This is a genomic window from Deltaproteobacteria bacterium (assembly GCA_028818775.1).
Classification (GTDB): Bacteria; Desulfobacterota; Binatia; order UBA9968; family JAJDTQ01; genus JAJDTQ01.
This window is the reverse complement of the sequence record JAPPNE010000039.1, coordinates 1-56,593: the sequence shown is the minus strand read 5'-3', so window position 1 is coordinate 56,593 and position 56,593 is coordinate 1. Positions and strand designations below refer to the sequence as shown.

Genomic DNA, 56,593 nt, shown 5'->3' with positions numbered 1-56,593 from the left:
TCGAGGCCGCCGCCATGCTGCCGCTGGCCTTCCCCGGCACCATCCTGGCCGTGGGCTTCGTGTGGGCCTACATCAAGACCCCCGTCTACGGCACCCTGTGGATCCTGCTGCTCTACTTCATCGGCAACTACCTGCCGTTCGCGCTCCGGACCCTGAGCCCGTTCCTGTTCCAGTTCCACAAGGAATTCGAGGAAGCGTCCTGGACCTCCGGCGCCAGCGCCCTGGGCACCATCATACGCATCGTCATCCCGTTCCTGCGCGGCGGCCTCTTCTCGGTGTGGATCCTGCTCTTCCAGATCTATCTGCGGGAGTTCGCCGGCGCCATCATCCTCTTCACCTACGGCAACGAGGTACTCTCCACCCTGCTCTTCCAGCGCGCCTTCGACGAAGGCTCCTTCGGCATCGGCGCCGTCATCGGCGTGCTCATGCTCGCCCTGTCATTGGGTCTGCACCTGCTGGTGTCGCGGCGGGAGGGGTAGACGCCTACCCGGCAAGCGGGACAACCTTCGAACGACGCATGACGCGGTCGCGTGTCACCAACGGTACATGGTGAACGACACTGGTGGCGGCTATGATCTCGTCCGCGGGATCGCTTCTGAAGTCAAGCCGGGTCGAGGTTCGGGCAACCGCGAGATCGATGGGCCACACCCGCAGACGGTTGAGGACCCGGACCACCTCACGGTCGTCGAGGTCCATGTCCAATCGGCCGAGTTGAACGAGCTTGGCCAACTCCCACAGCACGATAGCGGAAACAGACCACGGGTTCCGGGACAACGCTGCCTGCTCGGACGGCCGGAGTTCACCGTTGATCGCCAGGACCAGGATGTGCGTATCAAGATTGAGCATCCGCGTCCCAGCGAACATCCGTACTGAAGATATCGCCCTTGATCGCGATCTTGTGGCGGAGACTGCCGATGAGGTCGGTGCACTGATGATCGTAGGGGACTATCCGCGCCACGGGTTTACCGTGCTTGGTAACGACCAATCCGTCGGCATCAAGGCTGTCCAGCAGTGCCAAACACTGCTCCTTGAACTTTGCGGCCCCAATAGTCTTCATGGTTGATCTCCAGTTCCTGAAATGGACATATTATATGACCAGCCAACTTTTTTGTCCACTGTGGGCTCATCCTGCCTTCTTCGGCGGCGCATAGAGCTGCAGCAGGTTGCCGTCGGGGTCGAAGAAGTAGAAGCCGCGGCCGGAGCGGCGTTCCACCACCGGCACCTCGTGGATGCGGACGCCGGCCTCGCGCATGCGTTCCTCGGCGGTCTCGAAGTCGTCGCTGTCCACGTAGAAGGCCTGGTGGGTGACGCCGTCTTCGGCGAGGGCGTCGCGGTCGATGGGGTTCGGGCGCTGGAACAGCACCACGATGCTGTTGCCGGAGCGCATGTCGGCGCGGCCGAGTCCGCGGAGGTCGTCGCGGGCGACGGTGGCCACCTCCATGCCCAGCACGTCGCGGTAGAAGGTCACCGCCCGGTCGATGTCGTTGACGGGAATGCCGCTGTGGTAGAGTCCCCTGGTCTTGATCATGTCCTGCCTCCTGTTCCTGCAAGGCCTAGTGTGGTGTCTGGTTAATCGAAACGCGCCGGCAAACGTGTTATGCGGGAGTTTCCATCATCAACCGTCATACGACAACAGCCAGAGGATACCACCGATGAACGATCTATGCAGACTTTCGGCCAGCGAGGCAGTGGCGCGCGTCGCCAAGGGAGAGGTCACTTCCGAGGAGTTGACCCGGGCGTGCCTGGAGCGCATCGAGGAACGGGAACCGGAGGTGGAGGCCTGGATGCGCCTGGACCCGGAGTACTCGCTGGCGCAGGCGCGGGAGCGCGACCGTGCGCCCGGCCGCGGAGCGGTGCACGGCCTTCCGTTCGCGGTGAAGGACATCATGGACACCGCGGACATGCCCACGGGCTACGGCTCGCCCATCTGGGAGGGCTTCCGGCCCAGGGCGGACGCCGCGTGCGTGGCGCTCACCCGCGCCGCCGGGGGCGTACTCCTGGGCAAGACCGTGACCACAGAGTTCGCCAGCCGCCATCCGGGCAAGACCAAGAACCCCCACGACCCCACGCATACGCCGGGCGGCTCTTCCAGCGGCTCGGCCGCGGCTGTGGGGGATTTCATGGCCTTCATGGCCTTCGGCACCCAGACCCTGGGGTCGGTGATCCGGCCGGCGTCGTTCTGCGGCTGCGTGGCCTACAAGCCCAGCTACGGCGAGATCAGCAACGAGGGGGTCAAGGAGAACACGGGCTCCTTCGACACAGTGGGGCTGTTCGGCCGGGCGGTGGAGGACTTGCCGCTGTTCCGGGCGGCGGTGACGGGCGAGCCGGTGCTGCCGCTGAGTCCGATCCCGGTGAAGGACCTGCGCGTGGGCCTGTGCCGCACGCCCCTGTGGGACAAGGCGCTGGACTACACCAAGGCGCTGGTGGAAGGCGCCGCCGCCGACCTCGCCAGGGCCGGCGCCGCGGTGTCGGACCTCGACCTGGGCGGACCCTTCGCCGAGTTCGAACCCATGGGCCGCCGGGTCAGCGACTACGAGATCTCACGCGCGCTGACGTGGGAGCGCACCCACCACTTCGACCTGCTGAGCGAATTCCAGCAAGGGAAGATGAAGGACTGGCCCGTGGTCTCCTACGAGGAATACCGGGAGGGGCAGCGGGTCATGGCGGCGTGCCGGGCCTGGCTGGACGAGGCGCTCAAGGACTTCGACGTGCTCCTCACCCCCAGCGCCACGGGCGAGGCGCCCGCGGGTCTCGACAACACCGGAGACACGGCCTTCAACATCCTCGCGACCTGGACCCACGTCCCGTGCGTGACGCTGCCGCTCTTCAAGGGACCCTCCGGCCTGCCGGTGGGGCTGCAACTGGTGGGGCATCGTTGCCGGGATCACCGACTGTTCGAAATCAGTCGATCCATATTGACAGCGCTATCGAGTTGAACATAATGCAAAGTTGAGACGTGCCACGGGTTGGTCTGAATTGCGCCACGGCGCACAATCGAGCCGGGAGGGAATGCCATGGATCGTTTGAACGCACTCATCGATTCGGTCAACGCTTTCGCCTGGGGTCCGCCAATGCTGGGCATGCTCGGCGTGACCGGCGTGCTCCTGACCCTCGGGCTGGTGTTCATGCCGTGGCGCAAGGTCGGCTACGGCTTCCGGCTGCTCTTCGACAAGAGCGGGAGTGTGGGCGAGGGCGAGGTCAAGCCCTTCAACGCGCTCATGACGGCGCTTTCCGCCACGGTGGGTACCGGCAACATCGCCGGCGTGGCCACGGCCATCGCGCTGGGCGGTCCGGGCGCGATCTTCTACATGTGGCTCATCGCGCTGTTCGGCATGGCCACCAAGTACGCCGAGGCGGTGTGCGCGGTCACCTACCGGGAGGTGGACGGGAACGGCAAGTACGTCGGCGGCCCCATGTACTACCTGCGCAACGGCGTGGGCGATTTCGCCCCGGAGCTGGGCAAGTGGCTGGGCCTTATTTTCGCCATTTTCGGCGCGGTGGCAGCCTTCGGCATCGGCAACGCCGTGCAGGTCAACTCCATGGCCGCGGCGCTCGGTGACAGCTTCGGCGTCCCCACCTGGATCACCGGCGTGATCGTGGCCGTGCTGGTAGGCATCGTGATCATCGGCGGAATCCAGCGCATCGGCGAAGTCGCCGGCAAGCTGGTGCCGGCCATGATCGTGCTCTACATCGGCGCCGCGCTGCTGATCATCATAATCAACATCGCCGGGGTGCCGGCGGCCTTCGCGCTGATCTTCACCCACGCCTTCACGCCTGCCGCGGCGGCCGGGGGCTTCGCCGGAGCGGCGGTAGCCGCGGCGATCCGGTTCGGCGTGGCGCGCGGCGTGTTTTCCAACGAATCCGGCCTGGGTTCCGCGGCCATCGCCCACGCGGCGGCGCAGACCAACAGCCCGGTGCGCCAGGGCATCATCGCCATGCTCGGGACCTTCATCGACACCATCGTCGTGTGCACCATGACGGCCCTGGTGATCCTGACGTCCGGGGCTTGGACGTTGACGGGTGCGGACGGCGGCGGCCTCACCGGCGTGGTGCTCACCTCCGCCGGCTTCGAGAGCACCGTGACGGGCGGTGGCTACGTCGTCACCGTGGCGCTGGCGGTCTTCGCCTTCACCACCATCCTCGGGTGGTCCTACTACGGCGAGCGCTGCTGGCAGTACCTGTTCAGCGAGAACAGCCTGCTGGTCTACCGTGCGCTGTGGGTGCTGGCGGCGCTGACGTTCGCCAACGTGAAGGTGGCTTTCGTGTGGAACCTGTCGGACACCCTCAACGGCCTGATGGCGGTGCCCAACCTCATCGGCCTGTTGCTGCTGGCGCCGATGGTCTTCAAGGTCACGCGGGAGTACTTCGACAAGACCGCGGACCAGTAGTCGCCGAACCCGCTCGGTACGCCCTTTGGGAGCCTGGACGCCGGACAGGTCCCGGGCCTCGGACCGGGGGGGTCAGAATCCGATACGGATCCCGGCGCGGAAGACGTGGTTCTGAACTTCGGACTTGGCCGCGCCGCCGTATCCCCACTTGACCTTGGCGTCCCCGGCGCCCATGTACCGGTAGCCCAAGTGCAGGACCAGGGAGTCCAGCAGCCGGTACCCGAGCCCAAGACCGACCTGATAGGCGAGCACCCAGTCCCCGCCATCACCCGCGAGATTGTTGAGGATACCGGCGGTCCCCGGCGGAAGACCGAGCTGACTGTCGACCGAGGACGGCAACTCCACGGGCAAGTCGATGTCGTAGCGCACGTAGTTGACGCCCAGGCCGCCGCCGAAATACGGCGCCAAGCCCAAGCCCAGGTCGAGGTCGTACCAAGCGTTGGCCATGAAACCGAGTGTGGTGCGGGTCCCCTTCAGGTTGAGTTGCCGGTTGACACGGCCGAGGACATCACCCACGATCGGATGACCACCGACGGTGAGGCTGTCGTAGTCGATGGCGTCTATGTCCGTCTGCCGCCAAGTGGCCTCACCCTCGAGACGAAGCCCTTGCCAGCCCAAGCCCAGGGCCAGGCTGTACCCGAGTCCTGACTTCAAGTCGATGTCGCCGCCTCTGACCTCCGACCCGAAGCCCGATGTCGAACCGCGCGCCAGCCCGACGTCCGCCGCCAGGTAGAGTCCGCTCTGCGCTTCGGCAGGGGAAGCGAGCAACGGGATCAGTCCTGCCAGCGCGAGAACACAGAGCATATTCCCTGAGGCTTGCGAGGTACGGCGGCTTATGCATGATCGGCTCCTTCATTCGGTCCTGATGCCTCGGACACCCCGGTCTCGTCAAGGCCGAAATACCTCCGTGGCGTCGAGCTTGCGCTGGAACTCCAGGTATTCCTGCCTGGACATGCGCGGCTTGTCTTCCTCGACGATCCGGCGCGCCGCCGCCGCGTCGTCGCACAGCAGATCGACGGCGGTCATGGCCAAGAGCTTCGCCGACTTCACGTAGACCGAGTCCTTGTCCGCCAGCAGGTAGTTGTTGGTGTGGCCGCCCCCGGAGGCGCCGGCCACGTAGGGATGCACGGCCGGCATGATGTGGGCGACGTCGCCGAAGTCGGTGCTGCTGGTGCGGTGCTCCGTCGTGCGCTTGAAGCCGCCCGCACCGAACAACCGCTCGGCATTGCCGCCCCAGAGCCGCGCCATGGTCTCGTTGTTGGTCTGGGGCAGGTAGCCCGGCACCGTCACGATCTCCACCGACGCCCCCACGGCCATGGCCGCGCCCCGCAGCGCGTTGTCCACCTTGCGGTTGGCGTCGACGATGCCTTCGATGGTCTTGCCGCGAATGAAGGTCTCGATCTTAACCTCCGCCGGCACCGCGCTCACCGCCTCGCCGCCCTTGGTGATGATGGGGTGGATGCGGATGGTGTCGTCGTCGTAGAAGGTCTCGCGCTGGTAGGCGATGGCGGTCATGGCCAGGGAGGCGGCGTTGAGGGCGTTGATGCCGGTCTGCGGGCTGCCGCCGGCGTGGGCCGCCTTGCCGATGAAGCGGATCTTCTTGATGAGGGCGCCGTTGGACGACCCGGCCACGTGGGAGGCGAGGGTGTCGGTCTTGGTGTGGAACATCATCGCCAGGTCCACGTCGTCGAAATGGCCCAGCCGGATGAGCTCCGCCTTGCCGGCGAGGAACTCGATCTCGTTCCGCGCCTTGCGCTCCAGGCGCTCGTCCACGTCGATCATCTCCTCGGCCGGCACCGCGAAGAAGACCAGCGCGCCGGCAAGCCGCGGCAACACCTTGGCGGACAGCAGCCCCATGGCCGCGCCCACCATGCCCGCCACCTGCGCGTTGTGTCCGCAGGCGTGAGCCGCACCCGTGTCCGGGTCGGCATGGGGATGGTCGAACACCTTGAGCGCGTCCAGCTCCCCGAGAATGGCCAGCGCCGGACCGGGCCGGGCACAGTCCTTGCGGCCCTTGACGCCGGTGACGGCGAGGCCCCGTTGCGGCTCCAGACCAAGAGACCGGAGCCGGCCGGCGATGAACTCGGCGGTCTTGACCTCGTTGAAGCCCGTCTCCGGCTGCCGCAGGATGGCTTCCCCGAGGTCGATGATCTCCTCCCGGCGCGCGTCGATGACGCGGCAGGCCTCGGCCTTGAGGTCGTCCACGGGGTTCATGTCCTCGCTTCCACGGCGCTCGTTCGTCGTTGCCGCACCGGGATTCACCTGGCACACCGCGCTAGCCCTGGCGGAGCGCTTCCTCCAGCAGTCCCAGCGCTGCCTCCGTGAAGGCCCACATGTTGGCTTCCCGGTCGGGCCGGCCTGTCTCGATGGTGATGGCCTTTTCCACGGGACCGACGATGGCCATGCAACTATGGCCGGCGGCATCGCCGTAGCGGTTCCCGGTGGGTCCGGTGGCGCCGCTTTCCGAAAGACCCCAGGTGGTGTTCAACCGTCCCTGGATGAGGCGCGCCATGTTCAACGCGTAGGATTCGGTGCTGCCGCGCACCGCCACCTCGCTCTCGGGCATCATCAACAGGCCCGCGCGCGCGTGCCGGGTATAGATCACGCCCCCGCCGACGAAGTAGGCGGAGGCTCCGGGCAATGACAGCAGCGCCGCCGAAATCAGGCCGCCGGTGGACGATTCGGCCACCGCCACGGTCTCGTTCCGCTCCTTGAGCAGCTCGCCCACCGTACGTCCGAGGGTTGTCAGGTCCGGCATGGGTGTCCCCTCCTGTCTGTGGCTACGCCCCGCCCCGCTGCAGCGACAGCGACAGGCCCGGACGGCGCACGTGGATGTCGTGGTAGCGGCCGCGGTGGGCCAATTGTTCCATGAGCGTCACCATGGGCGTGCGGGCGTTCCGGTACTCCCGCGGCGGGCCGGCGGCACGCATGACGGCGATCTCCTCCTCGCTCAGCATCCATCGCAAGAGCAGCTCTTCGTCGGTGACGCCCGGGCCGCCGAGCTTGCGCCGCACTTCCTGGATGGTGAGGTCCGGCGGCACCCACCGGGCCATCTCCTTGCCGCGGGGGCGGTCCAGTATCTTGTGCTTCACGTCCGGGTCCATGGTGTCGGCGCCTTCCCTGCCCCAGAGCCCCAGCGCGTACTGGATGATCTGGTCGGTGACCTCCTCGTAGCGCCCGCCGACGATGACGTTGATGGCCGCCTGGCTGCCCACGAACTGCGACAGCGGCGTCACCATGATGGGGTAGCCCAGGTCCGCCCGCACCCGCACCACCTCGTCGAGGGCCTCCTCCGCCTTGTGCTCCAGCCCCACCTTGGCGAGCTGGTGGCGCAGGTTCGAGATCATGCCGCCGGGGACCTGGTGCTGGTACTGGGCGTAGTCGTACTCCACCGGCACGCCGATGGGGAAGCCCTCCTGTTGCGCCACGGCGGTGAAGAACTCCGACACTTCCTCCAGCGCGTCCGTGTCCACGGCGCACGTGTAGCCCAGGGCGCGCAGGTTGGCGGCGACACTGAACACCGACGGGTTCGACGAAGCGTTGGCCAGCGGCGGCACGGCCGTGTTCACCGTGCGCACGCCGAGCTTCACCGCCTCCAGGCAGCACAGCGGACCCAGGCCGGTGGTGCAGTGGGTGTGCAGCTCCACCGGGATGCCGCCGGCGTTCTCGAAGATCATGGGCACGAGGGTGCGCGTGCGCTCCGGGGTGAGCAGGCCGCCGGGGTCCTTGAGGCACAGGAACGGCACCCCCAGGGAGGCGGCCTCGCGTGTCTTGCGCGCGTAGTACGCGTCGGTGTGCTTGGGCGACACCGAGTAGATCAGGTTGACGATGGGCTCCAGGCCGTTCTTGCGCGCGATGCCGACCTTGCGCCGCCACCCTTCCAGCTCGTTCCACTCCTCGGAGATGCGCGCCTGGCGGATGCCGTTGGCCGCCATGCGCTCGATGAACAGCTCGTACACCGAGACGGGCGTGATCTCGAAGGCGTTGACCCGCCCGGCCATGAGCCGCAGCGGCGTCCGCGTGACGCGCTCCGCCACCATGCGCACCCGGTCCCAAGGGTCCTCCTTGAGCTCGCGCACGCACTTCTTGAGGTGGGACGCGGACATCAGCTCGATGGCGTCGAAGCCGGCCTCGTCCATGGTCTGGGCCACCGGCAGCATCATGCCCGTGGTCATGCGCTCGGCCCAGAGGCTCTGGTGGCCGTCGCGCAACGTCGTGTCTACGAATCGAATCTCGTCCATGTGTCGCTCGCGTGCGCGGCGGCCGGCACCGGACGCCGCCACGTTTGATCAGAGTCCTGCTATGCCAGGATGCGGGGACCGAAAAGCGTGACCGCGTTGTCCCACAGGATCCTGGCCTTGGCCTCGTCCGAAATCGGTTGTGCGTCGAAGTCCGGCAGCGCCTTCTCCGGCCGCGGCGCGTCCGGATGCGGATAGTCGGTGTTCCACGCGATGTTCTCGCCGCCCAGGTGGTCCACCGCGTAGGACAGCGCGCTCTCGTCGCTGTCGCAGGTCACCGTGACCTGGCGCTTGAAGTACTCGCTCGGCAGCATGGGCAGGCGCTCCACCGCGTTGCCCATGACGCTGTTGCGCCCGTGGGTGTGCTCGTCCATCCGCCCGAGCCAGAAAGGCACCCAGCCGACGTTGGACTCGAGGATGCCCAGGCGCAGCCTGGGGAAGCGGTCGAGGATGCCGGTGAAGATGAAGTGCCCCATGGTGGCCATGTTGTCGCACGGGAAGCCCAGCGCGTGGTCGAGGCCGCGCAGGGCGAGCTGCTGCATGTCGCGGTCGTCCACGTTGCCGCGGTTGCCGCCGGCGAAGGGGTGGAAGCGGCGCTGGCGGTACTCGCCGTGCACGGAGATGGGGAAGTCCAGCTCGCACGCCAGCCCCCACAGCGCGTCGTACTCGGGCTCGTGGAGCCAGCGGCCCTCGGGCAGGAAGGGGTTGCGCACCGATACGGCGCCCAGCTCCTCCACCGCGCGCCGCGCCTCCGCCACCATGTCCCCGGTGTCCGCGCCCGGCAGCACCGCCACGAACTTGAGCCGCTTGGGATCGGCGTCGCAGTAGTCCCTACACCAGTTGTTGTAGGCCCGGCACATGGCGGCGCCCAGCCCGGCGTCTTTCAGCGCCACGCGGTAGGCGAAGTTGCCGTTGTTGCCAGTGGGCAGCAGCACCTGCACGTCCCAGCCGTGGGCGTCCATGTCCTTCAGGCGCGTTTCCGCCGACCACCACGTGCGGTACTGCTCTCCGTACTTTGCCTCCATGTCCGCCCACGCGGTGCGCGGCAGCTTGGGCTGCTTCTCCGTCTTGGGGATGATGCGCCCGTCCGGCTCGTACACCATGAAGGCGCCGTCCATGAACGCCACCTTGGGCACTTGGTCGCGGTAGGCGGGCTCGACGTAGCGCTCCCAGAGATACTGCGGCTCGTGCATGTGCGCGTCCGCGTCCATGACCTTGAATCCCTTCCACATGGCGGCGCTCCTTTCGGCGGGTGTCCGGTTACTATTCCCTGTTTCGCCGCCCTCTTCAACCGGCGGCGGCGCTTGACAGCACCGCGCCCGTTTCATTAGGGTCGCGGGCGTCATGACTTCTCAAGCATTTGTGGACTCGGTCACGGAGGGGATCATTCAACCGGGCGTCGAGCGGTTGATGGCCTGCCGTTATTTCACGGACCTGCGCGAGGGCACCTTGACCACCCGCCGGCTCCAGGGCTTCGCGCTGCAGCATTACCTGCTCAACATCGCCATCAACAAGGGGTTCACCCTGTGCATGGCCAAGAACGCCCACAACCAAGAGCTCTTCGACCTCTATCTGCACGCCTTCACGGAAGAACAGACCCATCCCGACCTGATGAAGCGCTTCGGCCTCGCCATCGGCCTCGCCGAAGAGGACTTCGCCGAGGCGCTGCCCATCTTCGAATGCCAGGCCCACGCCGCGGCCATTCTCAGAGGCATGTTCCTGGGCTCGCCGGCGGAGACCCGCACCAGCGCGCTGGTGAACGAGAGCATGGTGGGCCGTTACGCGGCGGAGTTCGACGCCTGCCTTGCGCGGCAGTACGGCGTCAACGACCACGACCGGGAATTCTTCACCGTGCACGCGGTGGCGGACCAGGAGCACACCGCGCTGGCGGCCCAGGTCATCGCGCGCTTCTGCACCACCGAGCGCGACCGCCAGGTGGTGACCCACGCGGCGCGCAACATGGTGCGCTTCAAGCTGGCGAAGTTCGAGGGGATCTACGACGAATACGCCTGACACCACACCAAGTTCCCCAATTTGGATGAGACCCGGTTGACGGGGAAAAGCGAAGCCCTATAATCGACGGTAACAGGAGGGTTGCGCATGGAAGACAAAACGGCGTCCGTCTCGTTGCCCGAAATTCTCTCGGTCTTCCCGTTGACGGGGGTGCTGCTGCTGCCCGGGACGCGCCTGCCGTTGCACATCTTCGAGCCCCGTTACCGCAACATGGTGCAGGACGCGCTGGAGGCCGAGGGGGTCTTCGGCATGATCCAACCCTTCACCCCCCAAAAAGACAACAGGCCCCCGCCGGGGGCCGAGCACACCATGCCGGATCTCTACGAGGTCGGCTGCGCCGGCCACATCGAACGATGGGAAAAGTCTCCGGACGGCCGCTACATGGTGCAGCTTCGGGGTATCAGCCGCTTCCGCGTGAAGGAAGAGTTGTCCGTGGAACGCGGCTACCGGCGTGTGCTCCCGGACTACACGAGTTTCGGCGACCTCGCTGACGCCGCCTCGGAAGCCGTCGATCGTCCGCGCCTGACCCAGGCCTTGAGCCGCTACGCCGAGGCCCGCGGCCTCTCCGTCGACCTGGGCCAGCTCCGCCCCATACCCGACGCCGACTTCGTGAACTTTCTGGGCGTCGCCATGCCTTTCCACCCATCGGAGAAGCAGGCGCTCCTGGAAGCCGGGTCCCTCAGGGAACGGCAAGATTTGCTCGTCAGCCTCCTGGAGTTCGGGGGGGACGCGCCGGCGCCGCCGTCCGGCTCCGGGTCGCGCACTCTCAACTGAGCAGATCCACGAACTCCCGTGCCTTGGCCACGAGCCCCGCGTGGCCCTCCCGTGCCAACACGTCCGCCAGGAACGCGCTGCCGAGCACGATGCCGGTGACCCCCAAGGTGGCGTACTCGGCGACGTTGTCCTTGTTGACGCCGCCCGAGACCATGAAGCGGGCATCGGGGAAGGGGCCCAGCATCTGCCGGATGAAATGCGGCCCGCCCACGCAGTCCGCGGGGAAGATCTTCACCAGGTCGGCGCCTGCGCGCAACGCCTGCACGACCTCCGTCGGGGTCGCCCCGGCGGGGATGGAGGCCACGCCGGCCTCGCGGCAAAGCGGCACAAGGTCCAGCTCCAGGCTCGGCGAGACGATGAAGCGCGCGCCCGCCTCGATACCGGTGCGCGCCTGCTCCTCGGAGAGCACCGTGCCGGCGCCGACGTGCACCTCCCCTTCTCCGGCCAGCGTGCGGATCACCTCCGCGGCCCCCGGGACGGTGAAGGTCACCTCCACGAACCGGACCCCGGCCTCGCCCACGGCCCGGGCCGTGGCCAGCGCCTCCTCTGCGCTCCTCGAACGAATCACCGCCACCAGCCGGTGCGCCTGCATCGAGGTCATCAACTCGGTCTTGGTCATGGTGACACTCTTTCGTGTCCGCGAATCGATGGACGGACGGGCTAGCTCAGGCTCAGGCCGCCGTCAACGAGCAGGGTCTGGCCGGTCACGAAGTCGCCGCCGGTGATGAGGCCCAGGACGGCGCCGGCCACCTCTTCGGGTTTGGCCACGCGCCTGAGGGGATAGTTGGCCGAGGCGCGCTCGATGATGGCGTCGTAATCCGCGCCGTAGTGGTCGCGCATCCACTGGGTGTCGGTGAACGCCGGCGCCACGGCGTTGACCCGGATCTCGGGCCCCAGGGCCACGGCTAGCCCACGGGTAAGGTAGATGAGCCCGGCCTTGGCCGTGCCGTAGGCGAGGGACGACATGGTGGAAGGCGCGATGACCCCGGAGATGGAGGACACGTTGACGATCATCCCCCCGGTGGCCTTCAGGTGCGGCGCCGCCGCCCGCGCGCAGCGGTACGCCCCCTTGACGTTGACGTCCAGGGTCATGTCCCAGATGTCGTCCGTCAACGCCTCCATGTCCGTGATCGGCACCCAACGGGTGATGCCCGCGTTGTTCACCAAAATGTCCAGGCGCCCGAACCGCTCCACCGTCTGACGGACCATTTCGCGGACGTGGCCGTCGTCGCGCACATCGCCGTGCACGCACAGCGCCTCGGCCCCCAGCGCCCGCACCTCTTCGGCCAAGCTCTCCGCCTGCTCCTTGGCCGAGCGGTAGTTGATGGCCACGCCGGCGGCGCCGGCGCGGGCCAGTTCCAGGACCGTTGCCCGGCCGATGCCGGTGGCCGCCCCCGTAACGAGCGCGATGCGTTCAGACAGTTTCACGCGTTCCCCCGCAACTCCCGCGTTGCCGCCTCGTCGATGACCCACTGCTCCGGCAATCGCACCCTTTCGTCGTCCCGGCCGGTGAAGCGCACCACCACGCCGTAGTCCCGGGCGGCGGCCTCGGGGGTGATGTAGCCGTACACCACGTCCGCGCGCACGCGTTCGGGGTCGCGTTTCATGGGGTCGCCGTAGCCGCCGCCGCCGGGGTGGTTCAGTTGCACGCTGCGGTCCCCGCCCAGGTGGGTCTGGGCCTTGGGGTTGGGACGCTCGCCGCCGTCGAGGATGAACTCGCCGGGGAGGCCCGGGCCGCCCCCCATGATCCCGGGCGCGGCATAACGGGTGCGGTCGAGGATGCCGTTGACGCTCCACTGGCCGCGGGCGCGGTTGGCGAACTCGGTGAACTGGCCGAGGCCGCCGCGCCAGGTGCCGGCTCCGCCGGAGTCCACCCGCAGCTCGCGCCGGCGCATGACCAGCGGCGACAGGCTCTCGATGACCTCGGCGGGCACGCCCGCGACGCCGCTGGGGAAACCCACCGCGCTGAGGCCGTCCTTGGTGGGGCGGGCGCCGGTGCCGCCCACCTGGAAGACCGTGAGGTTGAACGCCGGGTCCTGGCCGCGCCACACGCTGAGCCAGATGGGGTCCGCGCTGGGCGCCATGAGCTTCCCCGGAAGCGCCTTGGCCAGCGCCGTGAACACCGCGGTGGGCACGAAGTGGCCCACGGTCTGGCGCGCCGCCACCGGCGCCGGCTCGTTGGCGTTCAGGATGGAGCCCGCCGGCGCGCTCACGTGAACCGGCCGGAAACTGCCCTCGTTGTGAGGCACGTCCGGATAGATGGCCGCCTTGGCCGCGAAGCTGGCATAGGCGTGGGTATAGTTCATCACCACGTTGATGCCGCGGTGGCTTTGCGGCGACGAGCCGGTGAAGTCGATGAAGATCTCGTCCCCGCGCACCGCGAGCTTTGTCTTGATGAAGATCGGCTCCTCGAAGCCGTCGCTCCAGGTCTCCCCTTCCCACTCGCCGTCATCGAGCTCGGCGATGGCCGCGCGCACCGCCTTCTCCGAGCGGCTGATGATCTCCTCGGCGACGGGGTCGAAGCTGTCGAGGCCGAACTCGTCCATGGTCTCGATGAGTGCCCGGCCGCCGGCGTCGTTGCACGCGGACTGGGCGTAGAAGTCGCTCACCACCTCGTGGGGAAGCCTCACGTTGGCGCGGATCATCTTGAGCAGAATCGGGTCGGGCTCGCCCGCGTGGAACAGCTTCATGATGGGGATGCGCAGCCCCTCCTCGTAGACCTCCCGCGCCTCGGCCGAGAGGATGCGCCCGCCGATGTCCGCGGCGTGGCAAGTGTTGGCGAAGAAGGCGACGAGTTGACCGGCCCGGAAGATCGGCGTGGTGATGGTGATGTCGTTGACGTGGCCCGCGGTCTGCCAGGGGTCGTTGGTGATGAGCACGTCGCCCGGCACCAGCGTTTCCGCGGGGAACTCCCGAAGGAAGTGCCCCATGGACGTGGCCATGGCGTTGATGTGGCCCGGCGTGCCGCTCACCGACTGGGCCACCATGCGGCCCTTGGTGTCGAAGAGGCCGCAGGCCAGGTCCTGGCTCTCCCGCACGATGGTGCTGAAGGCCGTGCGCATGAGCGCGTCCTGCTGCTCGTTGGCCACCGACAGGAGCCGGTTCCAGATGACCTCGAGGGTCACGGGATCGATGACGTCTTTGCTCATGAGAGAACTCCGTGCATCGGAGGGTGCCGAATCAGGCGTGCTGACCGTATTCGAACTCTACGATCACGTTCAGATAATCGTCAACCCGGGCGCGGCTGCGGGCGGTCACCACCAGGGTGGACTCCCGCTCCTCCACGATGGCGGGGCCCGGGAAGGTCATGCCCGGCGTCAGCGCGTAGCGGTCGTAGACCGCGGTCTCGACAAACTTGCCCCGGCCCGCCGAATACACCGGGCGCGTACCCTTCCGAGCCTTGGCTCCGTCCACCTTACGGCCCTGGGTGGAGAAATTGAGCGGCTGCTCCGGCCCCCGCGCCACCACGCGCCAGTTGATCACCTCCACCACCACGTCCGGGACGGTGCGGCCGTACATGTGCTCATAGGTGCGCTCGAAGGCCTCGGTGATGGCGGCGAGATGGCCTGCGTCCAGCACCCCGTCCGGGATGGGCACCGACACCTCGTGGCCCTGGCCGGTGTAGCGCATGTCCGCGGTGCGCTCGTAGACGATCTCGCCCGAGCCGAGCCCCGACTGTTCCAGGATGGCCCGTCCCTCGGCGCACATTTCGTCGAACATCCCGTTGACGAAGGACCAGTCCAGCTCGTCCAGGAGGCTGTAGGCGCTGCGCACGAAGTCGAAGGCCAGCGGCGCCGCCAGGAGCCCGAAGGTCGACCCCACCCCTGCCCCCATGGGCGAGATCAGCGTGGGCAGGCGCAGCAACTCGGCGACGTGACCGCCGTGCACCGGCCCGGCGCCGCCGAAGGCGTACATGGGCAGCTCCCGCGGGTCCTTGCCGCGTTCCCCGAGGTGTGCACGGGCGGCGTTGGCCATGTTCTCGTTGACGATCTGGTGGATGCCCCAGGCCACTTCCTCCACGCGCATGTCGAGCTTGCCGGCCACCGCGCCAAGGGCCTGCCTTGCCGCGTCCACGTCGAGCTTCATCTCCCCGCCGAGAAAATAGTCCGGGTCGAAGTAGCCCAGGATCAGGTTGGCGTCGGTGACCGTGGCGCCGGTGCCGCCGCGGCCGTAGCAGGCCGGCCCCGGCTCGGCGCCGGCGCTGTCGGGCCCCACCTTGAGAAGGCCCAGGGCGTCCACCCGGGCGATGCTGCCGCCGCCGGCGCCGATCTCGATCATGTCGATGACCGGGATCTTGATGGGCAGGCCGCTGCCCTTGCGGAAGCGGTAGATCCGGTCCACCTCGAACTCCCGCGCCTTCAGCGGATAGCCGTTCTCCACCGCGCAGAGCTTGGCGGTGGTGCCGCCCATGTCGAAGGAGAGGAGATCGGGATAGCCCGCGCGCTGCCCCAGCGCGGCTGCCGCCAGCGCTCCCGCCGCCGGCCCCGATTCCAGCATCCGCACCGGGAAGCGGGCGGCCGTCTCGGGCGTGCCGATGCCGCCGCTGGAGAGCATCACGAAGAAGCTGCCGCTGAAACGCAGGCCGTCCAGCCGTTGCTGAAGTTCCTGCAGGTAGGCGGCCACGCGCTCCTGCACGTAGACGTTGGCCGCGGTGGTGCTGGTGCGCTGGAACTCGCGGATCTCGGGCACCACGTCGGCGCTGACCGACACGCGGATGTCCGGCGCCACCTCGGCAATGAGCTCCTGGGTGCGGCGCTCGTGGGCTGGGTTGCGGAAGCTGTTGAGATAGCACACCGCCACCGCCCGCACCCCCTTGTCCCAAAGCTCGGCCACCAGGCCGCGCACGAAGTCCTCGTCCAGCGGCGTCAGCACGTTGCCGTCCGCGGCCACGCGTTCGGGCACATCGAAACGGAGGTAGCGCGGCACCAGGGGCTTGGGAAACTCGAGATCCAGGTCGTAGAGCTCGTAGCGGTGCTCGCGGCCGATCTCCAGGGCGTCGCGGAACCCTTCGGTGGTGAGAAGCGCGGTCATGGCGCCCTTGCGCTCGATCAGGGCGTTGGTGACCAGCGTGGTGCCGTGCACCACGGTGCCCGTCTGGACGCGGTCCACGATGCCGGCCTCCAGCCCCTCGCGCATGGCGGTTTCCACCGCCACGCTCGGGTCGCCGTGGGTGGTCAGGGTCTTGCCGATGAAGGAGGTGCCGTCATCCGCCACCAGCAGCAGATCCGTGAAGGTTCCGCCTATGTCAACGCCGACACGGTACATGGAGGCCGGACAACCGCCGCTATTGCGCGAACAGGTCCATAAGGGCGTCGGTCTGGTCGGCCGCCGCCGGGCGCAGCAACGGGATCTTGACGCCCGCGTCGCGGTACTGCTGGACACGGGCCTTGACCTCGTCCGGAGTGCCACTGGCCGTCATGCCCTCCACGTAGGAATCCGGGATGGCCTTGATGAGGGCCTCCATGCCGCCCTCGGCATGGGCCTTCTCGAACGTCGGGATGTCTTCCTCGTGGATGTATGGCTCGCCCACTTTCATCTTCGGACGGGCGATGAACGGGAGCTGGACGGGGTCGAGCTTGGTGGCCACCTCCCAGCGGATGGCGTCCAGGGCCTTTTGGTGGTCGTCGGCAATGGAGCAGTTGATCAACTGGGCGACCTCGAACTTCGAGAAGTCGCGGCCCGCCTCCTCGGCGGCGTCCTTGATGATCTTGAGGGCGTTGGCGGTGTACTCGGGCGAGCAGACCGCGTTCAGCACCACGCCGTCGCCGATCTGGCCGGCCAGCTTGAGGCCGGGCCTCGCGGTGGCCGGGATGTAGAGCGGGATGTTGGTGCGCAGCGGCTTCCAGCCGATGCCGACGTTCTTGAACTTGACGAACTGGCCTTCGTAGTCGACCTTCTCGCCGGTGAAGAGCAGCCGCATGGACTCGATGTATTCCTTGAGGACCTGAGGGGGGTCCTGGTGCTCCATGGCGTGGACCCGGGCGTGGCTTCGGGTACAGGCGCCCGGCGCCAGCGTGATGCGCCCGCCGGTCAGCTCGTCCAGGGTCATCAGCGACTGGGCCATGCAGATGGGCGTGCGCAGACGGACGATCTGCGTGGCTCCCAAGGTCACCTTGGAAGTGGCCAGACCCATGGCGCTCAGGGCCGAGACCGAGTCCCGCATCAGTTCGATGGTCTCGGAAAAGAAGCCCATCTCGAAGCCCCGTTCCTCCGCCCGCCGCATGAGATCGGCGATTTCCCGGACGTTGGTGAACTTCCCGTAACCCAGTGCGAATCCGACTCTGGCCATGACCTCTCCTGACTGGTTAGATGCAACCGCTCACGATCGTTGACGGCACGGTGAGCACGCCGGTGCGATACGCCGCCGACGACCCGATGGTCCTGCGCTTCGAGCTCCGGTCGATTCAGAGGAAAGCGGGCGGGTGTTGCGGTGTGCCTGAAGAAAAGGGTTTTGTATCCGACCGGTTGCGGTTCGTCAAGGAACGCGCGCGTGCCCGCATCGGCCGGCGCCCGTTGCGACGCATCTCGCATTGACCGGTCAAGGTGTTGGAACGAAACTCCCTTCCAGGGCCATCTCGATGGCCATCTTGTAAGGGAGCACGGTCACCTTTCCGACCTTCAGAGCCCGTTCGCCGCGATACACGCCGAAAGCATGCCCGATGTCACCGGTCTGCAACAAGACATTCAATCCCTTGTTGAATTTCTCCTGCCAGACATTGGACGACTTGATTTCAAAGCCCGCGGCCTGCTCTCCCCTCTTCCAGATCAGGTCCACTTCGTTGCCCGCCTCCGTGCGCCAGTAGAAGAACTGCGCGCCGTGAGACCGCCACACGTTGAGTGCCCTGAACTCATTCAGAACGAAGGCCTCGAACAAAGCGCCCGTCTCGACCGCCGAGGGTTCGTCCCGGTGCCTCCCCATCAGGGCACGCTGCACGCCGCAATCGAACAGGTAGAACTTGGGGTGAGCCACCTCCTTGACCTTGGCCTTGTTGCGGTAGGCGGGCAGGTGCCAGCCCAGCAAGGTGTCTTCCAGGATGCCGAAATAGCCTTGGACGGTGGACCTGGCGACGCCCACGTCCCGGGCGATATTGGCGATGTTCAGCAACTGCCCGCTCATCATGCCGGCGACTGACAGGAACCGGTAGAAACTGTCAAGGTTCCTGACCAGAGCTTCCTGCTGAATCTCTTCCTTCAGATAGGTCTCGACGTAGGCATCCAGGAACTCGACCTTCTCGGTTCGGGAAACCGATGTCACACTCAAGGGCAACTGTCCGTAACGCAGAGCCTCCGGCAGGCTGAAGTCCTCACCGACTTCAAGCATGCTCAGTGGAAACATCCGTTTCAAAAGGGCGCGTCCCGCGAGCATGTTGGCATGGGACCGCTTTAGCTTCCGGGCGCTGGACCCGGACAGTGCAAACCGATGGTCCTGTCCGCTCTCGAACAGGAGCGCATGCACCTCGTCGAGCAACTCCGGCAGCTTTTGCACCTCGTCGATAATGATCCAGGGCCGCCGGCCGGGCAACGCGGCTGCTTCCTGAGCGAGAAGGGAGGGGTCCCGCTTGTATCGAAGATACTCGCCGGACTTGAGGAGATTGATGCTCAGGTCTGCGTGGCCGAGACGTTGCTGCAGCCACACGGATTTCCCGGTGCCACGCGGGCCGAACAGGAAGAAACTCTTTTCGGGCAGATCGAGTATCCTGGAGTACATGTCGGCGATCCCGTTATTTTGACGGTAAAAATAACGAAATAACCGACATTTGTCAACCGGGGGCCACCTCATCGATGACTTCCGGGAACGCCACGCCAACGCCCTCTGATCCGTGGCTACAATTTGTCGTGCACCCCCGCGCACTGGCGCATTGCGGCACGCCCCTCGATTGCGTAAGCTCTGATCACGATGGTGGGGCTGGACATCGACGGCGTGGTGGCCGATTTTCTCTCTCCTTTTCTTATCCGTCTGGAAAAGCGCGTCGGCAAGGGACCGATCCCGGCCGAGTCGCTAAGCAGCGTGCGTCTTTCGGCGCATCCGGTCTTGACCGAGGAAGCCGTGAGGGACTGCTCCGACGCCGTGCGGCGCGACCCCGGGTTCTGGGACGGGTTGGACTCGCTCCTGAGCGCCCAGCAGTGGTTGCGGTTGGAGCAACTGAGCCGGCGCGGGTTGCTTTCATTCATCACGCACAGGACCGGCCACGAGAGCTGGGACATCCACGCGGTGACGTCGGAATGGTTCCGGCGGCACGGCATCACCAACCCCGACGTGTACCTGGTGGAGAAAGAGAAGTCGGCGGTGGTGGACAAGCTCGGAGTGATGCTGTTCGTCGACGACAACTACGAGAACTGCCAGGACGTGGCCGAGAACACGAACGCCCGGGTGCTGATGCCGCACCACCCCTACAACCGGTCGTTTTCGCATCCTGGCGTGATGCGGATCATGCATTTCAACCAGGTCTTCACCGAGATCGAGCGCTGCCTGGACCTGTCCGCTCCGACCTCGGTTTGAGGAACGACAGCAACGGAGGCTCATCATGTATGGTTGGCGCGCGCGTGTAGGCCATGTGGCTCCGTCCCGCGGAGACACCCTGGTGTACGAGTTCTATCGAATGCTGCCCGCGGGGTTCCAGTTGCTCAACAGCACCGGCACCATCCGGCAACTGGTGGACGCCGACTTCGAGCGACAGCTCGAACGCATCGAGGAAGCGGCCCTGGACCTGGTGGACAACGGTTGCGACGTGATCATTCTCGGCGGCTCACCGCTCTTCACCAAGCTGGGCTACGGCAGCGACACCGAGATGGGGCGGCGCCTGAGCGAGAAGACCGGCGTCCCAATCACCGCCGGCATCACCGGCGAGGTGGAAGCCCTCAAGGCCATGGGGCTCCACAGCCTCGTGGTCGCCACCCCCCACGAGGACGACCTGAACGCGCGCATGAAAGCCTTTCTCGAGGCCTCCGGCTTCGAGGTGCTTCAGATCGAGGGCTATGGCGTGCGCAAGAACTCGGCCATCTCGGACCTGCCGGTCCACGCCTCCTACAAGATCGCCAAGCGCCTCTATGAAAAGGCCCCCGAGGCGGACGGCATTTTCATACCGTGCCCGCGCTGGCCCACCATCGAGGACGTGGAGATCCTGGAGCACGAGATCGGCAAGCCCGTGGTCACCAGTTGCCAGGCCTACATCTGGTACGCGCTGAAGCTGATCCGTATCCGGGAGAGCGTGGCGGGCTACGGCCGGTTGATGGGTAGTCTGGCCGCGTGAGCGCGGATCTGCTCGATCAGCAACCCTCGGTGGACATCCACGCCCACCCCGGCCGTTTCCACCGGGACAATACCGGCCTGGAACAGCGTATCCGGCAAATGGTCCGGGGCGGCCTGAGCGCCGGTTTCTTCTGCGTGAGCACGGACCGGGCCGTCATCCGCCGGGACCGGGAAGTCGGCAGGATCCGGGCGCACCGGGCGTTCGAGCCCGGGGAATCGTACCGCGACACCTGCTCGCGCTTCGCCGTGCTCGACCCGTGGTTCGCCGAAGGCCATCTCCCGCGGGTGCTGAGTCCCGCCGACGTCCTGCGCGCCAAGCGGACGCGCCGGCCCGGCGCCATCCTCGCCGCGGAGGGCGCCGACTTCCTGGAGGAACGCATCGACCGCGTCCAGGAGGCCCACGACCGCGGCATCCGCTCCATCCAGCTCGTGCACTACAACATCAACGCCGTCGCCGACATCCAGACCGAGGAGCCGCGCCATCACGGCCTGACCCCGTTCGGCGCGCAGGTGATCCGCGAGATGAACCGCCTGGGCCTGATCGTGGACGTGGCCCACGCCACCGAGCAGGTAACGCGGAACGTGGTGGACATCACCACCCGGCCCATCATGCTGAGCCACACCGCGCTGCGCCGTACGCCGCGCAAGTACACGCGCTTCATCTACGCCGACCACGCGCGGCTCATCGCCTCCACCGGCGGCGTCATCGGCGTCTGGCCCGCGGGACGCGGCGGCCTGGAACGGTGGACCCGGCGTTTCCGGAAGCTCGCCGACCTCGTCGGCCCCGAGCATCTCGCCGTGGGCACCGACATGGACGGCCTGCGCAACACGGTCTTCGACGACTACGCCGAGCTGCCGAACCTCGCGGCCGCGCTGCTCGCGGCGGGGTTCTCCAAGAGCGAGGCGGCGGGGATCCTGGGCGGAAACTTTATGCGGGTTTTTGGGAAGGTGGCGGAGGGGGTTTGACGGCGCTCATCCCAAGTCCAGTTTATAGAACCGCCGCGCGTTGCCGCCCAGCAGCGCCGCCCTCTCTTCCCGGGTAATCGAATCGTTGTTCTTGATGGCGTCCACCCGGCCCCAGTCCATGTCGCTGTGAGGGTAGTCGCTGGCGTACATGAGCGAGCCGGCGCCTACCTGGTCGATGACGGCGCGCAGGTTCTCGTCGTCTTCGAAGCCTGAGAGGATGCGTCCGGAAAGGATGTCCTCCATGGGTTCCCGGATGGTTTCGGGCAGGGTGTAGGGCGCCCTGCCCCAGTTGCCTTCGTGCCGCCCGTCGCCCCTGGGTCCGCGGACGTGCTCGATGTGCTTTCCTACCCACCAGGCCCAGTACGGGAACCAGGTGGCGCCGATCTCGAGGAAGGCGCAGCGCAGGTTGGGGTAGCGCGCCAGGATGCCCATGCGCACCACAGACATCATGCCCACCATCATGGAGAACGGCATGGCGGTGACGTGGGTGGAGAAGAAGTCCGTGAAGCAGTCGGCCCACGGCGTGTCGTGCATGCCGGTGACCGCGTGGAAGCCGATGGGGGTGTCGAGTTCGTCCAAGGCGGCGAAGAACGGTTCGTATTCCGAGGAATGCAGCGGCCGGTTGCCGGCCATGCCGGGCAGCAGCACGCCGGCGAGACCCAGCTCCCGCACTGCCCTCCTGGCCTCTTCGGCGGCCCCGGCCGGGTCCTGGATCGGCACCATGGCGATGGCGTTGAGCCGTTTGGGAGCCTTGGAACACTGCTCCGCCACGTAGTTGTTGTAGGCGCGGCACACGGCGCCCGCCAGTTCCGTGTTCTCCAGGTCGAACACCCATACCAGCGCCGTCGGGAACACCACCTGGTAGTCCACGCCCATCAGGTCGAGGTCTTCGAGGCGTCCGGGGATGTCGTCCAGCGAGTTGTCACGTGCCTTCATCTGCTTGTGCCGCGGCGTGGGGTAGTTGAACCCGCCGCCGCCCACGCCCCGCGAGAAGGGAATGCGCGGCACCACCCGCCCCTCGGCCACCCAGCGCCCCTGGTCCCTGGGCTCATCGCGCAGGTCGACGACGCGCGGACGGATGGCGTGGAACTCCTTTTCGATGTAGCGGTCGAACAGGTCGAAGGGCTCGTGCAGGTGGCCGTCCGAGTCGATGGTCAGCATGGGAACCTCCCGAAACGGCAGTGACCGGGCAGGTGGGTGTGCCGTCAGGCCGTGTCTAGGAGCCGAACTTCTCCCACTGCTCGGGGGTGAAGGTCTTCAACGACAAGGCGTGGATCCGTTCGTCGCCAAGCTCGTCCTTGAGCGCCTCGTAGACCATCTTGTGCTGGTCGATGAGCCCCTTGCCGGCGAACGAATCATGCACGACCACCACCTGGTAGTGATCGCCCCCGCCGGTCAGGTCCTTGATCATCGGCACGACACAGCCCGGGAAAACCCGGCCCAGCGTATCCTCGATCTCTTGTGGCTGGATCATATCGCTGGATTAACACAAAACGGATGGGCGGACCACCGAACTAGATCCCGTAAAGCGCCCTGGCGTTGTCGTCGACGATCTTGCGACGGGCGTCCGGCGTCACCGTTTCGTTCGCCTGGAGGATCTTCAGTGCCTCCAGTTGGCTGGAGGTGTCGGCGTGGCCGTAGTCGGAGCCGATGACGATGTGGTCCTCGCCGGCGTGTTGCAGGATGTAGGGGAGGTCCTCCTCGGTCTGGCAGGCGACGTAGAAGCGGTTTCGGCGCAGCACGTTCTCGTCGAGCTTGCGGGTGCCGGTGCGGTCGAGGCGGGCGCCGAGGTCGGTGACGACGTAGGGGACCCAGGAGGCGGCGGCTTCGAGGAAGCCCCAGCGCAGGTCCGGAAACCTGTCCGGAACGCGGCTCAACACCAGGGCGTGGAACGCGGTGATGATGGGCACCTTAGCCATCCACAAGGCTGTTGCGCGGGAGTGGAAGAGCCCGCTGAGAGCATGGTTGACGAGCCCCGAATGGATGCACACCGGCATGTCGAGACGGCTGGCCTCGGCGTAGACCGGAAAGTAGTACTCGTCGATGGGCGTGCGCTCGCCCATGAGCCCTTGCAGCAGGAAGCCGCAGGCGCCGTTGTCGCGGCTGAAGCGCAACTCCTCCACCGCCGCGTCCATGGTCAGCAGGGGCAGCGTCGCCACCCAGCGGAGACGTCCCCGGCCTTGGCTCCAGACGTTGGCCATCCAGCGGTTGTAGGCGCGGCACATGGCGACCTGGGTGCGCGGACGGCTCAGCGTGGCCAAGCCCAAGAGCGTCGTGGGGTAGAGCACCTGGACGTCGGTGCCCAGCACGTCCATGTGGCGCAGGCGCGCCTCCACGTCCGTCAGCTCCGACGACTCCGGGGTGGTGCCCGACGATGCCGGCGGGAACGCCCGCTTGGGCTCCAGGTTGCTGTCGAAGAGCCAGAAGTCGTTGCGTCGCAACGGGTCCGACTGGTCCGCCGCTTCCAGGATGCGCGGCCGGTAGCGCCGGTCCTCGCCCTCCATGTGCTCCCAGGTCTCCTCGCACTCGATGACGTGGCAATCGGCATCGATGACGGCCATGGCTTACCCCCTCGAAATCCCCTGTGCCGGCGTGTCGCCCCGGGCCGGATTCGGTTTCACGCACACTACCGCGCCCCGGCCGGCCCCGGACGACTGCGGGCCTACGCCTGCGGGTCGTAGTCGGCCCGGCACTGCTGGGTCATGGCGCGCATGTCCGCGCGCAGTTCCTCGTTGGTGGGCCGGCCCACGTAGTACCAGCCGTTGTAGATGCGGTGGACCGACAGGTCCGGCAGCAGGGAGAATGCGTACGGGATCGCCAGGGTCCCGTGCTTCTTGTCCGTGGTGTCGACGATGTCCAGCGCCTCGATGGCCTTGAACTCCCGGTCGCTGAGAAACGGGAACGTCGCGCCGAGGCCTACCCTGAGGGCGCCGTTCACCTCGGGCGGATCGACGCTGACCACGGCCAGCCTGCTGTAGCTCACGGGCAGCTCTTCCTGAAGGGTCACCAGGTGGCGCAACTGCACCACGCACTTCCCTCACCAATAGCCCCGGTAGAACGCCACGATGAGCGGAAACTTGCCCTCGGTAATCTCGGACAGCTTCAGCTCCTTGCCGTTGTGGTCCTCGAGGGCCAGATCCGGGAACTTCGCGCCGACGGTTTGGTTCATGATGTACCTCCTTGAATGATCGTTGAAACGACTACGGACGGTCTGCACCCGTCCAGGAAAAGATCGATGGGTAGCCCGCGGAGCCCGAAGTCCGCGTCTTCCGCGTCGCTAGGGCGCGGATACGCTCCAGCGCTCCAACCCGGACGGATCGAGCTCGGCGCCGAGCCCCGGCGCGTCCGGGACCGCGACCCATCCCCCGCTCTCGTCGATCGGCCGGGTCACCACGTCCCCGCCCATCTTGAGCGGACCCACCGATTCGCATCCCTCCATGACGTTGGCGCAGCTTGCGGCCACGTGCAACTCCGACAGCGTGTTGATGGTCAGGCCGAAACCGTGACCGACGACACAGCGGATGCCCGCGGCCTCGGCCATGTGCACCATGCGCACGGTGCGGGTGATGCCGCCCTGCTTCATCACCTTGACCTTGACGATGTCGGCGGCTTCCTTCCGGATAACCTCCACCAGGGTCTCGGGACCGACAATGGCTTCATCCGCCATGACCGGTATGTCGACGGCGCGCCGCACCCGCGCCAGACCCGCGTAGTCCGACCGGGCTACGGGCTGCTCCAGCAGCGCCACGTCCATTGGCGCCAAAGCCTTGCCCAGCCGGATGGCCTCGTCCACGCCGTAAGCCTCGTTGGCGTCCACCCGGAGCTGCATGGCAGGCCCGACAGTGCCGCGCACCGCCGCCACCCGGTCGCCATCGAACTCCACGCCCGAGCCCAACTTGATCTTCACCGAACGGAAACCGGCATCACGCCAGCCCGCCGCCTCCCGCGCGGCCTCGTCCGGTTCCAGCATCCCGATCCAGCCGTTGAGCCGCAGCCCGTCCCGGAGCCGTCCGCCCAGAAGCGAGTGCACCGGCTGGTCCAGGGCCTTGCCCTTGAGGTCGAAAAGCGCCATTTCCAGCACGGCCTTGGCATCCAGATGGCATGGCAGGGCGCGGTCCATGAGGTCCAATGCCGCGGAGATGTTCAGGGGATCGCGCCCGACAAGGCCCGGCGCCAGCATCCGCACCGCCTTCAGGGTCTCGGCGAAGCTCTCCGCGGAGTGGCCGGGATCAGGATCGACGTTGCCCAGACCGACCGGACCCTCGTCGGTGCATACGCGCACCACGATGCTGTCCTGGTGGGTCTTGACGTCGTGGGCGTTGCGAAAGACGCCCTTCAGCGGAACCCGCAGGGGGTGGATGTCGACGGCGGTGATCTTCATGGCTCCGGATGCCGCGCAACTCCGATTCGCTTGCGCGCGGGCGCGGGTTCCTGAATCATACCCGCAACCAGCGGGTTGGTCGAATGATCGAGGAGGACCACGACATGAGCACCGCCGCACGCCTTAGGGACGCGATTGCCGAGGACGGTTGCCTGAGCGTCCCGGGCGTTCACGACGCCCTGACCGCGCTGCTCGCGGAACGGGCCGGCTTTCGCGCGGCGCTGCTGGGCGGCAACGCCACCACCGCCAGTCTCCTGGGCCTCCCCGACCTCGGGTTCCTCTCCGCCGACGCCCTCGTCGCGCACGTGCGCAACCTGAGCCAAGTGCTGCGCATTCCGCTACTGGTGGACGCGGACACCGGTTTCGGCGGACCGCTTCAGGTGCACCGCGCCGTCGCGGCGCTGGAGCACGCGGGGGCGGCGGCGGTTCAGATCGAGGATCAAACGCCCGCCAAGCGCTGTGGGTTGCTGGCGGGGGGACATCCGCTGGTTTCGACCGAGGAGATGGTGGAGAAGGTCGCCGCGGCGTGCGCCGCGCGCAAAGACCCCGACACCGTGATCATCGCGCGCACATTGGCATATTCCTCGGGCGGCCTCGACGAGGCCATCCGGCGCGGGCGCGCCTACCGCGAGGCCGGCGCCGACGCGATATTCGTACAGGTACCGGGCGCCATCGAGGAATTGCGTGAGCTCCGCCGCCGCGTTCCCGGTCCGCTGGTGGTCAACATGGACGAGACCCTTCCGGCGTCGAACCTGACCGTGAGCGACGCGGGCGCCGAAGGGTTCAAGCTGGCGCTGTTCCCCGGGTCCGTTCGCTACACGCTGGTGAAAACCGTCGGCCGCGTCTTCGCGGCGCTGCACGAGGAAGGCACCACCCAAAGCCTCCGGGAGCACATGGCGTCCCTGGACGAGTACCACAACGTGCTGCGGATGGACGAGTTTCTGGACCTTGAACGCAGGCTTGCGAAGCCGTAGCCGGGCCTCACGCCCGGATGTTTTCCAGGAACAGCTCGGTGGGAATCTCCCGGCCGAGGCCGGCGTCGCGGGCGCGTTCGTAGACGGCGCCGGTGACGGCGCTGAACTGTGGGCCGATGGCGCCGATGTTCATGAACCATGCGGTCTGGTCCGGGCTGGTGCGCCCGGGGATCCGGCCGCTGATGAGGTCGGGCAACTTGGGGATGTCCACGATCTCGCGCGTCAGGTTCACGCGCGGCACCAGCGCCCGCTCCTCCTCCTGACCGGCGACGTAACCCAGGTAGCCGCCGCGGGCGTAGAAGGCTTCGGGCGGGGGGTTCTCCAGGTAGGGAGTGGCGTCTCCCGGGCGCACCGCCACGTCCACGGCGTGAAGGAAGCCCGGCTCCACGGAGTTCCGGTTGACGTCGATGACGGTCATGCCCGGCTCCAGCCAGTCCGAGAAGAACACCGGCTCGATGGCGGACGCGCAGCAGCACACGATGTCCGCGCCCCGCACCGCCGTGCGCGCGTCCGCGGCGACTTCCACCTCGATCCCGTGCCGCGCCCTCATCTCTTCCGCGTACTGCCGGACATTCTCCGGGTTCAAGCTGAAAGCCCTGACCCTGGTGACGGGACGCACCCGCACAAGCGCGTCGAGGTAGCTACGTGCCATGCCGCCGGAACCGATCATCGCCACCGTGCGGCTGTCCTCCCGCGCCAGGTACTTGGCCCCCAGGCCGGCACCAGCGCCCACGCGGTCGTGCTGGAGGCGGCCGTCGTTCATCATGGCCACCGGGGTCCCGTCGCGGGTGCTGAAGAGCAGCAGCAGGCCGCACCAGGTGCCGGGCTCGCGGGCGTACTTGTTCTCGCGCCGGTGGCCCCGCTCCATGGGCCAGCTCACCATGTCCGAGATGATGCGGATGCAGGCGTAGCCGTCCTGGCGGCTGCCCCCGACCATGAGGGCGAGACGGTGGTAGGGTGACTCCTGCCCCGAGGGCACGTACATGTCCATGCGCCCCATGCCCACGGCGTCGCCCCTGGCCAGTTCCCGGAACAGGCTTTCCAGGGCGTCCAGGCAAAGCGGCATGTCGATGACCCGAGCGACATCGTCGTTGTTGAGAAACAGCATGACAACCTCCCCGTCTCCCGGCGCAGGGGTTTGCCACCGCCGTGCGGTGGAGTATATTGGCAGTGCTCTACCTTGCCGGCCCTCCCACCGCGGGTACGGAACGGTTTCGCGCCGAAAGGAGAACACCTCATGCCTCTTTATGAGTTCCAGTGCAAGGGTTGTGGACACGAGTTCGGCGACCGGCCCGTCCATGAACCGCGGCGCGCGGCGTGACTTTCGAAAGGAAATCGGGTAGAAGTACAGGAACTGCTTAAAGCAACTGGACACCTTATCCAGAGTGGTGGAGGGACAGGCCCGTTGAAGCCACAGCAACCACGTATCCCAAGGGAACGCAGGTGCTAATTCCGGCCCGCAAGGGACAGATAAGGTGAGGAGAAAACCTCTTCTCATCTTGGAAGAGGTTTTTTTTCGTTTGTAGTGTCTTGAGTAGTGTCGTTGAAGCTTAGCCTGGAGCCCGCGTTCGATGCGTCTGACCCCTGATCAAATCGAGCGATACAGCCGCCAGATCATGATCCCCGACGTCGGCGGCGCCGGCCAGATACGCCTGCGCCAGGCGAGTGCCCTGGTGGTGGGAGCCGGCGGTCTGGGAAGCCCCGCGGCATTCTATCTGGCCGCCGCCGGCATCGGGCGGCTCGGCATCGTGGACGGCGATACGGTGGACCTCTCCAACCTGCAGCGGCAGATCCTCCACACCACCGCCGACCAGGGTCAGCGCAAGGTGGAATCGGCGAGGTCGCGGCTGCGCGAGCTCAACGCCGAGGTGGAGGTGGAGGTCCACGACGTGCGCCTGACCGAAGACAACGCCGCCGGGCTCATGGAACCGTACGACTTCGTCATCGACGGAAGCGACAACTTCGACACCAAGTTCCTGGTCAACGATGTCGCCGTGGCCATGAGCAAGCCGTTTTCCCACGCGGGGATCGTACGCCTTCAGGGCCAGACCATGACGGTGGTGCCGCCGGACAGCGCCTGCTATCGCTGCCTTTTCGAGGAGCCGCCGGCGCCCGGCGAGGTCCTGGGGTGCCAGCAGGCGGGTATCCTGGGCGCGGTGGCGGGGACCATCGGATCCATCCAGGCCACCGAGGCCGTCAAGTACATCGTCGGCCTCGAGGAGCACCTGCTGGTGAACAGCCTGCTCACCTATGACGCCAAGACCATGGAAATAAGAAAGGTGCCGGTGTCGCCGAACCCGCGCTGCAAGGCTTGCGGCGCATCCGCGGGCCCGCCGGCGTCCCAAAGGAGTCACGCATGAGCTTTGTGAAAGGATTGAAATGCCGGGAGTGCGGCCGGGAGTATCCCACGGCGCCCCTGCACGTGTGCGAGGACTGCTTCGGCCCCCTCGAGGTGGAGTACGACTACGACGCGATCCGCGATAGCGTGAGCCGGGAGAAGATCGCCTCGCGGGCCCGCAACCTGTGGCGTTACCGGGAGCTGCTGCCCATCGACCAGGAGCCCCGCGTGGGCCTCTACTCGGGCTATACCCCACTCATCCGTGCGCGCCGCCTGGGCGAGGCGCTGGGCGTCGACGAGTTGTACCTCAAGGACGACTCCGTGAACCACCCGACCTTCTCGTACAAGGACCGGGTGGTGTCGGTGGCCATCTCCAAGGCCATCGAGTTCGGCTACGAAACCGTCTCGTGCGCCTCCACCGGCAACCTCGCCAACTCGGTTTCGGCCCACGCCGCCAGCGCCGGGCTCAACTGTTACGTGTTCATCCCCGAGGGGCTGGAGGAAGGGAAGATCGTCGGCTCCGCCATCTACGGCCCGCGCACCGTGGCCATCAAGGGGACCTACGACGACGTCAACCGGCTGTGCAGCGAGATCGGCGACAAGTACCAGTGGGCGTTCGTCAACGTGAACCTGAGGCCCTACTACTCCGAGGGCGCGAAGACGCACGCCTTCGAGGTGGCCGAACAGCTCGGCTGGAAGCTGCCGCGGCACATCGTGGTGGGCTCGGCGGGAGGCACCATCCTGCCCAAGCTGGGCAAGGGGTTCAAGGAGCTGCGCAAGGTGGGGCTGGTGGACCCGGACGAGCCGTGCAGCATCTACTCCGCGCAGGCGGCTGGCTGCTCGCCCATCATCAACGCGCTCAAGCGCGGCACCGACGTCGTCGACCCGGTGAAGCCCGACACCATCGCCACCTCCATCGCCATCGGCAACCCGGCCGACGGCTACTACGTCATCCAGACGCTGAAGGAGACCGGCGGATGGGGCGAGAACGTCACCGACGAGGAGATCCTCGACGGCATCCGCTTGCTGGCCGCCACCGAGGGCATCTTCACCGAGCCCGCAGGGGGCACCGAGGTGGCGGTGACGAAGAAGCTCATCGAGCAGGGCCGGATTCCACGGGACGAGTCCATCGTCATCTCCATCACCGGGAACGGCTACAAGACCATCGAGACGGTGGCGCACATCGTCGACCGGCCGTACAGCATCGACGCCGACCTGGGCAACTTCGACGAACTGTACGACGGGCTGACGCGCGCAACGCGGCCGGACGCGAAGGCGGGCTGAAGGCGCCATTGAAAAGGTCGCAACCGGGTTTTATCCTGATGGAGAGGGAGGTTGTTTCATGAGTGTTCGTGTACGCGTGCCTACGCCGCTGAGAAAATTCACCCAGGGATCGGACGAGGTCGACGTCAACGGCGACACCGTTCTGGCCATGCTGGAGGATCTGGAGCAGAAGCACCCCGGCATCAAGGAGCGCATCATGGACGAAAGCGGCAAGGTGCGCCGGTTCGTGAACGTCTACGTCAACGGCGACGACATCCGCTTTCTCCAGAACGTCGATACCGCGTTGAAGGACGGCGACAGCATCTCCATCGTCCCGGCCATCGCCGGCGGCCTCTAGCGAGTTCCCGGCACGCTCCATGCTCACCGCGCTGAACCAGGACGCCGCCTCGCCCCTTGGCCGGCCGCGCAAGGTCGACGGCATCGTCGAGCTTGTCGGCAACACGCCCCTGGTGGAGGTCCGGCGGATAACCAGCGGGTTGTCACGGGGCGTGCGGGTGCTGGCCAAGCTCGAGGGGTTCAATCCCGGCGGCTCGGTGAAGGACCGCCCCGCCCTCCGGATGATCCGGGATGCCATCGACACCGGGCGGCTCACGCCGGGCCGCACCATCATCGACTCCACCTCGGGCAACACCGGCATCGCCATCGCCATGATCGGCGCGGCGCTGGGCTACCCCGTACGGCTGGTGGTGCCCGCCAACGTGAGCGAGGAACGCAAGAACATCATCCGGTTGTTCGGCGCGGAGATCGTCTACAGCGATCCGCTGGAAGGCTCCGACGGAGCCATCCGTCTCTGCCGCAAGATCGTCGCGGAGGACCCGGACGGATACTTCAAGCCCGACCAGTACTTCAACCCGATGAACAGTCAGGCCCACTACGAGGCCACCGGTCCCGAGATCTACCGGCAGACCGAGGGGGGCGTCACCCACTTCGTCGCCGGCATCGGCACCGGCGGCACCGTGATGGGGGCGGGACGCTTCCTGAAAGAGCGGGATCCGCGCATCCGCGTGATCGCGGCCGAGCCCGACTCCGAGATCCACGGACTCGAAGGGCTGAAGCACATGGCCAGCTCCATCGTTCCGGGCATCTACCATGAGGAGGAGCTGGACCTGAAGATCCCGGTGTCCACCGAGGACGCCTACGAGATGGTCTACCGGCTGAGCCAGGAGGAGGGGCTGCTGGTGGGGCAATCATCCGGCGCCGCCCTGGTGGCGGCCATGGCCGTGGCCCGGCGCCTCACCCACGGCACGGTGGTGGCGGTGTTTCCCGACTTCGGCGCGCGTTACATGACGACGAACCTCTGGACCACGTGGAAGGAAAGCCTTGACGTCGGCAACGTGGACTTTTCCATCTGACACTCGCGCCCCGGACCGCGCCCGGCGCCCGCATGGAGTCACGGGACCCGGTTCGCGCGCGACCTGAACGGCCATGATCATTCGCTGTCCGAACTGTTCCACGACGTACAAGGTCGACGGCAGCGTCTTCGACGCGCCCAAGCCGAGTTTCCGCTGTTCCCGCTGCAAGCACGTCTTCAGCGTGCACGTGCGCCTGCAGTTGGACGAAGAGCGGTCGGACGCGGAGCCCGAAGCCGCCGGCGACGCGCCGGAAACGGATCCCACCCCAAGCGCGCCGGACCCGGCCGGCGACACGGCGGGGGCCGGGCATGAAACCGCCGCCGGCCCCCAACTCGCCGAAGAGGACGCATCCCCCGGAGCCCTGCGGGAGGAACCCGACGAAGACGCCGGCTCCCTGGACGACGATGCCATCGAGGAAGCAGGTGTCGAGGACGTGGAGAACGCAGACGTTACGGCGCTGGCGCCGGCCGGCGACCCGCCGCCCCCGGCCCTTGAGGAGGAAGCCGTCGAGGAATTCGACACGGACGACACCGGGGCGCGCGACCCCGAGCTCCCCTACCCGGAGTTCGACGTCGATCCCGAGGAGGCCTCTTCGCCGGACGAACCCCAGGTTCTCACGTTCGACCAGGAGGGCGGCTCCGACGCCATGGACGCGGGACCCGACCGCCCGCGACCGGACTTCGAGATCGACGACGATTTCCTGATCCCGCCCAAACGGGAAGCACCCCCGCCGCCCCTGCCCGACACCAAAGGCTCCGTGGTGCCTTTCGTGAGTCTCATCGGACTCATCCTGTTCGCCGCGGGCCTGGTGACGCTGATCCACATGATCAACCCCCAGCCGCTGGACGGTCTGCTGCGGCGGATACCCTGGTACGGCGCGGCCGTATTCGACAGCAAGCACTACCAAAGCACGCTGGTATTCGAATCGCTGGTGTCCGGCGTCCGGCCGGTCCTGAACCAGACGGAGGTCTTCGTGGTCTCCGGCAAGCTGGTCAACCGGAACGACCAGAGCATGCGTCAGATTCAGATCGAGGCTCAGCTTTTCGATGCGGAAGGGAAACAGGTGGGAAGGCAGGTGACTTTCGTGGGTAACGCCATTTCACCCAAGATCCTCGAGGACATGAGCCTGCGAGAGATCTCGCTGCTACAGAGCCTCAAGCCTCAAAGCGCTTACCACATCCCGCCCAACGGATCGGCGGACTTCACGATCGTCTTTCCCAAGCCAGAGGCGGCGGTGGCATCCTTCAGTTGCCGGGTGCTCGCGGCCGACGGCGGCGGCGCCGCCTAGCGACCCGTCCCGCCCTCAGTCTTTCTTGGAACCGTCGCCCTCACCCTTCTCGGCGGCGGTGACGTCGATCTCGTCCGGCTCGTGGAGCGACTTGCGGAAGCTCTTGATCCCCTTGCCGAGACCCTGGCCCAGCTCCGGCAGCCTGCGGCTGAAGAGAACCAGGATGATCACCAGGATGATCAGCAGTTCCCATATACCCAAGCCAAACATGATGTCCCCACTCTAGCCGAAATACGGCTTGATTGACAGCCGCGCTACGCGTACGCGGCCACGGGCGCGCAGGTGCACACCAGGTTGCGGTCGCCGTAGGCGTTGTCCACCCGTCCCACCGGAACCCAGAACTTGCGCTGCCGCACCCACTCCAACGGGAACGCCGCCTTGTCTCGCGAATACGGGTGCGGCCAGTCGTCCGACAAGAGGTGCGAGGCACTGTGAGGCGCGTTCTTGAGCACGTTGTCCGACGCGTCCGCGGCGCCGGTCTCGATCTCGCGGATCTCCTCGCGGATGGCCAGCATGGCGTCGCAGAAGCGGTCCAGCTCCTCGCGCGACTCGCTCTCGGTGGGCTCGATCATCAGCGTACCGGCCACGGGCCAGGACATGGTGGGCGCGTGGAAGCCGTAGTCCATGAGCCGCTTGGCCACGTCCTCCACGGCGATGTCGGCCGACGCCTTGAACGGGCGTACGTCGACGATGCACTCGTGCGCCACCATGCCGTTCTTGCCGCGGTAGAGGATGCGGTAACCGGACGACAGCCGGTGCGCGATGTAGTTGGCGTTGAGCACCGCCACCTGGGTGGCGCGGGTGAGGCCGGCGGCGCCCATCATGGCGATGTACGCCCAGGATATCGGCAGGATGCCGGCGCTGCCCCAAGGGGCCGACGACACCGCCGTGATGCCGCCCGCCGGGCCGCATTCGGGCGCGACACCGTGGGTAGGGAGATACCCCCGGAGGTGCTCCGCCACGGCCAGCGGCCCGACCCCCGGGCCGCCGCCGCCATGGGGGATGCAGAAGGTCTTGTGCAGGTTCAGGTGGCAGACGTCCGGACCGATGCGTCCCGGTTGGCACAACCCCACCAGCGCGTTCAGGTTGGCGCCGTCCAGGTAGACCTGTCCGCCGCGCTCGTGGACGATGCGGCAGATCTCGGTAATCCCTTCCTCGAAAACCCCATGGGTGGACGGATAGGTGACCATCAGGGCGCCGAGCTCGCCGCCGAAGCGGTCGGCCTTGGCGCGCAGGTCGTCCAGGTCGATGTTGCCGTCCTCGTCGCAGTCCACCACCACCACGCGCATGCCCGCCAGCACCGCGCTGGCGGGATTGGTGCCGTGGGCGGAGCTGGGGATGAGGCACACGTCGCGTCCGCCCTGGCCGTTGGCGGCGTGGTGCTCCCGAATCACCAGCAGGCCCGAGTACTCTCCCTGGGAGCCGGCGTTGGGCTGCACCGACACCGCAGCGAAGCCCGTGATGGCCGCGAGCCACTCCTCCAACTGGGTGATGAGGCGCCGGTAGCCTTGGGTCTGGTCCGCGGGCGCGAAGGGATGCATGCGGGCGAACTCGGGCCAGGTCACGGGGATCATCTCGGCGGTGGCGTTGAGCTTCATGGTGCACGAACCCAGCGGGATCATGGACTGGGCCAGACTGAGGTCCTTGGCCTGGAGCTCCGCCATGTAGCGCAGCATCTGGGTCTCGGAATGGTGGCGGTTGAACGCTTCGGCTTCCAGGTAACCGCTCCTGCGCACGCACGCGTCGGGCAGGTGCACGCTCGCTTCCCGCGCAACGGCCGCCGCCAGGTCTTCATCCGCCGCCGGCGCACCGAACGCTTCCAGCAGCTCGCCGAGGTCCTCCGCCGCGGTGGTCTCGTCCAGAGCCACGTGCAACTGTCCCTCCGAGGGCCGTCCGAGATTGATGCCGCGCTCCGCCGCCGCGCGCTGGATCGCGCCCGCGCGTTCCGGGCCGGCATCGACGCGCAGCGTGTCGAAGAAGCTATCGGCGGCCAGGGAAAAGCCGGCGGCGCGGAGCCGCCGTGCCAGGAACGACGTGTGGCGGTGCACCCGCTCGGCGATGTTCCTGAGCCCCGCCGGGCCGTGATAGACCGCGTACATGGACGCCATGACCGCCAGCAGCACCTGGGCGGTGCAGATGTTGCTGGTGGCCTTCTCGCGCCGGATGTGCTGCTCGCGGGTCTGCAATGCCAGCCGCAGCGCGCGTTCGCCGTGGGCGTCCCGGGACACCCCCACCAGGCGGCCCGGCATCATGCGCTTGTAGCGCTCGCGGGTGGCGAGGAAGCCGGCATGGGGACCGCCGAAGCCCATGGGCACGCCGAAACGCTGGGCGCTGCCGACCACCACGTCGGCGCCCATTTCCCCCGGCGGCGCGAGCAGGCAAAGGCTCAGGAGGTCGGTGGCGACGATGCCCATCAGCCCGCCGGCCCGGCACCGCCGAAGGAACCCGTCGAGGTCCGGGATGGCGCCGCTCGCCGCCGGATACTGGATGACGGCGGCGAACGCGTCCGCCGGAAGATCGGCGCCGGCGCTGCCGCTCGTCAGCTCCACCCCGATGGGGCGCGCGCGCGTGCCCACCACCTCCACGGTCTGGGGGAAGACGTCCTCGCACACGAAGAGCTTCCGCCGCCCCTGCTTCTCGGCGTTCAACGCCAGGAACACGGCCTCGGCGGCCGCCGTTCCCTCGTCAAGCATGGAGGCATTGGCGATTTCCATGGCCGTGAGGTCGGTGACCATGGTCTGGAAGTTCAGCAGCGCCTCCAGGCGCCCCTGGGAGATTTCCGGCTGGTACGGCGTGTAGGCGGTGTACCAGCCCGGATTCTCGAGGATGTTCCGGAGGATGACGGCGGGCGTGTAGCAGTCGTAGTAGCCCACCCCGAGGTAGGAGCGGGCGGGCCGGTTGTCGGCGGCGACGGCGCGCGCCGCGCGCAGAAGCTGCTCTTCGGTCAGGGGCTCGGGCAAGTCCAGGGTATCCGGGAAGCGGATGTTCTCGGGCACGGCCCGCCGCACGAGGTCCTCGAGGGAATCGAGGCCCAGGACGGCCAGCATCTCCCGCACTTCCGCCGCACCGGGACCGATGTGCCGTGACGAAAACAGCTCCCGAAACGAATTCCTGTGATCTGTCGGGTCCACGGCAGGCTCCTCTATGTTCTAGTACGCTGCGTCAAGCGCCGCCGTCGTCGTCATCCGGCTGCCCTTCGCAGTGCTCCTTGTACTCCTCATGGGTCAAGAGGTCGTCGAGCTCGCTGACGTCCGACATGGTCACCTTGATGATCCACCCCTCGCCGTAGGGGTCCTCGTTGACAAGCTCCGGGGTGTCCGTCAGCGCATCGTTGACCTCGACCACGGTGCCGCTCACCGGCGCGTAGAGGTCCGACACCGCTTTCACGGACTCCACCGCGCCGAACGGATCGTCCTTGCTGATGGTCTCCCCCATCGCCGGGGCCTCCACGTACACCACGTCTCCCAGTTCGTTCTGGGCGAAATCGGATATGCCGATGACGGCGCCGTCCGCGTCCTCCACCAGCACCCACTCGTGCTCCCTCGAATACCGCAGACCCTTGGGGTACTCCATCGATTCCTCCTTCGCGGCCGGCCGGTTCGCTACCGGACGAACGGCACGCGGACGATGCGGGCGCGCACCCGCCTGCGGCGGATTTCCACCTCCACCTCGGTGTCCGCCGCCGCGGACTCCGGCGCGACGTAACCCAGCGCGATGGCCTTGCCCAGGGTCGGCGACAGAGTGCCGCTGGTGATGCGCCCCACTTCGCGCCCTTCGCGCCATATCGGGTAGCCTTGGCGGGCAATGCCCGCCTCTTCCATCATCAGCCCGGCCAAGCGCCGCACAAGCGGCTCCTTCCGCGCCAACACCTCGGAGCCGATGAACGGCCCCTTGTCGAGCTTGGTGACCCAGCCGAGCCGGGCCTCCAACGGCGTCGTGGTCTCGTCGAGTTCATGGCCGTAGAGCGAGTAGCCCTTCTCCAGGCGGAGGGTGTCGCGCGCGCCCAGGCCGGCCGGCTCCACGTCGCCCGCCGCCGTGAGGGTGTCCCAAAGCGCGGCGCCGTCTCCCGCAGCGCAATAGAGCTCGAACCCGTCCTCCCCGGTGTACCCGGTGCGTGAAATCATGCAGGGGATTCCGCTCACGTCCCCATTCACGAATTGGAACGGCTTGAGCGTCGACAGCTCCGCCGCGGTCAACGGTTGCAGGATTCCCGCGGCGGCGGGCCCCTGAAGCGCCAGCAACGCATAGGCGTCGCTGACGTTTTCCACGGTCACGTCGTCGTCCGCGTGATCCGCCAGCCACTCGAAATCGACGTCCGCGCGGGAGGCGTTCACGCACAGCAGGTAACGTGCCTCCTCCAGACGGAAGATCACCAGGTCGTCGATCACGCCCGCGCGCTCGTTCAGCAACAGCGTGTACTGAGCCTGTGACGGCTGCAGGCGCGTGACGTCGTTGGTGGTGACCCGCTGGCAGAACCGCGAAGCGCCGGCGCCCGTCACCTCCAACTCTCCCATGTGGCTCACGTCGAAGAGCCCGGCCCCGGAGCGCACTGCCGCGTGCTCGGCCTGGATGCCCCGGTACTGGACCGGCATCTCCCATCCGGCGAACCCCACCATGCGCGCGCCCAGCGCCTTGTGCCGCTCATGCAACGGCGTCCTGCGGAGTTGTTTGCCCTGCGCCTCTTCCACCATGGTCGGAGACCCCCGTGTACGGCACACCAGCCGGCCGGCGGTACCGCCTACGCGACGGAACGCTGCGCCGACAGCAGCGTGTTGGACAAGAGCATGCAGATGGTCATGGGGCCGACGCCTCCGGGCACGGGCGAGATCCACGATGCGCGCTCCCGCGCGGCGTCGAACTCCACGTCGCCCGCGAGCTTCCCGTCAGGCAACCGGTTGATGCCCACGTCGATGACCACGGCGCCGGGTTTGATCCACTCGCCGCGGATGGCGTGGGTCTTGCCCACGGCCGCCACCACCACGTCCGCCCGGCCCACTTCGCCCGCGAGATCCGCGGTGCGCGAATGACAGAGCGTGACCGTGGCGTGCCGCTCCAGCAGCATCAGCGCCACGGGCTTGCCGACGATGTTGCTGCGCCCCACCACCACCGCGTTCCTGCCCTTGAGCGGGCAACCGACCGAGTCCAGCATGCGCATGATCCCCAGCGGGGTGCACGGCCTGAAGCCCTCGCCGCCGGAAAGGAGCAATCCCTGGTTCACCGGGTGAAACCCGTCCACGTCCTTGGCCGGCGACACGGCCTCGAGAATGCGCGCGCTGGCGATCTGTTCCGGCAGCGGCAGTTGCACGAGGATGCCGTGGATGGCCGGATCCTCGTTGAGACTGGCGATCAGGTCCAGCAACTCGTGCTCCGACACCGACGCCGGCAGCAGATGCTCCACCGAGCGGATGCCCACCTCCGCACACGCCTTCTCCTTGTTGCGCACGTACACCCGCGACGCCGGATCGTCTCCGACCAGCACCACGCCCAGACCGGGTACGACGCCGTGGTCGTTCCTGAGCCGCTGGGCGGCTACCCGCACCTCGTCGCGCACCTGCTGCGCCACCGCCTTGCCGTCGATGATCATGGGTCCCGCCGCCTCGATCAAGTTACAACCAAAGGATCAAGAAACCGGTAACACGCCCTTGAAACGAGGTCAATGAATTGACGCGAAACCGCGGCCGGAGCCCCCGTCTTGACACCCCAAGGGTGCTCACGTACCAATGAAATCATGGTCATCGGCGTCCCCAAGGAGTTGAAAACCGAAGAGAATCGAGTGGCGCTGACACCCGCGGGGGCGGCGGCCTTCATCGCCCACGGCCACCAGGTGGTGGTGGAACGCAACGCAGGCAGGGGCAGCCACATCGCCAACCGCGCCTACACCGCCACCGGCGCCACCGTGGTGGAGCGGGCGCGCGAAGTGTGGGAACGGTCCGACCTCGTGATGAAGGTCAAGGAGCCCCTGAGCGAGGAGTTCGCCTCCCTGAGACCGGGACTGGTGCTGTTCACCTACCTCCACCTGGCGGCGCAGCCCGATTTGACCCGGGCCCTGTGCGACCGGGGCGTCACCGCCCTGGGCTACGAGACCATCGCGCTGGAGGACGGCTCGCTGCCCTTGCTGACGCCCATGAGCGAGATCGCCGGGCGCCTGTCGCTCCAGGTGGGGGCATGGGCCCTTCAGGCCGAGCACGGCGGACGCGGCGTGCTCCTGGGCGGCGCCTCGGGGGTGCGGCCGGGCAAGGTGGTGGTGCTCGGAGCCGGCACCGTGGGAGCTTCCGCGTGCCAGGTGGCCGCGGGCATGGGCGCCGACGTGAGCGTGCTGGACGTGAATTCGGCGCGGTTGCGCTACATCCACGACATCCTGGGCGGGCGGCTCACCACCCTCATGTCCAACCGCGCCAACCTGGAGGAGGAGATCGTGGACGCCGACCTGCTCATCGGCTCGGTGCTCATCACCGGGGACCGCACGCCCATGCTCCTGCCGCGCGACCGGGTGCGGCAGATGAAGCGCGGCGCGGCCATCGTGGACGTGTCCATCGACCAGGGAGGGTTCGCCGAGACCTCGCGGCCCACGACCCACCGGGACCCCATTTACGTCGAGGAGAGGGTGGTGCACTACTGCGTCACCAACATGCCGGCGCTGGTGCCCCACACCTCCACCTATGCGCTGACCAACGCCACCCTGTCCTACGGCCTGGCCATCGCCGACAAGGGGCTTCAGCGGGCGATGCGGGAAAGCGCCGCGCTGGCCCGGGGCCTCAACGTCCATGACGGGCGGGTGACCCACGGCGGCGTCGCCGGCGCCCTGAACCTGCCGCTGACCCCGGTGGCCGAGGTGCTCAGCGCATGAGGCTCGTGACCCGTCCCGATTTCGACGGCATCGTCTGCGGCGCGCTCATCACCGCGGTCGAGGACATCGACTCCTACCTCTTCGTCGAGCCCAAGTTCATGCAGGACGGCGCCGTCGACGTCCGCGCGGGCGACGTCATCGCCAACCTGCCCTACCACCCGGCGTGCACCCTGTGGTTCGACCATCACTTCACCAACGGGGCCGCGGGCTTCGACCGTCCGGTGGTGCCGGGCCGCGGCGCCTTCCGGCTCGCGCCGAGCGCCGCGCGCGTGGTGTTCGAGTACTACTCGGAGGTGCCGAGCGCATCGGAGACGCGCTACCGCCCGGGCCTCGAACTGATGCGCACCGACCGGTTCACGGCGCTGCTCGAAGACACGGACAAGATCGACGGCGGGTATCTCACGCGCGAGGACGTGCTGCGCCCCGCCGGGTACGTGCTCGTCTCCATGACCATCTACGGCAAGGACGGCGACGAGGAGCCCTACTGGCGCCGGCTGATCGCCCTGATCCGGGACCGCACTTTGGAACAGGTGCTCGACGACCCCGAGGTCCACCGGCGTTGCGAGCGGGTCCTCGGCCTGCAGGAACGGTTGCGGCGGCAACTCATGGAGCACGCCGAGCTTCGCGGCAACGTCATCTATCTCGACCTGCGCGGCGCCGAGGACCTCACCGACGCCAACCGCTTCCTGCTCTACACGCTGTTTCCCGAGGGAAACATCTCCATGAAGGTCTCGCGCGATCCGCAGCGCGCCGGCACCACCGCCATCTCGGTGGGCTACAACATCTTCAACACCACCTCCACGGTCAACGTCGGCGACCTTCTCAGCCACTACGGCGGCGGCGGCCACCGGGTGGTGGGGTCCTGCCGGGTGCCGGACACGGACGCGGAACGCGCCATGGACGCCATCCTGCGCCACATCACGGAGGCCGGGTAGACGGAGTCCGACGTGTCCAACCCTTCCGCCCGCAGCACCAAGGTCGTGCGTATCGACGAGGCCCTTGCCGAGCTTGCGGCCGTCAACGCGGAGATCCGCCACACGGGCTGCATCGAAGGCGACGGCTTCAACGTGGGACTGGTCTCGTTCGCGGCCACCACGGCGGCGGACCCGCGGCAGATCGTCCACGACGACAAGGACGTGGTGTGCCACGTGCTGCGGGGGCGGGGGCGGCTGCGGGCCGGCGGCGAGGTGACGCCGCTCCAGGCCGGCATGCTGTGCCACATTCCCGCGGGCGTGCCCCACGACTTCGCGGCCGAAGAAGGCGAGCTGGTGCTGTGCTATTCGCTCATCACCACAAGACCCTAGCGTCGTATCGCGCAAGTTGCCGCATGAGTTTGCCGGACCCGACACGGACGGCGGCCGCCGGGCTTGCGCTGGCGCTGCTGCTCGCGGCCGGGTGCGCGCGCACGGGCGCGCCCTCGCCCGAACCGGAGCCGCGTTACGAGCCGCGTTACGCGCAGCCGGCGAACCTGGTGGAGATCGTCAGCGAGTTCCAACGGCTCGGACGCGAGGACGTGTACCGGTTCGACGTGCCCAAGGACGTCACCGGCACCAGCATCCTCAAGGCCACCCTGCTGCGGCTGGAGGACTTCGAGCGCAAGCACGGGAACGGGTACCGCGACATCGTGGGGTTCACCCGCGCCACCGCCTACGAGCGCCTGAGGGACTACCGGCGCGCGCTCCGCCACTACCGCGGCGTGGCGCGCGCCGGGGGTGAACTGGCGGAACAGGCGCGCCGCCAAATCGACGCCCTGGAGACGTTCCAGCGCATCGCCGCCACCGCCTTGCCGGCCGACGATGCGTCCGACTACATCAAGGCGCTGGACGAGCGCGTGCGCGCATGGAACGCTTTGATCGAGCGTCACGCGGGGACGCCCTTGGAGTCCCTGGCCCGGGTGGAGGCGGAGCGCGTCGACCGCGCCAAGGTCGCCTTCGTGGAGCTCAACCGCCGCGGCCTGAACGACGGCGACGAGCTCGTCGCCGTGGCCTACAGCGAGCTCCTGTCGCGGCACCAGGAAAGCAAGAAGTATCACCGCCACGTGCTGGACTTCGGCGACTACTATACCGGCTTGGCGCGGGAGTATGCGCTGTTGAACGAGCCGGAGGGCCTCGCCTTCGACATCAAGACCTTCGAGGGCTTCGCCCAATCGGCTATGAAGCTCTACACCGAGGTGGCACAGCAGGACGGCGCGCCGGAGAAACTCGAAGCCAACGGAAAGATCGAGGGCCTGAAAGGCATGATGGAACAGATGCGGAGGCGCAGCCGATGAGGACTGCCGCCGGGCTGCTCTGCCTGCTCCTGGCACTGCCGGTCGTTGCCGCCGCTCAGGTCCACGGCGATGCCCACCCGCGGATGCTGGACCCGCTGCACGGCTTCGATCCCTTCGCGCCCGCGGTCACCGACGCGCGCTACTTCCCCGACGAAATCGAGCAGCGCGCGCGCCGGGCGCTGCGCGACACCTTGGGCGGACACGGGTCGAGGCTGCGCGACCACGTGCGCCATGTCGAGGAGAGGGACCGCGAACTCGACGCCCGCGGCGAGCGGGCAAGCGGGTTGAGCCACGGCCTGCAGGACCTGCACCATGCAGCCCTCACCGACCGCGACGCCTACCGAAAAGCGTTGCAAGAAAGCCTGGAGACCGCTCCCACCGACGCGCGGCGCCGGTTCCTCCGCGCCCGCCTGGCCGAGGACGAGCTGGAACAGGCGGACGCGCTCGTGGCCGAGAGCGACATCGGCCGCTGGAACGAACTGCTGAACCGCATGCTCGGCTCCGTGGATCTGATCGGATGGGTGTCGGGCTCGTATCTCACCGCCGCCGTGGACACCGCCTTCGCCGAGTTGTTCCGGGGCCGCGAGCCGCGCATGCCCGCCGGCGAGCGCAAGGCCCTGGTCCTTTACAAGCGTTTTCTCGCGCGTTTCCCGAACCACCCGCAAGGAGACGCGGTAAAGCAAACGGTCGCCGCGCTCGAAGCCAAGAAGACCGTCGTGTGGCTCCACGGGCACGATACCCAGGCGAGCCTCGCGCTGTCGGAAGGCAGGATCGACGACGCGGAGTTCCATGCCCGGCTGGCGGCCGCGGTGGCGCCGGAGGCCGAAACGGTGAAGGAGCGGCTCCGGGAGATCGAAGCGGCGCGGAAGGAGCGGGACGAGGGACGGCGCCAAGTCAACTCCGTGGCCGACGCCGACGACCTTGCCGGGGTTAACGCCGAACAACGGAAGGACATTCGCGCGCTGCTCCACGCTCTGGTTCTGAGGGACGCCGCGGCGGCGCGGGAGCGGGCGGAGGAGATGGCACAACGCTACGCCAGCGAAGGCCTGGAGCCTCTCGCCCGGGACGTCGCCGCCGTCGCCCTGGAGATGGACGGCCGGCACGGGGACGCCAAGCGCGCGCTTGCGGCCGTCAGGCGCAACGCCTCCTCCGAGCGCTCCCGCGAACGCGCGCGCATCCTGCTCGACAGCCCGGAATACAACCTTCGCGGAGCCCTGGACCGGGAGCACGCGCGCTACCGCCTGGATCAGGTGCGGTTCGCGCTCCTGGGAGAGAACTTCCTGGAAAAGAACGCCATGATCGGGGCGGCGCCGATCATCACCCATGGAATCGCCGGAGCCGCCACCCTGGGCGCCGCCAACATCCTCATGGTGACCAGCAATCTATTGGAGATGCTCAGCGGCAACCCGGTGTCGAACCAGACCGTGGTCGACGCGGCCGCCCGCGCCGTCCGCGCCCGGCCGGAATCCCAGGAGTCCGGGGACATCTACCAGGCGCTAGGCGACGCCTACAGGAGCCAGGGCCATCCGCACAAGGCGGTCCAATACTACCGCCTTTCCGGGAAGAAGCCGGCGGAGGAGGTGCGGGAACTGGAGGAGAAGGCCGGACGGACGCTGTTGCGCGCCGCCGAGGGGACGGAGTCCAAGACCCGGCAACGGGCACTCTACGCCGCGGTGCTGGGACACTACCCAGACACTCCCGCCGGCGAGGAGGCCAAGGGCCGGCTGGCACGGCTGGTGGCGCCAAAGAACCGCGGCGTCCGCCTCAGCAAGCAGTACCTCGCCGACAACCCGCGCCTCCACGGCCCCGAGGGGCTCGGACTCAAGCCGGCGCTGTTCGACGGCAGGGTCCGCAACCTGGAGCTGGCCGAAGCCGGGCTCAACCTCCTGGGCCGCCACGCGATCCTCTTGCACTACGACACCCCGTGGGGCGCGTTGACCCGCACCTACCCGGTGGCACGGTCGCGCATCGAAGGCCTGGAGATGCTGCTGCGCGAGAAGCGCTACGCGCTGGGCGCGCGCGGGGCCGGCGAACCGGTCGGAACCGACGGGCTCGAGGACTTTCCTACGCGCCTGATGCGGTTCGAGCCCCGCGACCTGGGCGCCGACGCTTCCGACCTGGAGTTCATCCGCGAGACCGGCCGGGCCGCTCGCGACCGTTCCGCCATCCTCGACCACGAGATCTTGAGCACCAAGGAAACCGACCCTCAGCGGGCCTACGGCCTGCCCACGGTCCGCGGCAGCGTCACCGCCGCGGGCGTCAGCGTGCGCGCCGACGCACCCGATTCCTTCCTGGCCGACGAGTTGGTGGTAGGCAACGATGCCGTCAGCCCCTACGCCGGCGTGCGCCTGCCCATCCCCCTGCTCAAGGACTTCATCCCCGTGGACTTCCTGATCCGCGCCCGCCCCGGCCTCCCCTCCCTCACCCCCCAGATCCGCAAGCCGGAGACGTCGGTGGACGACGCCCACCTGTACCGGTAAACCGGCTGATCTGGCATTGGCAAGGGATATTCCCTATGCTTGGCCGAGCAAACGCAAGGTCCATTTCGGCACAAACCGCAGGAGGAAATCATGAGAAAAGAACTTTCGCCCAAGAGCATTCCGGATCCCCGGCCGCGCTACACTCAGGGCATCCTGGCGGAAGGCAAGCGCCTGCTCTTCATCGCCGGCCAGACCGGCGTCGACGCCGACAACAACGTCGTCGGCAAGGGCGACGTCGCGGCCCAGACCGAGCAGGTCCTCAAGAACATGAAAGCGGTGCTCGACGAGGCCGGAGCCAGCTTCGCCGACATCGTCAAGATCACCACCTACATCACCGACCCGCGCTTCAGGGACGGCCTGAACCCGGCGCGGCTCAAGTATTTCGGCGACAATCCGCCCGCGAGCACGCTCGTGGTGGTCAGTGGCCTGGCCGACCCGGACTACTTGGTGGAGATCGAGGCGATCGCCGTGCTGCCGGACTGATCCGAAGCCCCCAGACGGCCGCGCCCGCAGGGATGCGCGCCCGAAAGGATTGGCTACGGCTTGACGATCAGCGACGGCTCTTCCGCCGCTTCCTGCTTCTCCTGTTCCTTGTAGAGGCCGACGCTGCGCATCACGAGGGTTTCGAGCAGCGGCACGCCCAGGCTTCCGAGGTCGCGGTCGCGGATGGCCAGGGCGATGCGCAGGACCTGCCGGGCCTGGTCCTCCCGGCCGGAGGCGTGGAGATGGTAGGCGGCGTCTTCCAGGCGGGCCTCGAACACCGGCGCGGTTTCGTCGCCCAGGAAGAGGCCCTGGACGGCTTCCCGCAGGACGCCCCGGAAGCGCTCCTCCTTCTGCATGGGATTGAGCACGATGCGGCTCTGCTCGGTTTCGTCGAGGCGCTGGAGGTAAGGCTCCATCAGCTCCTTTTCCACGAACCACGTGCGCAGCTCCGGTTCCTCCAGGAGCTTGTCGGAGACTTCCGACAGGGAGGTCGCTTCGATGCCCTCCGCGTTCATGGCATCGAAGACCGGATGGGCGCGCTCCGCGGGCTTGGCCGTGGCGAGGCGGCTGCGCAGGACGGGATAGTCGGCGACCCCCTCGCCCGGCGTGTCCTTCACTTTCTGGTAGGCGTCGTGCACCAGCCAATCGGCGTACTCCCACGGCACCGGCGTGACGGAGACCCCCACCTGGGCCTTCATCTCCTCCATCATCTGACGCAGCTCCTTGCGCCGGATGACGGTGCCGCCCAGCCGTTCGAGTCCGCGGCGGTCGTTTACGGCCGCCTGCAGCACCATCAGCCCGCCGAGCTGGGGGCGCGCCAGGATCACCATGCGCGAGCCGGCTCCGGTAACGGATGACAGGTAACCCTCGATCTCCGGGGCCAGACTGAAGGTCGTGCCCGCCGCCTCCTCCCGCGAACCCTCGGGCTCGGCCGCGCCGAGTCCGGCCTGGGCCAGCTTGAACAGCGACCGGCGGATCTCGCGCCGGACCTCCTTGTGGCCGGCGCGCGGCTCCAGGCCCTTGAGCGCCTCCACCGATGCGGCGTCGCGGATGCGGCCGAGAACGTTGGCCACGGCCAGGGAGACCGCGGGTTCGGCGTCGAACCGCTGCACGAGGGTTTCCACCACGGTCACGTCCGGCGACTCCGTCTCCAGCCCTTCCCGCCGGAGCACGTTCATACCGTCGCGCAGGAGTTTCTGTCGCGTATTCTGCTTGGCCATCGTGTACTCTTGCCACACGGGGGCGCGTTTTCCAACGAGGGCGCGCGCGACCCCGTCCTGATGTAGCGGCGGCAGGCGACAGGACTCGAAAGCGCGTGGCCGCCACTGTGCGGGCACCGCCAAGTATTGACTTGCCCCGCCCTCCCGGCTAATTCAGATGGAGCAACGGACACGACGCAGCCCCTTATCCTTCTAGCGCTCCCGTACTTCCCGAGCGAGCCTGCCGAGCGAGCGCGGCGCTCGCCGGAGATGCGGCATGGGCAGCGCGCCCGGCGCCACGACCGACGCCACGATTCTTCCCGCTCGGTTCCAACGCATTGGGAGACGCCAGCGGTTTGGCTCCAGGCGAGCCCGCCGGCCGTGGAAGGATGCAAGGGGGGCTCGAACTCTCAGTCTCGGGCAGACACCATCAACGCGGTTTCAGGAGGCACTCATGGCAGACGGCACGATCGAACAGACCACCGAAAACGGCATCTCCCTCATCGAGCTGAACCACCCGCCGGTCAACTCGTACACCCACGAGATGCTGCGCGAGTTGGACGACGCCCTTATCAAGGCGCGCTTCGACGACGACACCCACGTCATCGTCCTCACCGGCAAGGGCGAGAAGTTTTTCTCGGCCGGGGCCGACATCAACATGCTCGGCAACCAGACCCTGTCCTACAAGGCCAACTTCGCGCTGCACGGCCACGAGGTGCTGATGCGCATGGAGAACACGCCCAAGCTGGTGATCGCGGCCATGAACGGCCACGCCATCGGCGGTGGACTCGAAATCTCCATGGCCGCGGACATTCGCATCGCCAAGAGGGACGGCGGCCGGGTGGGCCTGGCCGAGGTGAACCTCGGGGTCATGCCGGGCATGGGCGGCACCCAGCGCCTTCCGCGCCTGGTGGGCCGGGCCAAGGCCCTGGAGCTGTGCGCCACGGGCAAGCAGGTGGCCTTCGAGGAAGCCCTGGAAATGGGTCTCGTGCATTACATCTACGAGCGCGACACCTTCCTTCAGGACGTCATGGACTACGCCAAGCAGTTCGTGCCGCCCAACAAGGCGAGCATGGCCGTGGGCAAGATCAAGCGCGCGGTGCACGCGGGGATCGACCTCTCCCTGCCCGAGGGGCTGGCGTTCGAGCGCGAGGTGCTCACCCAGACCTTTGCCAGCGAAGACGGCAACGAGGGAGTCGCGGCGTACCTGGGGAAGCGTACGGCCAAGTTCAAGGGCCTGTAGACGACAAAGACACATCTCTCGGCGGCACGCGCCCGGCGGCTCCGCCGTGGCGCCGCTGGCCGATTGGTCCAACTCTCAACCACCCGGAGGTATCGAATGTCCAAGCTGTTGATCGGCGGCGAACTCGTCGACGCCGTGAAGAAGGAAACCTACGAAGTACGCAACCCGGCCACCGGCGAGTTGGTGGACCACGCGGCCAAGGGCTCCGAAGAGGATGTCCGCCAAGCCGTGGACGCCGCCGAGACGGCGTTCAAGGAATGGTCCGATACCACCCCCGAGGACCGCGGCAAGGCGCTGGAGAGCGCCTGCGAGCTCATCCAGCAGCGCAGCAAGGACATCGCGCAGCTCCTCACCCAGGAGCAAGGCAAGACCCTGTTCGAGGCGGGACTGGAGATCCATCACCTGGTCCACGGCCTGGAGTTCTACGCCGGCCTCGCCTCCAAGGTGCGCGGCTCCCATGTGCCCCTGCCGCAGAAGAACGCCTACGGCATGGTGGTGCGCCAGCCCATCGGCGTGTGCGGCGCCATCGTGCCTTGGAACTTCCCGCTGACACTCATGGGCACCAAGGTAGGTCCGGCGCTGGCGGCCGGCAACACCATCATCGTCAAGCCCGCCTCCACCACCCCGCTGGCCACCGCGCTGTGCATGGAGCTGATCGCCCAGGCCACCTATGCCGGGGGCAAGAAATCGCTGCCCGCGGGCACGGTGAACTTCGTCAGCGGACCGGGCGGCTCGGTGGGCGAGGAGTTGTTGAGCAACCCCCGCATCCGCCGCATCGCCTTCACCGGCTCCACCCCCATCGGCCGTCACGTCATGGAGGTGGCGGGGCGGGAGATCAAGCGCGTCACGCTGGAGCTCGGCGGCAGCGACCCCATGATCGTCATGGAGGACGCCAACGTCGACATGGCGGTGAAGATGGCCGACATCGGACGCTACTTCAACTGCGGGCAGATGTGCCTCGGAGTGAAGCGCCTCTTCGTGCACGAGTCCGTTGCCGAGGACTTCGTGAGCAAGCTGGCGGCGGGCCTCCAGAAGAAGGCGGTGGGCGACGGCATGAAGAAGGAGAGCCGCATGGGGCCGCTCCACGTCGACTACCAGCGCACCGAGGTGGAGGAGCAGGTGGAGGACGCCAAGGCGCGCGGCGCCAAGGCGGTGGCGGGCGGCGCCCGGCCGGAAGGCGACGAGTTCAAGAACGGCCACTTCTACCTGCCGACGCTGCTCACCGACGTCCCGGACGACGCCCGCATCGCCACCGAGGAGTGTTTCGGCCCGGCCCTGCCGGTGTTCACGTTCAAGGACCTGGACGAGGCCATCGAGCGCGCCAACGCCTCCGAGTTCGGCTTGGGCTCGTCCATCTGGACCAGCAACATGGTGTACGCCAACAAGGCCATCGACAGGCTCGAGGCCGGCAACGTGTGGGTGAACTCGCTCCACTACGGCTACGACGAGCTGCCCTTCGGCGGCGTCAAGTCCAGCGGCGTAGGGCGCGAGCACGGACCCGAGGCGCTGGACTACTACCTGGAGCCCAAGGGCGTGGTGGTGGTCAACGTCTAGGCGGTGGTCGGGAGAATGGCGCGGCGTGAAGCAACTCCGCGCCGTCCCCTCTTCGCCTGGATTCCCGCTTCCTGTTCCAGGATGACCCGGGAGTCGCGGAACGTACGAATAGGTCATTCCCGCGAAAGCGGGAATGACGTTCATATCAAGTGCCGCGCGGGTTGATGCAAGCACCCACGAACTTCTCCCGACCATCCAGCCGGGACTTGCGCCCCCTGCGGCGGCTCGCCGCGTATCTGAAGTCCTATCCGATCCTGCTGACCCTGGCGGCCGGGTCTCTGCTGGCGGCCGCGGTAGCCACGCTGGTCCTGCCCATCGCCGCCCGGCAGATCCTGGAAACCGGATTTAGCGAAGAGAATCGCGCACTCATCAGCCAGCGCTTCCAGTGGCTGCTCGCGGTCATCGCTGTGCTTGCGGTGGCGTCGGCGAGCCGCTTCTATTTCGTCGCCCGGATCGGCGAACGGGTGGTGGCGGACATACGCAAGCAGATCCACGCGCACGTCCTGCGCATGAACCCCACGTTCTTCGAGGTCACCCGCACGGGCGAGATCCTGTCGCGTCTGACCACGGACACGACCCTCATCCAGACGGTGATCGGCTCAGGTGCGTCCATGGCGCTGCGCAACCTGCTGATCTTCGCGGGCGGCTTCGTGATGCTTATCGTCACCAGCCCGCAGCTCATGGGCTGGGTACTGTTGCTCATTCCCCTGGTGCTGCTGCCGATCCTCGTGCTGGGTCGCCGGGTGCGGCGCCTATCGCGCCTCAGCCAGGACCGGGTAGCGGACACCAGCGCCCTGGCCGGCGAGAACCTGGACGCCGTGGAGACGGTGCAGGCCTTCGCTCAGGAACGGACGGAGATGGAGCGGTTCGGCGCGGCCACCGAAGCCGCCTACGAAGCCGCGCTGGTGCGCGTCCGCAGCCGGGCGCTGCTGATCTTCCTGGTCATCACGCTCATGTTCGGCGGCGTTGTGGGCGTGCTGTGGCTGGGAGCAGAAGCGGTGCTGAGCGGGCGCATGTCCGCGGGCGTGCTGATCCAGTTCGTGTTCTACGCCATCTTCGTGGCCGGCTCCGCCGCGAGCCTGAGCCAGGTGTGGGGAGAGGTGCAGCGCGCCGCTGGCGCCACGGAGCGGTTGCTCGAACTGCTGGAGGCGCGGCCGGTCATCACCGCACCGACGGCTCCCCTGCCCCTGCCCGAGCCGCCTCGCGGCAGCCTCGTGCTGGATGCGGTGGCTTTCCGGTACCCCTCCCGCCCCGACGAACATGCGCTGGACGGTTTTTCCCTGGCGGTGGAGCCGGGAGAAACCGTCGCTTTGGTGGGCCCCTCCGGGGCCGGCAAGAGCACCGTGTTCAAGCTGCTGCTGCGATTCTACGACCCGGCCGGAGGATGCATCCGGCTGGACGGCGTGGACCTGCGGGAGGCCGACCCCCAAGCCGTGCGCGGCCGCATCGGCTTGGTGCCCCAGGAAACGGTCATCTTCTCCGCCAACGCCAGGGAAAACATCCGCTACGGGAGGCCTTCCGCTACCGACGCGGAAGTGGCCGCGGCCGCGCACGCCGCGTTCGCCGACGACTTCATCCATGGCCTGCCCGAGCGCTACGACACCTTCCTGGGCGAGAAGGGCCTGCGCCTCTCCATCGGCCAGCGCCAGCGCATCGCCATCGCCCGGGCCATCCTCAGGGACCCGGCCGTCATGCTGCTGGACGAGGCCACCAGCTCCCTGGACGCCGAGAGCGAGCGCCTGGTGCACGAGGCCCTGGAGCGCCTCATGGCCGGCCGCACCACCCTCATCATCGCCCACCGCCTCGCCACCGTGCTCAAGGCCGACCGCATCGTGGTCATGGAGCAGGGCCGCATCGTCGCCACCGGCACCCACGAGGAGCTCATGAGCGGCGGCGGCCTCTACGCACGACTGGCCTCGCTGCAGTTCGCGCCGGAAGCCTGAGCCACATCCGTCATTCCCGCGGAAGCGGGAATCCAGGAGGGGGGAGGCGGGGAAACGCCGCTGTAGTGGCCCGCCACCACCCCTGGATTCCCGCTTCCGCGGGAATGACGGTAAGGGGCGTGGGCGCGATTTTGTATCCAGGCGAAGTTTGACACGGCCTCTTTCGCCGGAATGACGGAAAGAGGCGTGAATCACTGAATCACGACGGCGGGTCGTCGATGGCGCGGAACACGGCGTCGCGCACCGTGTCGTAATCCGCGGGGACGTCGATGGGGGTGTTGGGGTGGCGGGACGCCACTTCCTCGAGGCGGCTCTCGTGGTACTTGATCTTGAACTCGGGGAACTTGAGGCCGTTGGCGGTGGAGATGACCACCACGCGCTCGTGCTTGCCGATGACGCCGCGGTCCACCAGCTTGAACAACGCCGCCAGGGCCACTCCGGTGTGGGGGCAGTTGAACAGGCCGGTGCGGTCGGCGCGGGCGGCGGCGTCCGCCAGCTCGTCCTCGGTGGCCTGCTCCACCACGCCGCCAAAGTACTGGAGGGCGCGGATGGCCTTCTGGATGCTCACCGGGTTGCCGATCTGGATGGCGCTGGCCAGGGTGGGCCGGGCCTGCACCGGCTCGAACTCGTCGAAGCCCTTGAGGTAGCTCAAGTAGAGGGGGTTGGCGCGCTCGGCCTGGGCGCAGGCGATGCGCGGCAGCTTGGAGATCATGCCCAGGTCGTGCATGAGCTTGAACCCCTTGCCCAGGGCGCTGACGTTGCCCAGGTTGCCGCCTGGGATCACCACCCAGTCGGGCACCTGCCAGTCGAACTGCTGCGCCAGCTCCATGCTCACGGTCTTCTGCCCTTCCACCCGGAGCGAGTTCATGGAGTTGGCCAGGTAGATGTTGTGGTTGGTGCACAACTCCTTCACCAGCGCCATGCAGCCGTCGAAGTCGGTGTCGATGGCCAGGGTAACGGCGCCGTGGGCGATGGGCTGAATGAGCTGCGCCGTGGAGACCTTGTTCTTGGGCAGGAACACGATGGCGCGGATGTCGGCCACCGCGCAGTAGGCGGCCAGGGCGGCGGAGGTGTCGCCGGTGGACGCGCACGCCACCGCCGGGATCTTCACCCCTTCCGAGATCATCTGGCGCACCATGGACACCAGCACGGTCATGCCCAAGTCCTTGAAGGAGCCGGTGTGGCTGTTGCCGCACAGCTTGACCCAGAGGTCCTCGACGCCGATCTCGCGGCCCAGGCGTTCCGCCCAGAAGAGGTTGCTGCCCCCTTCCAGGGTCGACACCACGTTGGCGTCCTCCACGTCGGGACAGACCATCTCGCGCTTGCCCCACACCGAGCTGCCGTAGGGCCACTGGTTGCGCATCAGCCGCTGGTCGAAGAGGTCGCGCCAGTATTGCGGCGTGTGTTTTCGCAGCAGCTCCAGGTCATGGCGCACCTCCAGGAGATTGCCGCAGCGCGGACACGCGTACATGATCTCCTTGAGGCTGTAGCGCCCCGGGCAGCCGGCGATGCACTGGAACCACGCCCGGTATGGATCGGGTGGAGCCGCCTGGATCTTCTGCGCCTGCATGACTCGTCCTCTACTGCCAACGATACGTCGTGTAGGGGCGGGTTTCAAACCCGCCCTACAACATCGTACGACGCCCCTGACGGTCCGTTATTGCCGGATAGCCGCGTTCTGCTCCGCGCTGGGGAAGACGAGCGACTTGATGACCACGGGCACCGCCCCCGAGGAGGGGATCAGCGCGCCCACGTCGATGTAGTCGAACTCCTGCAGCGCGATGCCGTCCACCGAGATGATGGGCTTGTCGAGCTTCATCTCCTCCTTGAAGTGCAAGCCCAGGATGCCGCCGATGTCGCCGTCGTTGACCAGGAGCAACGGGTGCCCCTTGTCCAGAATGGGCTTGAGGCCCTCCGCCACCGCGCCGCAGAAGCCCTGCAGGCGGGCGAAGGTGGCGGATCCCTCCCAGTGGAACGCCAACGCCACCGGCTGGCGGCCGTCCTGGAGGTCCAGGCGCCGCAGCGCGTTGTCGATGGCGCCGATCACCTCGGCGGGATCGATGTCGTCGCCCCACTCGAAGTCGATGCGCACCACGGGGACGTTCCGCACCGGCACCGCGTCCGGGGGTGAGATAAAGATGGTGCTGCCGCTCACCTGGATGGTGTACTGGGAAGCGCCGATGACGGTGGCGCGGATGCGCGCCGCGGGCTCCAGGATGGGAACGCCCAGTCCCTCCACCCGCCGGCGGATCTCCCTGCCCAGGATCGCGCCCATGTCGCCGTAGCCGTTCTCGGCGTGGCCGTAGATGAACTCGGACACGCCGCCCGAGAAAGTCACGGCGTCGACCTTGCCCCGGTACGACAGCGGCGGAAGGCGGAGCAGCTCCCGGGTTTCGTCGGTCAGCTCCTGCTGGTTGACCACCTCGAACAGGCGGTCCGCCATCTCCGAGGCAATGGCCTCCAGGGTCTGCTCGTTCATGGACTGGCCAAGCTCCAGCTCGACGCCCACCTTGCCGCCGTGACGCCTGCCTGCCTCCTCGATCCGGACAACGGTGTTGCCGCCGTCCATGGCCAGCAGCCGGGCGCCCACGTCGATGGCGGTCACCTCGCGCACCCTGCCGCCGGCGCACACCGCTATCTTGCTGGTGCCGCCGCCCACGTCGATGTTGAGCACCACCCCTTCCTCGCGGCCCGAGCGCGCCACCGCGCCGGAGCCGTGGGCGGCCATGGTGGTCTCGAGCCCGTCGCCAGCGGTGACCGACACGAACCGGCCCGCCTCCTCGGCGAACAACTCGGCGATGGCGCGAGAGTTGCGCCGGCGCACGGCCACGCCGGTAAGGATCAGGGCGCCGGTGTCGACGTCCTCGCGCTTGAGCTCGGCGCGCTCGTACTGCTCGTTGATGAAGCGCTCCAGGCGCTCCATGTCGATGGTCAGGTCGTCGGTGTAGGGCGTGAGCAGAATCTCCGATTCGCTCAGCACGATGCGCTTCTTGACGACGTAGCGGGTGCCTTCCTGGCTCAACTCGAGACGCGAGAACACCAGGTGGGACGTGGACGAACCGATGTCCACGCCCACGCTGGTGAGCTTGATCTCGTCTTCGTCTACGATGTGCCGGCCGGAACCGGTGAAGCCGAGGGATCCTGTGTCGGCCACGGCCCTAGGCTTCCGGCTGATAGATCTCGGCGGGCATCTTGGACTTCATGCCCTCCTTGGCCAGGGTCTCCTCGAACTCCTTGCGCAGGAACGGATCCTCGTCACGATAGGCGATGGCGGTGCCGCCGTCCTTGATCTCGATGGCGCCGTAGTCGATGGCCTTCTCGCCGGGCCGGCCGCGCTCGCGCCCGGGCGCGTTGGGGCCGAACCACGCCGACAGCCGCAACGGCTCGGCGCTCACGCCGAAGTGGGCATGGAACCAGTTTCCGCCCATGGGAGCCGCGCTCACCATGCCGACGGGCTCGTAGTCCTGCCGCCGCACCCCTTCCGCCTTGCCGTCCTTCCACGGCGTGGGGCCCAGGGTGGAGGGCCAGGTGTAGGTGTAGCCCTTGCCCTTGACACAGATGAGCACGGCGGCGGAGCCGTGGGCGTGGGCCTTGGAGTAGCGGCCGGTCTCGTGCTGGCCGATCCACAGGTAGAAGCTGTTGCCCACCATGTGCGGCTCGATGCGGCGGTAGCCGGGCGAGCGGCGGTTGTCCAGCGGCAGCTCGCAGGTGACGATGTCCGGGATGATGTTGGTCTGGCGCATGGCCAGCCCGCGCACCGGGTCGGGTTCGATCTCCTCGTTGGGCTTGTAGTAGTCCTCGGTCTCCTCGTAGCGGTCGGTGAAGGTGTACGGGCAGTTGAAGATGAAGTCCGTATTGTTGAACAGGTTCATGATGTTGGGCGCCGTGGTGCCCGCCAGCAACAGCGCCGGGCTGGAGGTGGCATTGACGATGCGGTGGCTGGCGTTCATCGGGATGGCGAACAGCGACCCCTGCTGCCACTCGAAGGTATGCTTCCTGCTGCTGCCCTCCGCCCACACCTCGGTGGTGCCGCGCCCCTCCACCACGAAGTACTGCTCTTCGTAAAGATGCTTTTCCTCGTTCAGCGCGCCGGCGCCCGGAACCTCCACCACGTATGAGCCCCAAAGGCCCTCGGTCCCCAGGAGCTGGATGAAGCTGGCGTTGCCTCCGAGCCGCTTCCACATCTTCCTGGGCAGGTTCTGGACCTTCTCCACCCCGATGTCCCGGTAGATGGGGATCTCCTGCTCTTCCATGAAAGTGTCATAGGCCGTGTTGGGCCGCAGGAACTTCCCGTAGCCCGCCTTCTGCATCTCGCCCGTGGGCTCCTGCCACTTCTCTTTTCCGTTGCCAGCCATAGAAATGCCTCCCTGAAATGTGTGTGATGAACTGACTCTTTGTGGTGAGTGACTCAATATAGACAATCGAGTTCCGAGCGTCCAGTGAACCTTTTTGCGCTCTCGCGTGGTCAACAGACACAAGCCACGCAATCTCGGGTGGGCCGTACGACATCGCGGCTCAAGGGGTCGAGTGCCCCTCGAAGGGGTTAAAGTATCGAGCACCCGTCGGGGCGACGTGCTTCACGTTGCGCGTCACTACGATGAGATCGTGCTCCAAAGCAGTGGCGGCGATCAGTCCATCGACATCCGGCACCGGGTCAGGGATGCCAAGACGACCCCAACGATCCGCAATCGCTCGATCCACATCCAGAATGCGGTCCGTGAAACTGCGAAGAATATCGTCCATCCAGCGGCCCAGGGCAATGGCTGCCTTGGGATCTCGACGGCGGACGCGTTCCATGCCGTGCCGCAATTCGCCCAACGTCAAGACACTAAGGAAGATTTCCCGTGGCTCGTGGTTCCGGAACCAATCGAGCACGAGAGGATTGGCTCGCTGCCGCTTTCGAAGTTCGGAGATCACATTGGTGTCGATTAGGGGCATCACTGATATTACTCGGAACGTCTCAGGTACACGGGGATACACAGAGGTGCGCAGGAGTACCATAACTCATTGTATTACTGAAAGTTATCACCCGATTTTTCCTTCCGCTAGCGCTTGCATCGTCGCCACCGGTGCGCTTTAATTGCCCCTGAGTTTGACTTCAGTCGCTTCCGGCGCGCTTACGGCTCGTTTTTCGCCTTTTCGGCACGCCGTTTTCGTTCGTTCAGCGGGTGATGACGGACCAAGGGGATACGGAGGAGCATGGTATCACCGGTTGAGAGTTCGGTGCCAGTCCTTCCGCAGGGGGCGGAGCCAGATGTCCTTTATGGGCTGGTCGCGCCTGGTGTGGCGGTCGTAGCGTCCGCGGCCCTGGGTGGCGCCGACGCGGGTC

General features: G+C 67.2%; 54 protein-coding genes and 1 riboswitch (1 of these 55 cut by a window edge). Of the genes, 23 read left to right on the top strand and 31 right to left on the bottom strand.

What is annotated here, in order from left to right:
• Positions 1-479, top strand: the 3' end of a protein-coding gene (locus OXU42_03765) for an iron ABC transporter permease (GenBank protein ID MDE0028507.1). Its footprint begins 1,201 nt before the window's first position; only the last 479 of its 1,680 coding nucleotides appear in the window; the start codon falls outside the window, past its left edge; the stop codon is at positions 477-479.
• A 4-nt stretch (positions 480-483) separates the two neighbouring features.
• Here the strand turns inward: OXU42_03765 and OXU42_03760 are convergent, their stop codons facing one another.
• The 3 genes from OXU42_03760 to OXU42_03750 all read right to left on the bottom strand — a co-directional run bounded on the left by OXU42_03760 (position 484) and on the right by OXU42_03750 (position 1,528).
• Positions 484-846, bottom strand: coding sequence for a type II toxin-antitoxin system VapC family toxin (locus tag OXU42_03760; protein ID MDE0028506.1), 363 nt, complete (start codon positions 844-846; stop codon positions 484-486).
• Complete coding sequence (locus OXU42_03755; GenBank protein ID MDE0028505.1) at positions 833-1,057, bottom strand: type II toxin-antitoxin system Phd/YefM family antitoxin; 225 nt, start codon at positions 1,055-1,057, stop codon at positions 833-835. The genes OXU42_03760 and OXU42_03755 overlap by 14 nt, the downstream gene beginning before the upstream one ends.
• Positions 1,058-1,123: 66 nt before the next feature.
• On the bottom strand, positions 1,124-1,528 hold the full coding sequence (locus OXU42_03750) for a VOC family protein (protein ID MDE0028504.1): 405 nt from the start codon (positions 1,526-1,528) through the stop codon (positions 1,124-1,126).
• Between the two features lie 124 nt (positions 1,529-1,652).
• Here OXU42_03750 and OXU42_03745 point away from each other — a divergent pair, with 124 nt between their 5' ends.
• Positions 1,653-2,936, top strand: coding sequence for an amidase (locus OXU42_03745; GenBank protein MDE0028503.1), 1,284 nt, complete (start codon positions 1,653-1,655; stop codon positions 2,934-2,936).
• A gap of 78 nt (positions 2,937-3,014) precedes the next feature.
• Positions 3,015-4,388 carry a sodium:alanine symporter family protein gene (locus OXU42_03740; GenBank protein ID MDE0028502.1) on the top strand — a complete coding sequence of 458 codons (1,374 nt, stop codon included), beginning with the start codon at positions 3,015-3,017 and terminating at the stop codon, positions 4,386-4,388.
• Between the two features lie 72 nt (positions 4,389-4,460).
• Here OXU42_03740 and OXU42_03735 read toward each other — a convergent pair whose 3' ends face one another.
• The 5 genes from OXU42_03735 to OXU42_03715 form a co-directional block, all read right to left on the bottom strand.
• The gene (locus OXU42_03735; protein MDE0028501.1) at positions 4,461-5,192 is read right to left on the bottom strand and encodes an outer membrane beta-barrel protein; all 732 of its coding nucleotides are present in this window, start codon (positions 5,190-5,192) and stop codon (positions 4,461-4,463) included.
• An 84-nt stretch (positions 5,193-5,276) separates the two neighbouring features.
• Positions 5,277-6,602 carry an amidohydrolase gene (locus OXU42_03730; GenBank protein MDE0028500.1) on the bottom strand — a complete coding sequence of 442 codons (1,326 nt, stop codon included), beginning with the start codon at positions 6,600-6,602 and terminating at the stop codon, positions 5,277-5,279.
• A gap of 61 nt (positions 6,603-6,663) precedes the next feature.
• Positions 6,664-7,146 carry a CinA family protein gene (locus OXU42_03725; protein ID MDE0028499.1) on the bottom strand — a complete coding sequence of 161 codons (483 nt, stop codon included), beginning with the start codon at positions 7,144-7,146 and terminating at the stop codon, positions 6,664-6,666.
• Positions 7,147-7,168: 22 nt separating this feature from the next.
• Complete coding sequence (locus OXU42_03720) at positions 7,169-8,629, bottom strand: hypothetical protein (GenBank protein MDE0028498.1); 1,461 nt, start codon at positions 8,627-8,629, stop codon at positions 7,169-7,171.
• A gap of 59 nt (positions 8,630-8,688) precedes the next feature.
• The gene (locus tag OXU42_03715; protein ID MDE0028497.1) at positions 8,689-9,858 is read right to left on the bottom strand and encodes an amidohydrolase family protein; all 1,170 of its coding nucleotides are present in this window, start codon (positions 9,856-9,858) and stop codon (positions 8,689-8,691) included.
• 112 nt (positions 9,859-9,970) lie between these two features.
• Between OXU42_03715 and OXU42_03710 the strand changes: the two genes are divergently transcribed.
• The gene (locus OXU42_03710; GenBank protein MDE0028496.1) at positions 9,971-10,639 is read left to right on the top strand and encodes an iron-containing redox enzyme family protein; all 669 of its coding nucleotides are present in this window, start codon (positions 9,971-9,973) and stop codon (positions 10,637-10,639) included.
• A gap of 87 nt (positions 10,640-10,726) precedes the next feature.
• Positions 10,727-11,413 (top strand): LON peptidase substrate-binding domain-containing protein, encoded by a 687-nt coding sequence (locus OXU42_03705; protein ID MDE0028495.1) that lies wholly within the window; start codon positions 10,727-10,729, stop codon positions 11,411-11,413.
• Here the strand turns inward: OXU42_03705 and OXU42_03700 are convergent.
• From OXU42_03700 to OXU42_03675, 6 genes are all read right to left on the bottom strand, one after another.
• Positions 11,406-12,032: a bifunctional 4-hydroxy-2-oxoglutarate aldolase/2-dehydro-3-deoxy-phosphogluconate aldolase gene (locus OXU42_03700; protein MDE0028494.1), complete on the bottom strand. Its 627-nt coding sequence runs from the start codon at positions 12,030-12,032 to the stop codon at positions 11,406-11,408. The genes OXU42_03705 and OXU42_03700 overlap by 8 nt on opposite strands.
• Positions 12,033-12,073: 41 nt before the next feature.
• Complete coding sequence (locus OXU42_03695; GenBank protein ID MDE0028493.1) at positions 12,074-12,841, bottom strand: glucose 1-dehydrogenase; 768 nt, start codon at positions 12,839-12,841, stop codon at positions 12,074-12,076.
• The gene (locus tag OXU42_03690; GenBank protein MDE0028492.1) at positions 12,838-14,562 is read right to left on the bottom strand and encodes a hydantoinase B/oxoprolinase family protein; all 1,725 of its coding nucleotides are present in this window, start codon (positions 14,560-14,562) and stop codon (positions 12,838-12,840) included. The genes OXU42_03695 and OXU42_03690 overlap by 4 nt, the downstream gene beginning before the upstream one ends.
• Positions 14,563-14,593: 31 nt before the next feature.
• On the bottom strand, positions 14,594-16,678 hold the full coding sequence (locus OXU42_03685) for a hydantoinase/oxoprolinase family protein (GenBank protein ID MDE0028491.1): 2,085 nt from the start codon (positions 16,676-16,678) through the stop codon (positions 14,594-14,596).
• Positions 16,679-16,697: 19 nt separating this feature from the next.
• The gene (locus OXU42_03680) at positions 16,698-17,702 is read right to left on the bottom strand and encodes an LLM class flavin-dependent oxidoreductase (GenBank protein ID MDE0028490.1); all 1,005 of its coding nucleotides are present in this window, start codon (positions 17,700-17,702) and stop codon (positions 16,698-16,700) included.
• 249 nt (positions 17,703-17,951) lie between these two features.
• Entirely contained in the window at positions 17,952-19,193 is a 1,242-nt protein-coding gene (locus tag OXU42_03675; GenBank protein ID MDE0028489.1) for an AAA family ATPase, read from the bottom strand.
• Between the two features lie 117 nt (positions 19,194-19,310).
• Here OXU42_03675 and OXU42_03670 point away from each other — a divergent pair, with 117 nt between their 5' ends.
• Genes OXU42_03670 through OXU42_03660 form a run of 3 tightly spaced genes read left to right on the top strand, consistent with a single transcriptional unit; the run spans position 19,311 to position 21,629 of the window.
• Positions 19,311-19,913, top strand: coding sequence for a hypothetical protein (locus OXU42_03670; GenBank protein ID MDE0028488.1), 603 nt, complete (start codon positions 19,311-19,313; stop codon positions 19,911-19,913).
• 25 nt (positions 19,914-19,938) lie between these two features.
• A complete protein-coding gene (locus tag OXU42_03665) occupies positions 19,939-20,664 on the top strand; it encodes a hypothetical protein (GenBank protein ID MDE0028487.1) in 726 nt (241 codons plus the stop codon).
• Positions 20,661-21,629, top strand: a complete 969-nt coding sequence (locus OXU42_03660; GenBank protein MDE0028486.1) for a membrane dipeptidase — start codon at positions 20,661-20,663, stop codon at positions 21,627-21,629. Before OXU42_03665 ends, OXU42_03660 begins: the two co-directional genes overlap by 4 nt.
• Positions 21,630-21,635: 6 nt before the next feature.
• Here the strand turns inward: OXU42_03660 and OXU42_03655 are convergent, their stop codons facing one another.
• The 6 genes from OXU42_03655 to OXU42_03630 form a co-directional block, all read right to left on the bottom strand.
• Positions 21,636-22,790, bottom strand: coding sequence for an amidohydrolase family protein (locus OXU42_03655; protein MDE0028485.1), 1,155 nt, complete (start codon positions 22,788-22,790; stop codon positions 21,636-21,638).
• Positions 22,791-22,845: 55 nt separating this feature from the next.
• Entirely contained in the window at positions 22,846-23,103 is a 258-nt protein-coding gene (locus tag OXU42_03650) for a BolA family transcriptional regulator (GenBank protein ID MDE0028484.1), read from the bottom strand.
• A 40-nt stretch (positions 23,104-23,143) separates the two neighbouring features.
• The gene (locus OXU42_03645) at positions 23,144-24,190 is read right to left on the bottom strand and encodes an amidohydrolase family protein (GenBank protein ID MDE0028483.1); all 1,047 of its coding nucleotides are present in this window, start codon (positions 24,188-24,190) and stop codon (positions 23,144-23,146) included.
• Positions 24,191-24,291: 101 nt separating this feature from the next.
• A complete protein-coding gene (locus OXU42_03640; GenBank protein ID MDE0028482.1) occupies positions 24,292-24,654 on the bottom strand; it encodes a hypothetical protein in 363 nt (120 codons plus the stop codon).
• 12 nt (positions 24,655-24,666) lie between these two features.
• Positions 24,667-24,798, bottom strand: coding sequence for a redoxin domain-containing protein (locus OXU42_03635; protein MDE0028481.1), 132 nt, complete (start codon positions 24,796-24,798; stop codon positions 24,667-24,669).
• Positions 24,799-24,906: 108 nt separating this feature from the next.
• Complete coding sequence (locus OXU42_03630) at positions 24,907-26,010, bottom strand: hypothetical protein (GenBank protein ID MDE0028480.1); 1,104 nt, start codon at positions 26,008-26,010, stop codon at positions 24,907-24,909.
• A gap of 104 nt (positions 26,011-26,114) precedes the next feature.
• On the opposite strand from OXU42_03630, the gene OXU42_03625 reads away from it, so the two are divergent.
• A complete protein-coding gene (locus OXU42_03625) occupies positions 26,115-26,984 on the top strand; it encodes an oxaloacetate decarboxylase (GenBank protein MDE0028479.1) in 870 nt (289 codons plus the stop codon).
• A 7-nt stretch (positions 26,985-26,991) separates the two neighbouring features.
• Here the strand turns inward: OXU42_03625 and OXU42_03620 are convergent, their stop codons facing one another.
• Positions 26,992-28,092, bottom strand: a complete 1,101-nt coding sequence (locus OXU42_03620) for an ornithine cyclodeaminase family protein (protein ID MDE0028478.1) — start codon at positions 28,090-28,092, stop codon at positions 26,992-26,994.
• Positions 28,093-28,357: 265 nt separating this feature from the next.
• A riboswitch (SAM riboswitch) is annotated at positions 28,358-28,461 on the top strand.
• A gap of 94 nt (positions 28,462-28,555) precedes the next feature.
• On the opposite strand from OXU42_03620, the gene OXU42_03615 reads away from it, so the two are divergent.
• The 5 genes from OXU42_03615 to OXU42_03595 all read left to right on the top strand — a co-directional run bounded on the left by OXU42_03615 (position 28,556) and on the right by OXU42_03595 (position 33,246).
• Entirely contained in the window at positions 28,556-29,344 is a 789-nt protein-coding gene (locus tag OXU42_03615; protein ID MDE0028477.1) for a HesA/MoeB/ThiF family protein, read from the top strand.
• Positions 29,341-30,606, top strand: a complete 1,266-nt coding sequence (thrC, locus tag OXU42_03610; GenBank protein MDE0028476.1) for a threonine synthase — start codon at positions 29,341-29,343, stop codon at positions 30,604-30,606. The genes OXU42_03615 and thrC (OXU42_03610) overlap by 4 nt, the downstream gene beginning before the upstream one ends.
• Positions 30,607-30,664: 58 nt before the next feature.
• The gene (locus OXU42_03605) at positions 30,665-30,943 is read left to right on the top strand and encodes a MoaD/ThiS family protein (protein MDE0028475.1); all 279 of its coding nucleotides are present in this window, start codon (positions 30,665-30,667) and stop codon (positions 30,941-30,943) included.
• A gap of 19 nt (positions 30,944-30,962) precedes the next feature.
• On the top strand, positions 30,963-31,958 hold the full coding sequence (locus OXU42_03600) for a cysteine synthase family protein (protein MDE0028474.1): 996 nt from the start codon (positions 30,963-30,965) through the stop codon (positions 31,956-31,958).
• A 73-nt stretch (positions 31,959-32,031) separates the two neighbouring features.
• On the top strand, positions 32,032-33,246 hold the full coding sequence (locus tag OXU42_03595; protein MDE0028473.1) for a zinc-ribbon domain-containing protein: 1,215 nt from the start codon (positions 32,032-32,034) through the stop codon (positions 33,244-33,246).
• A 15-nt stretch (positions 33,247-33,261) separates the two neighbouring features.
• On the opposite strand, the gene tatA is transcribed toward OXU42_03595, so the two are convergent.
• Genes tatA through folD form a run of 5 tightly spaced genes read right to left on the bottom strand, consistent with a single transcriptional unit; the run spans position 33,262 to position 38,830 of the window.
• The gene (gene tatA, locus OXU42_03590) at positions 33,262-33,456 is read right to left on the bottom strand and encodes a twin-arginine translocase TatA/TatE family subunit (protein MDE0028472.1); all 195 of its coding nucleotides are present in this window, start codon (positions 33,454-33,456) and stop codon (positions 33,262-33,264) included.
• A gap of 44 nt (positions 33,457-33,500) precedes the next feature.
• Positions 33,501-36,377: an aminomethyl-transferring glycine dehydrogenase gene (gene gcvP / locus OXU42_03585; protein ID MDE0028471.1), complete on the bottom strand. Its 2,877-nt coding sequence runs from the start codon at positions 36,375-36,377 to the stop codon at positions 33,501-33,503.
• A 31-nt stretch (positions 36,378-36,408) separates the two neighbouring features.
• Entirely contained in the window at positions 36,409-36,819 is a 411-nt protein-coding gene (gene gcvH, locus OXU42_03580; GenBank protein MDE0028470.1) for a glycine cleavage system protein GcvH, read from the bottom strand.
• A 29-nt stretch (positions 36,820-36,848) separates the two neighbouring features.
• A complete protein-coding gene (gcvT, locus tag OXU42_03575) occupies positions 36,849-37,937 on the bottom strand; it encodes a glycine cleavage system aminomethyltransferase GcvT (GenBank protein ID MDE0028469.1) in 1,089 nt (362 codons plus the stop codon).
• Positions 37,938-37,984: 47 nt separating this feature from the next.
• Positions 37,985-38,830: a bifunctional methylenetetrahydrofolate dehydrogenase/methenyltetrahydrofolate cyclohydrolase FolD gene (gene folD, locus OXU42_03570; protein ID MDE0028468.1), complete on the bottom strand. Its 846-nt coding sequence runs from the start codon at positions 38,828-38,830 to the stop codon at positions 37,985-37,987.
• A gap of 144 nt (positions 38,831-38,974) precedes the next feature.
• Between folD and ald the strand changes: the two genes are divergently transcribed.
• From ald to OXU42_03540, 6 genes are all read left to right on the top strand, one after another.
• Positions 38,975-40,093, top strand: coding sequence for an alanine dehydrogenase (gene ald / locus OXU42_03565; GenBank protein ID MDE0028467.1), 1,119 nt, complete (start codon positions 38,975-38,977; stop codon positions 40,091-40,093).
• Entirely contained in the window at positions 40,090-41,028 is a 939-nt protein-coding gene (locus OXU42_03560; GenBank protein MDE0028466.1) for an exopolyphosphatase, read from the top strand. Before ald ends, OXU42_03560 begins: the two co-directional genes overlap by 4 nt.
• 12 nt (positions 41,029-41,040) lie before the next feature.
• The gene (locus OXU42_03555; protein ID MDE0028465.1) at positions 41,041-41,397 is read left to right on the top strand and encodes a cupin domain-containing protein; all 357 of its coding nucleotides are present in this window, start codon (positions 41,041-41,043) and stop codon (positions 41,395-41,397) included.
• Between the two features lie 23 nt (positions 41,398-41,420).
• On the top strand, positions 41,421-42,362 hold the full coding sequence (locus OXU42_03550; protein ID MDE0028464.1) for a hypothetical protein: 942 nt from the start codon (positions 41,421-41,423) through the stop codon (positions 42,360-42,362).
• Positions 42,359-44,842 carry a hypothetical protein gene (locus OXU42_03545; GenBank protein ID MDE0028463.1) on the top strand — a complete coding sequence of 828 codons (2,484 nt, stop codon included), beginning with the start codon at positions 42,359-42,361 and terminating at the stop codon, positions 44,840-44,842. The genes OXU42_03550 and OXU42_03545 overlap by 4 nt, the downstream gene beginning before the upstream one ends.
• A 90-nt stretch (positions 44,843-44,932) precedes the next feature.
• Entirely contained in the window at positions 44,933-45,325 is a 393-nt protein-coding gene (locus tag OXU42_03540) for a RidA family protein (protein MDE0028462.1), read from the top strand.
• A gap of 53 nt (positions 45,326-45,378) precedes the next feature.
• Here the strand turns inward: OXU42_03540 and OXU42_03535 are convergent, their stop codons facing one another.
• Positions 45,379-46,545: a hypothetical protein gene (locus OXU42_03535; protein MDE0028461.1), complete on the bottom strand. Its 1,167-nt coding sequence runs from the start codon at positions 46,543-46,545 to the stop codon at positions 45,379-45,381.
• A 433-nt stretch (positions 46,546-46,978) separates the two neighbouring features.
• Between OXU42_03535 and OXU42_03530 the strand changes: the two genes are divergently transcribed.
• The 3 genes from OXU42_03530 to OXU42_03520 all read left to right on the top strand — a co-directional run bounded on the left by OXU42_03530 (position 46,979) and on the right by OXU42_03520 (position 51,264).
• On the top strand, positions 46,979-47,767 hold the full coding sequence (locus OXU42_03530) for an enoyl-CoA hydratase/isomerase family protein (GenBank protein MDE0028460.1): 789 nt from the start codon (positions 46,979-46,981) through the stop codon (positions 47,765-47,767).
• Between the two features lie 96 nt (positions 47,768-47,863).
• Positions 47,864-49,321: an aldehyde dehydrogenase family protein gene (locus OXU42_03525; GenBank protein ID MDE0028459.1), complete on the top strand. Its 1,458-nt coding sequence runs from the start codon at positions 47,864-47,866 to the stop codon at positions 49,319-49,321.
• A gap of 164 nt (positions 49,322-49,485) precedes the next feature.
• Positions 49,486-51,264 (top strand): ABC transporter transmembrane domain-containing protein, encoded by a 1,779-nt coding sequence (locus tag OXU42_03520; GenBank protein ID MDE0028458.1) that lies wholly within the window; start codon positions 49,486-49,488, stop codon positions 51,262-51,264.
• A gap of 199 nt (positions 51,265-51,463) precedes the next feature.
• On the opposite strand, the gene thrC (OXU42_03515) is transcribed toward OXU42_03520, so the two are convergent.
• The 4 genes from thrC (OXU42_03515) to OXU42_03500 all read right to left on the bottom strand — a co-directional run bounded on the left by thrC (OXU42_03515) (position 51,464) and on the right by OXU42_03500 (position 56,202).
• Positions 51,464-52,834, bottom strand: a complete 1,371-nt coding sequence (thrC, locus tag OXU42_03515) for a threonine synthase (protein ID MDE0028457.1) — start codon at positions 52,832-52,834, stop codon at positions 51,464-51,466.
• An 87-nt stretch (positions 52,835-52,921) separates the two neighbouring features.
• Positions 52,922-54,418 carry an ethanolamine ammonia-lyase reactivating factor EutA gene (locus tag OXU42_03510; GenBank protein MDE0028456.1) on the bottom strand — a complete coding sequence of 499 codons (1,497 nt, stop codon included), beginning with the start codon at positions 54,416-54,418 and terminating at the stop codon, positions 52,922-52,924.
• A gap of 4 nt (positions 54,419-54,422) precedes the next feature.
• A complete protein-coding gene (locus OXU42_03505) occupies positions 54,423-55,619 on the bottom strand; it encodes a cupin (GenBank protein MDE0028455.1) in 1,197 nt (398 codons plus the stop codon).
• A 160-nt stretch (positions 55,620-55,779) separates the two neighbouring features.
• Positions 55,780-56,202: a type II toxin-antitoxin system VapC family toxin gene (locus tag OXU42_03500; GenBank protein ID MDE0028454.1), complete on the bottom strand. Its 423-nt coding sequence runs from the start codon at positions 56,200-56,202 to the stop codon at positions 55,780-55,782.
• Positions 56,203-56,593 lie beyond the last annotated feature (391 nt).

Coding starts and splice junctions, on each gene's coding strand:
- OXU42_03675 (MDE0028489.1), bottom strand. CDS start 19,193: ATGAGGTGGCCCCCGGTTGACAAATGTCGGTTATTTCGTTATTTTTAC.
- OXU42_03745 (MDE0028503.1), top strand. CDS start 1,653: ATGAACGATCTATGCAGACTTTCGGCCAGCGAGGCAGTGGCGCGCGTC.
- OXU42_03645 (MDE0028483.1), bottom strand. CDS start 24,190: ATGGCCGTCATCGATGCCGATTGCCACGTCATCGAGTGCGAGGAGACC.
- OXU42_03560 (MDE0028466.1), top strand. CDS start 40,090: ATGAGGCTCGTGACCCGTCCCGATTTCGACGGCATCGTCTGCGGCGCG.
- OXU42_03730 (MDE0028500.1), bottom strand. CDS start 6,602: ATGAACCCCGTGGACGACCTCAAGGCCGAGGCCTGCCGCGTCATCGAC.
- OXU42_03710 (MDE0028496.1), top strand. CDS start 9,971: ATGACTTCTCAAGCATTTGTGGACTCGGTCACGGAGGGGATCATTCAA.
- OXU42_03755 (MDE0028505.1), bottom strand. CDS start 1,057: ATGAAGACTATTGGGGCCGCAAAGTTCAAGGAGCAGTGTTTGGCACTG.
- OXU42_03720 (MDE0028498.1), bottom strand. CDS start 8,629: ATGGACGAGATTCGATTCGTAGACACGACGTTGCGCGACGGCCACCAG.
- OXU42_03545 (MDE0028463.1), top strand. CDS start 42,359: ATGAGGACTGCCGCCGGGCTGCTCTGCCTGCTCCTGGCACTGCCGGTC.
- OXU42_03625 (MDE0028479.1), top strand. CDS start 26,115: ATGAGCACCGCCGCACGCCTTAGGGACGCGATTGCCGAGGACGGTTGC.
- OXU42_03655 (MDE0028485.1), bottom strand. CDS start 22,790: ATGCTGACCATCGACTCGGACGGCCACCTGCACGAGCCCTTCGACCTG.
- OXU42_03685 (MDE0028491.1), bottom strand. CDS start 16,678: ATGTACCGTGTCGGCGTTGACATAGGCGGAACCTTCACGGATCTGCTG.
- OXU42_03520 (MDE0028458.1), top strand. CDS start 49,486: ATGCAAGCACCCACGAACTTCTCCCGACCATCCAGCCGGGACTTGCGC.
- OXU42_03605 (MDE0028475.1), top strand. CDS start 30,665: ATGAGTGTTCGTGTACGCGTGCCTACGCCGCTGAGAAAATTCACCCAG.
- OXU42_03615 (MDE0028477.1), top strand. CDS start 28,556: ATGCGTCTGACCCCTGATCAAATCGAGCGATACAGCCGCCAGATCATG.
- tatA (MDE0028472.1), bottom strand. CDS start 33,456: ATGTTTGGCTTGGGTATATGGGAACTGCTGATCATCCTGGTGATCATC.
- OXU42_03700 (MDE0028494.1), bottom strand. CDS start 12,032: ATGACCAAGACCGAGTTGATGACCTCGATGCAGGCGCACCGGCTGGTG.
- OXU42_03650 (MDE0028484.1), bottom strand. CDS start 23,103: ATGATCCAGCCACAAGAGATCGAGGATACGCTGGGCCGGGTTTTCCCG.
- OXU42_03535 (MDE0028461.1), bottom strand. CDS start 46,545: ATGGCCAAGCAGAATACGCGACAGAAACTCCTGCGCGACGGTATGAAC.
- OXU42_03550 (MDE0028464.1), top strand. CDS start 41,421: ATGAGTTTGCCGGACCCGACACGGACGGCGGCCGCCGGGCTTGCGCTG.
- OXU42_03635 (MDE0028481.1), bottom strand. CDS start 24,798: ATGAACCAAACCGTCGGCGCGAAGTTCCCGGATCTGGCCCTCGAGGAC.
- OXU42_03740 (MDE0028502.1), top strand. CDS start 3,015: ATGGATCGTTTGAACGCACTCATCGATTCGGTCAACGCTTTCGCCTGG.
- OXU42_03680 (MDE0028490.1), bottom strand. CDS start 17,702: ATGGCCAGAGTCGGATTCGCACTGGGTTACGGGAAGTTCACCAACGTC.
- OXU42_03525 (MDE0028459.1), top strand. CDS start 47,864: ATGTCCAAGCTGTTGATCGGCGGCGAACTCGTCGACGCCGTGAAGAAG.
- OXU42_03540 (MDE0028462.1), top strand. CDS start 44,933: ATGAGAAAAGAACTTTCGCCCAAGAGCATTCCGGATCCCCGGCCGCGC.
- folD (MDE0028468.1), bottom strand. CDS start 38,830: ATGATCATCGACGGCAAGGCGGTGGCGCAGCAGGTGCGCGACGAGGTG.
- thrC (MDE0028457.1), bottom strand. CDS start 52,834: ATGCAGGCGCAGAAGATCCAGGCGGCTCCACCCGATCCATACCGGGCG.
- OXU42_03600 (MDE0028474.1), top strand. CDS start 30,963: ATGCTCACCGCGCTGAACCAGGACGCCGCCTCGCCCCTTGGCCGGCCG.
- OXU42_03715 (MDE0028497.1), bottom strand. CDS start 9,858: ATGTGGAAGGGATTCAAGGTCATGGACGCGGACGCGCACATGCACGAG.
- OXU42_03750 (MDE0028504.1), bottom strand. CDS start 1,528: ATGATCAAGACCAGGGGACTCTACCACAGCGGCATTCCCGTCAACGAC.
- OXU42_03760 (MDE0028506.1), bottom strand. CDS start 846: ATGCTCAATCTTGATACGCACATCCTGGTCCTGGCGATCAACGGTGAA.
- OXU42_03630 (MDE0028480.1), bottom strand. CDS start 26,010: ATGAAGATCACCGCCGTCGACATCCACCCCCTGCGGGTTCCGCTGAAG.
- OXU42_03670 (MDE0028488.1), top strand. CDS start 19,311: ATGGTGGGGCTGGACATCGACGGCGTGGTGGCCGATTTTCTCTCTCCT.
- ald (MDE0028467.1), top strand. CDS start 38,975: ATGGTCATCGGCGTCCCCAAGGAGTTGAAAACCGAAGAGAATCGAGTG.
- OXU42_03620 (MDE0028478.1), bottom strand. CDS start 28,092: ATGCTGTTTCTCAACAACGACGATGTCGCTCGGGTCATCGACATGCCG.
- gcvT (MDE0028469.1), bottom strand. CDS start 37,937: ATGGTGGAAGAGGCGCAGGGCAAACAACTCCGCAGGACGCCGTTGCAT.
- OXU42_03735 (MDE0028501.1), bottom strand. CDS start 5,192: ATGCTCTGTGTTCTCGCGCTGGCAGGACTGATCCCGTTGCTCGCTTCC.
- OXU42_03725 (MDE0028499.1), bottom strand. CDS start 7,146: ATGCCGGACCTGACAACCCTCGGACGTACGGTGGGCGAGCTGCTCAAG.
- OXU42_03530 (MDE0028460.1), top strand. CDS start 46,979: ATGGCAGACGGCACGATCGAACAGACCACCGAAAACGGCATCTCCCTC.
- OXU42_03500 (MDE0028454.1), bottom strand. CDS start 56,202: ATGCCCCTAATCGACACCAATGTGATCTCCGAACTTCGAAAGCGGCAG.
- thrC (MDE0028476.1), top strand. CDS start 29,341: ATGAGCTTTGTGAAAGGATTGAAATGCCGGGAGTGCGGCCGGGAGTAT.
- OXU42_03705 (MDE0028495.1), top strand. CDS start 10,727: ATGGAAGACAAAACGGCGTCCGTCTCGTTGCCCGAAATTCTCTCGGTC.
- OXU42_03595 (MDE0028473.1), top strand. CDS start 32,032: ATGATCATTCGCTGTCCGAACTGTTCCACGACGTACAAGGTCGACGGC.
- OXU42_03505 (MDE0028455.1), bottom strand. CDS start 55,619: ATGGCTGGCAACGGAAAAGAGAAGTGGCAGGAGCCCACGGGCGAGATG.
- gcvH (MDE0028470.1), bottom strand. CDS start 36,819: ATGGAGTACCCCAAGGGTCTGCGGTATTCGAGGGAGCACGAGTGGGTG.
- OXU42_03665 (MDE0028487.1), top strand. CDS start 19,939: ATGTATGGTTGGCGCGCGCGTGTAGGCCATGTGGCTCCGTCCCGCGGA.
- OXU42_03690 (MDE0028492.1), bottom strand. CDS start 14,562: ATGAGCAAAGACGTCATCGATCCCGTGACCCTCGAGGTCATCTGGAAC.